Here is a 56,794-nt window from a genome sequence, read left to right on the forward strand (position 1 = left end):
GCTCATTTCCTCACGATGCCGATGACGTTAGGCAGCGCAAAAGCTTCCCGCGAATCGTCGTTTTCATTGAAGTCGGTTTCGTAGCTGCCGACCAGGTTGCGCTCAGTGCGGCCACTTTTTACATACAGACTGGCCTCCGGACCGCCCTCCAAATACATGGCTTGCTGAATGTTAAGCGGCGATTGCAGGAGAATGTCCGCATAGTCGTGCATGGTGTAGGGCGAGCGGCAAAATATCATCAGCGCCTGCCCGTCTTTGTCTATGCCCCACACCGCCGAGCTCCATTTTTTGGGTTGTTGCGCCCAGGTATTCCTCCGATGGCAGTCTATCATGCGGATGCTTTGCGAAACCGATTGGTAGCATTGGGCCTGTTGCTCCCAATCGGCCGCGCAGCCCCGGTCTATCAGCTTGATTTCGGGCCGCAGGCTATCGATGGGGCTGAAAGCCAGGAGGCAGTTATCCGCGTTGAATACCGCGTTGTTCACGAACTTGTGGCTGCGCATGTAGCCCACGTTCCGCCCATCGGGCTCGTACATGCCGGCATTGATGCAGACAATCAGCTTTTCCTGCTGGCACCATTGGGCGGCCGTGCGGCGCTGGTTTTTAAATCGGGCCGATTCCATCAGGCGGAAGGTGTAGCGCTTCGGGTCGATGCGAATAACGGTGATTTTGGAATCGCCTATCCCGGATTTTTTCGCGGGTGTGTATTCGCCCAGTGCCAGGCCTGGAGCGAGCTGCTGCCATGCCAGGCCATCAGGCGCGTTCCGGGGCAGTGGTGCTGGGCTGTTTGCTTCAACTACAGCAATCAAGCAAAGGAACAGAAGGTGTTTCATTATTTTTCGAACTATTAAAATTGACGCTGAAGCAGGCTTGACGGGCGCCTCACCCCCTGACCCCCTCTCCGAAAAGGAGAGGGGGCACCGGAGATGCTCCTAATAGAAATTGTCAGGCTCCCCTCTCCTTTTCGGAGAGGGGCCGGGGGTGAGGCGCCACGCTAGCGCACTACCGCACGCGCACCGTTCCCGCTCCATTGTAACTGTGGTAATCCGCATTATACATCGCATCCGCATTCACCGGCCCCAGCTTGAAGGTGCCCTTCGACACGGCACGGCACAAATAATAAAAGTGCTTTGGCTTGCCCGTGGCCGTCGTAAACATATTAATCCGGTCATCACGCACGTCCAGGTAATCGGGCGTGGCGGCATCCTTCGCCCAAGCCAGCTCGCGTAATGCCCCGATGCGCGGGTTCTCAATTTCCAACCCCGCCGGGAGCAGGTCGGTGATGGCTACGTTCTTCACTTCACCCGCTGCATCGCCGGCTTCGATGCTGATGCGCACTACCACTAAGTCGTTTTGGCGGAAGGTGGGGGTGCCCAGCGGCACGCCGTCGCGGTTCAGGAACTGGCGGCGGACTTTCAGGTAGGCGTCTTCTTCCTTCACCTGGCCGCTGGCGGAGATGCCTTCGGTTTCCCAGAAGTAGTAGAGGCTGCCTTTGCCGGTGGTGCGGATGCTGACGTTGCGATTGGCTACGTTGCGCAGGGTGAGGTCTTTGCCGTCGAAGTTGCCGGCTGGTTTGCCGTCGATGAAGAGGGTGGCGGTGGCGGTGCTGCGGGCGTTCTGGCGGGCTATTTTGCCGAGGGCGAGGAGGGCGAAGGCGCTTTCCTGGGTGCTGAGCCAGTAGGCCTGCTTCATCTGGCGGCTGAGCTGGCGGGCGATGCCGGGGATTTGCGGGTTGTTGGGGTCGGTGCTGACGAGGGCGTTGAGGATGAGGCCTTCGTCGCGGATGGGGGAGTAGAACGAGCCGTCGAGGGCGCGCCGGGCGGCTCGCTCGCTGCCGAACTTGGTGGGCAGCAGCTCGCGGAAGGCGCGCTGGTTGCCGAGCAGGCTCTGGGTGCAGGCGAGCAAGAACCGGGAGTCTTCGGTGAGCAGGGGGCGGTTGGCGCGGTAGTAGTTCATGGCCACGGGGTCCTGGCGGCCGGCCAGGGCGAGGACGTAGAGCGAGTAGGCAATTTCCTTGCTGGCTATCGTGCGCTGGCGGGCGATGTTGCTGACGTCGAAATACTGGTAGGGCTCGGTTTCGCGCTTTTTGAGGCGGAAGGCCAGGTATTTCAGCACCTTGTCGAGCACGGATTTATTCACCGCGAAGCCGGCCTGCTGGGCTTCCTGCAGGAAATGGGCGGCGTAGGCGGTGGCCCACCAGTTGTCGTAGTCACCGCCCGGCCAGTAGCTCAGGCTGCCGTTGTAGAGCTGCATCGCCTCAATCTTGCGGATGGCTTCCTGGACGTGGTAGTTGGGGTTGTAGCGCTGGGCTCTCGGGCCGGCACCAGTTTTCTGCTGCAAAGTGGCCGCCAAATCGGCGTAGTAGAGCTGCGGGAAGGCGGCCGACACGGTTTGCTCCAGGCAGCCGTAGGGGTATTGCAGCAGGTAGCGCAAATCCTTGCTGAACTCCGTGAGCGGCGAGCGGCTCACCACCAGCCGACTGCTGAGCGAGGTGGGCAGGAAATCGGTTTTCAGGTTGAGTAGGAGCGTGGCCCCGCCGGCAATCACGCCGCTGCCGGTGCGCTTTTCGAGCGAGGCAGCGGGGCGAATTGGAAGTTCAATGGTTTCGGAGAATGTCCCTCGTGAACCAGTACGCTCATCCTTTACAGCTATGTTTCGCCCTGATTTTGGAGGATTGGTAGGGCTATTATCAATTATAACACTACCGTTGATTAGTCTAGCGCCAATTCTCACATTCGCGATGCCAACTGATTTTGCATATATGCTGGTGAATACCAATCTGCGCTCTTTCCCTGGAAGTAATGTTACCTCACTAAAAGCAGAGTCTTCCGCATAATTGGGAGAGTCACGGACGACTGTTCTAAATTCTTTTCCAGATGAACCATATGGGAATGTGATTTTGATTTTTGAGATAGATACAGGTTTCCTCTCTAATCCTGTGGAACTGAAGCCTACAGCAACTTTGAGCGTCTTATTCGTCGTATTCGTCAGCGTAACGGGCACGTCAATCGTGTCGCCGGGGCTCATGAAACGCGGCAGCGCCGTGGAAATCACCACCGGGTCGGCCACCTTCATCGTGAATTCGGCTGAGCCGAAGGCATCGTCTTTGTAGGCCACGGCCATGATGCGGAGCGCCCCGCTGAACTGCGGCACGCGCACCCGGTAGCGCACTTTGCCGTCGCCGTCGGCGGTGAGCACGCCGCTCCATTTCGAGACCAGTTTCACGCGGCGGTTGGGCACGGGGTTGGTGCGCTTGTGCAGGTCGGCCGCATCGCCGCCGCTGCTGCTGGTGCCGAGTTCGGGCAGCAGGAAGGGGTACACGTCGAAGGCCGACACTTCGAGGGCGCGCTTCTGGTAGAAGTAGGCGTGCGGGTCGGGCGTCTGGTAGTTTTTGAGCTGAAGAATGCCCTCGTCCACCACGGCCAGGGTGAGCTGGGCGCGGGGCGCGGTGGTGATTTCCACGGTTTGCCAGGTTTGGGAGCGGCTGGCGGCCGGCGCGGCAATGGCCACGGCGAGGCGCGAATCGGCCTTTTCCACGGTCAGGGGCAGGAAGCCGCGGGCCACGGTGAGGGGCAGGCGGTCCTGGGCAGTGTGGGCGCGCACGGCGGTGGCGGTCACGTACACGTTGGGCACGTGCTCGGCTTTGATGGGGATTTTCACCTCGGCCGCCTTGCCGTCGGTGGTCACGTAGAAATGGTCGAGCACGTTGGCCCGCTCCACCGTCACCAGAATGCGGCCGGCGAAGGGCGATTTCAGCAGCAGGTTGGCCGTTTCGCCGGGGGCGTACTTGGGCTTGTCGGCCTCAATGGTCACCTCGCCCTCGTTGTTCACCTCGAAGGAGTTGGCCTGGGTATCGCCGTAGCCGTAGGCGTAAAACCGTTGCGTGACGTAGCTGCTGGCCCCCGGTCGGCTCACGCGCACCTCGTATTCGCCCGAGTAGATGGGGGTGAAGCTGAAGCTGGTGGCCGCCCGGATGGAGCGCGTCTGGCGGAGAATGGTCTGCTCGCGCTGCTGCGAATTGTAGACGTAGCGGCCGCCCTGGCGCTCCAATACGGTTTCCCAGAGCAGGCGCACCACTTTGATTTCGGCCGGCGCGAGGGCCGGCTGGCCGTTGGGGGAGAGGGCCAGCAGTTTCACCGTGAGGGGCTGTTTGGTGCTGATGAGGTCGGGCAGGTTAGCGATGCCGAACATCGTGGACTGGGTTTGCACGTCGAAGGTGGCGAGGCGGTTCACGGGCCGGCCGGTTTCGTCGAACACCGTGGCGAAGGCCACGCCTTCCAGCGTGCCGAGGTCGTGGTAGCCGGGCACGGTGTAGGTGGCGGTGCCGTGGCCGGCGGCATCGGTGGTGCCTTCGCGCACGGTTTTCTCGAAGCGGGCGGTGAGGGCGCTTTCGCTGCTGGTTTCGCCGTCCTCGTTGGTGCTGCGCCGCCGCTCGCCGCTGTTCATGGTGAAGCTGTAGCCGTCGTAGCCCTTGGGGGCGAAGGTCTTCTGCTTGAGCGAAAATTCGACCTCAAACTTGCGGTCGGCGGCGGGCGGGCCGAAGAGGTTCACGGCCGTGATGCTGGCCGTCACGTCTTGGCCCGGTTTTACGGTTTTGGGCGCGGCCGTCACGGTCACTTTCATGCGGTCGGGGATGAATTCTTCGACGCTGATTTGGCGCGAGGTCAGCAGCACGTCGTTGCCGGTCAGCACCTCCATCGTGTAGAGGCCCGTCATGATGGTGGGCGGCAGAATGAAGCGGCTTTCGAAGCTGCCCGCCGCGCTCAGCTTCTGCTGCAAGCTGCTGTATTCCTTGCCGCTGGGTAGCAGTAGGCGGATTTTCATGGGCAGGCCCGACGGTGGGGTTTTCCAGTCCTCGGTGCGGATAACGGTGTTGGTCCGCACCGTGTCGCCGGGCCGGTACAGGTTGCGGTCGCCGTACAAAAACGCCTGGTAATGCGCCGCGTTCGAGGTCAGCCCGCCCACCTCAAACCGCGAAGTTTCCACCCGGCTTTTGGTCAAATCCAGAAAGGAAAAATCGGCATCCTTCACGGCGGTAATCATGCCCAGCGTGAAACGCTTCATGCTGGCGGCCGAATCGAACTGCGCCACGCCGGACTTGTCCGTCGTGGTCGTGCCAATCACCTGATTATTCGAGCTCACGAGGTTCACCGTCACGCCCGCCAGCGGCTCGGCCGTGCGGATGGAATTGGCGAACACCACCGTGCCGCCCGTCGCGCCCTGCTTCACGATGAGGCCGAGGTCCGTCACAGCCACCAGCTTGCTCACCTGCAGCCACTGCCGCTCGGTATCCTGCACGCGGATGACGTACAGGCCCTTCATCGGCCCCTGAAATTCCAGGTCTTTCAGGTTGAGATTGAGCAAGCGCAGGCCGCCTTCCTTGGGCAGTCCATCGACAGAAATGGTGCGCTCCGACAGCACGTTGCCGATGTTCTCGGTATCATAATATTGAAAGCTGCGGTCGATGTAGTCGCCGTTTTCGTCGGTGTTCGATTCGCGGGGCTCGTCCTCGTCGTATTCGGGGTAGCCGTACTGCTTTTCGCCACGCAGCAGCTGCTGAATGTTATTGGCGTAAACCTTGGCAATGGTCACCTTCACCTTGGCCACCTCGTTAATGCGCAGGCCCAGATTTCGATTCCCCAGCGCATCGAGGTACATGGCCTTGTCGCTGCTGGTGAAACTCAGTCTCGGCCGCTCATCGCCAAACGAAACCGCCTGGCTGAACGCCTCGCCCAGGCTGCCGCCTAGTAGCCCGCGCGTGCCCGCCGCCAGCGAAACCTGATAGGTTTTGCCCACCTCAAACCCGCCGCGTAGCGCCAGCCCGCTTTCCAGTGCTTCCACCGAAAAGGCCACGGCGGGCGTCACCTTCAGATTAGGCTGCACGTCGGTGGCGCTCACGGGCTGGTTGAGCAGCAGTGTCACCACGGGCTGGCCGTTGAGCAGCGAGCCGGTGAGCTCGCGCACTTCCAGCGTGCTTTGGTCGGGGATTTCGGCCTGGGCGGTGAGGACTTTCTCGGTGGCCTTGGTGCCGGCCGCCGGGCGCAGGCCGGGCGCAATGTCAATCTGCACGGGCGTGCCCGGCGGCACGTCCTGCATAAACGTTACGGCCACCAGCGCATCCGGCTCGGCCGAGTTCACTTCCACCGCCACGGGCTTGCCGCCCTGCGTCACCTTCAGCCGCGCTTTCACGTCCGAAGGCCGCACGGGGTAGTTAAAAACCAGGTTGGCGCGCAATTCCGCCGTGCCCGCCGCCCGCTTCGAGCTGCCGTAGAACACCTGCGGCGCGGCCATATCCAGATACGGCGTGTGAAAGCGGGGCCGGTTCAGGGCCAGCTTCTGCTTGCCGCTGGGCAACGTCTCGGGCCGCAATGCAGCCGAAAAAACGGTGCTGGGCCGGAAGGGCTCCAGCGGCGAAAACGTCAGCTCCCGGTCACCGGTCCACTTGAACTTGCCGCGAATATTGGGCGAGAACATGACGTAGCGCGTGGTGTCCCAGCGGTTTTGCTGGGCCTCGTCCACCACCTTTTCATCGAAGGTGAAAACCAGGTTGGAGTAGGGGTCGATTTCGTCGCCGTCGGTCTGGGCCGTTTCGGCGGCCTGCTCTTGGGCGGTTTTTTTCGAGCACGACGAAGCCGCCAGCAGCATCAGCAGCAGGGGCAAAAAGCGGTAACGGGCCAGCATGGGGGAGGAGAGTGGAAATGCGCCGGAAGGTAGCAGAAAAGCGCCAGCGTTGCGCGGCTTAACGATAGGTTAATCGTGATATTTTACTTCATCGCATACCCGTTGCCCCACCGAAGCCTGCCATTACCATTACCCCACCAAATCCAGCACCTCCCGCAGCCGCTCCACTACCCGAAACTCCACGCCCGCCAGCAGTTTGGCCGGCACGTGCTCATGAATCCAGTTGGCGTGGTAGGGGACGTGAATGGCCGGGAAACCCAGCTTCACCACCGGCAGAATGTCGGATTTTAGCGAGTTGCCAATCATCACGAAGTTTTCGGGCGTTGCCCCGAGGCGGGCGAAAAGGCGGTGGTACGTGGGCTCATCTTTTTCACTCACAATTTCGACGTAGTCGAAAAAGTCGCCCAGGCCCGAGCGAGCAATCTTGCTTTCCTGGTCGAACAGGTCGCCTTTGGTGAGCAGGATGAGCTGGTGGCCGCGCTGCTTCAGCTCCGTAAGCACCTCCACCACGTCGGGCAGCGGCTCGATGACGAAGCGCAGCAAATTCTTCCCCAAATCCAGAATTCGCTGGATTTCGGCTCCCACCACCGCGCCGCCCGAGAGCTGAATCGTGGTTTCAATCATCGAGAGCATAAACGACTTGGCCCCGTAGCCGAACAACTGCATGTTGGCCCGCTGCACATCGTAGAGCCGCGCATTGATGGTGGCGTGGTCGGCATACGGCGCCAGAATCTGGAGCAGTTGGGCTTCGACGTGGTCGAAGTGCGGCTGGTTGGGCCAGAGGGTGTCGTCGGCGTCGAAGGCGATGAAGGTTTGCGTGGGCATGGCGGGAATGAATTAGAACGTCATGCCGAGCGTAGCCGAGGCATCTCGCGTGCTATAGTAAACCAATCGTCAGAATTACTTCGGCACGCGAGATGCCTCGGCTGCGCTCGGCATGACCGTTCTCAATGGTCAGCAGTGCAAAGCTACCGACCTTTGCCCGCCATGAAGCACCTGATTGACCTCGATACCTGGCCGCGCCGCGAGCATTTTGCCTTTTTCTCGGCTTTTGAAGAACCCTTTTTCGGCCTCACGGCCCACGTGGATTGTACGGCCGCCCAAGTCGCCGCTAAGCAACTGGGCGTGTCCTTTTTTCTCTACTACCTCTACCACGCCCTGGAAGCGGCCAACGAAGTGGAGGCCTTCCGCTACCGCATCGAAAACGGCCAGGTGTGCCTGTACGACCGCATTCACGCCTCCGCTACCCTCGGCCGGCCCGACCACACGTTTGCTTTCTCCTTTATCGAGCAGAATAACGCCTTAGACGGTTTCATCGCTTCCGCCGAGGCCGAAATCGCGGCCGTGCAGGCCAGCACCGGCCTGCGGCTGAGCGACGCCACGGCCCGGCCCGATGTGGTGCACTGCTCGGCCCTGCCGTGGGTGCGTTTTACGGCGCTCTCGCACGCCCGCAGCTTCACGCATCCCGACAGCTGCCCGAAAATCTCCTTCGGCCAGGTTTTTCGGGATGGCGAGACGTTGCAAATGCCCGTATCGGTGCACCTGCACCACGGGCTGGGCGATGGCTACCACGTTGGGCTGTTTCTGGATGCGTTTCAGCGCAGACTGAGGTAAAGACGCATATTTGCGTCTCGTCGTTGAACATTCGCACGCACCGTTCAGGCGTTATTGTTCAACGATGAGCCGCAAATACGCGTCTCTACCCCTTTCCCATCATGCTCTCGCACCCGCACGAAGTGTTTCTGGAAGTAGCTCAGCGCCTGAGCTTCACCAAGGCCAGCCAGGCGCTGTTCACCAGCCAATCGGCCGTGAGCAAGCAGGTGAAAGCGCTGGAGGAACACTACAAAACCGGCCTGTTTGAGCGCCTGGGTAGCAGCATTCAGCTCACGCCCGCCGGCCGCAAGCTCTACGAAAAGCTGCTGCAGGCCAAGCAGCTGCAGCAGGAACTGCACCAGGAAATGAGCGCGCTGAGCCCGGATTTCGCGCCCAGCCAGCACCTGCTCATCGGGGCCAGCACCACCATTTCGCTCTACGTGCTGCCGCCCGTGGTGTCGGCCTACTTGCAAAAGCACCCCAACCGCCAGCTTAGCCTCAAAAACCGCAATTCCGATAACATCCTGCGCGCCCTGCTCGACCACGAAATCGAGCTGGGCATCATCGAAGGCATTCACAAAGTGAGCAACGTGACCTACACCCCGCTGCTCACAGATGACGTGGTGGCCGTGTGCGCCGCCAACAATCCGTTGGAAAAACGCACCCTCGAAGTCCACGACCTGCTCACCACGCCGCTGGCGCTGCGCGAGGCCGGCTCGGGCACGCTGGCGGTGCTCGAAGAAGCCCTGGCCCGGCACCGCATCAAGCTGGCGGCTCTGCCGGTGCGCGTGCGCCTGGGCGGCACCGAGGCCCTCAAAAACTTCGTGCGCGTCGACACCTGCCTGGCTTTTTTGCCCCGGCAGGCGGTGGTAAAAGAGCTGGCTTCGGGCGAGTTTGTAGAAGTCAAAATCAAGGGGTTCGCCCTGAAGCGCGAGTTCAATTTTATTCAGCGCAAGGGCACCGAGAATAACGCTCCTTACAAGGATTTCCTGCAGTTCACGCGGCGCTACTATTCCAGCAAGGCATAGCCTATTCCAAATGTCCATCCCAAATGGGCATACCTCGGGCAAAGCACATCCGTACTTTGCTCCATGAAACTGGTCGCCTCCGAATCCCTTTCCCGCCTTGCGGCGCTGCATTGCTCCGCCTGCGGCACCGAATATTCCGCTTTCGATTTGCAGCGCGTGTCGGCCTGCTGCAACGTGCCGCTGGTGGCCGATTACGACCTGCACGAGCCCTTGAGTCGCGCCGTCATCGACCAAGCCGATACCTCCATGTGGCGCTACGGGGCGCTGCTGCCCCTGCTGCACGAAGAAAATAAAGTCACGTTGGGCGAAGGCCTGACCCCGCTGCTGCGCTTGCCGCGCCTGGCCGCGCGCTACGAGCTGTCCTCCCTTGTGCTCAAGGACGAAGGCCAAAATCCCACCGGTTCGTTTAAAGCGCGCGGTCTTAGCATGGCCGTTTCCAAAGCCAAAGAGCTGGGCGTAGAAGGCTGCATTATTCCCACAGCCGGCAATGCGGGCGTGGCCCTGGCTGCCTACTGCGCCCGTGCCGGCCTCAAAGCGGTGGTGGTGATGCCGCGTCACACGCCGGCCGCCTTCAAAGAAGAATGCTACTGGTACGGGGCCGAAGTGGAGCTGGTCGACGGCCTCATCAGCGACTGCGGCGCCCGCGTGCGCCAGCGCAATGCCGACGGCGCCCTGCTCGACATCTCGACTCTGAAAGAGCCCTACCGCCTCGAAGGCAAGAAAACCATGGGCTACGAAATTGCCGAACAGCTCAACTGGACACTGCCCGACGTGCTGCTGTACCCGGCTGGCGGCGGCACCGGCCTCATCGGCATCTGGAAAGCGTTTCAGGAAATGAAGCAGCTCGGCTGGCTCTCGGCCAGTGTGAAATTGCCGCGCATGGTGGCCGTGCAGGCCGAAAACTGCTGCCCGCTGCTCGAAACCTACGAAGGCCGCCAGCCCAACTGCCACGCCTATCAGGGCCACGCCACGCTGGCCAACGGCCTGGCCGTGCCCCACCCGCTCGGCGAGGACATGATGCTGCGGGTGCTGCGTGAGTCGGGCGGCACGGTGGTGAGCGTGAGCGAAGAAGGGATGCTGGCCGGCATGCGCGACCTCGGCCAGCACGAAGGCCTGTTTGTGGCCCCCGAAGGTGGCGCGGTATGGACGGCTGCCCGCCAGCTCCTAGCCGCCGGCGCTATCCGCCCCGACGAGAATATCCTGCTTCTCAACACCGGCAACGGCCAGAAATACATGGACAACGTGGCAGGCCGGGCCTGGGGGTAAGGAGGTGCGGGTTTAAAATAGAGCGTCATGCTGAGCGGAGTCGAAGCATCTCTACCGCGCAACTAATCACTTTTAGTATCGCAGCAGAGATGCTTCGGCTGCGCTCAGCAGGACGTGCCTTCTTCGGTCTGCAATACGCCGCGGCAATACCTTTGCGCCATGCGCATTCTCCACGTTTTGTCGGCTGAGTTTTTCGCGGGCTCCGTGGCCTACGCCGTGCAACTGGCGGAGGCCCACCGCGCTCAGGGCCATCAGGTGTGGCTAGTGGCCGATGCCGACCCGCTGCCTACCGGCGCCACGCTGGTGTGGGCCAACATCAGCAACCGCCGCTACCGGGAGCGGCTGCGTAATGCACGCATTATTCGCCAAGTTGTTCAGAAAGAGAATATTGATGTGGTGCACTGCCATTCGCGGGCAGCCAGCTGGGTAAGCTACTTCGCTCTGCGCGGCCTGCGCGTGCCGCTGGTGAGCACCGTGCACGGCCGCCAGCACCTGCATACGTCCACCTCGCTGCTCGATGTGTATGGCGACAAGGTCATTGCCATTTGCGATAACCTGCGCGAACACCTCATTACAGAGGTGAAAATGGACGCCGCCAAAATCGTGCACATTCCCAATGGGGTAGACTTTGACGCTTCGCTTAAGGAGGAATTAAAAATGAAGAATGAAGAATTGGGAACGCAGGAAAATTCCTCATTCCTCATTTCTCATTCTTCATTAAGCAACCCATCAAGGGTTGCGTTTATTGGGCGTTTCAATGGGGGCAAAGGCGAACGGGCGGCGGCGCTGCTGGCGCAGGTGTTTCCGGCGCTGCTGCGCGAGTTTCCGGCGCTGCGGGTGGCGCTTATTGGCGGCGAGCTGGAGCACCTGCCGACGGCCGGCAAAACTGCCCTGGCGCAGTTGCAGGACAATTTCGGCGAACGCATCGAGGTGGTGGGCTTCACCTCCGATGTGCCCGGCTGGCTGGCCCGGACCACGCTCGTAATTGGGGCCGGCCGCGTGGCCATTGAGGCGCTGGGCGCGGCCCGGCCCGTGCTGGCGCTGGGTGAAGCCAGCTACGCGGGCCTCGTCACGGAAGAAACTTTTGCCTCGGCGGCGGCATCTAACTTCGGCGATATCTCGGCCCGGTTAAGCTCTTCGGAAGTTGATTTTGCCGCGCTGCTGGCCGATGCGCGAGCGTTTTTGCAGGCGCCCCAACTGGTTTCGGCGGCGCTGCAACGGCAGGTGCAGGCGCACTACAACCTGCCGGTCATTGCGGCGCGGGTACTCGAAACCTACCAGGCCGCCCGCATGCGCAAGGCTGTGCCAAGCTTCATTCCGGTGCTCATGTACCACAAAATTCCGTTGGAGGCGCTGGCCACCAAGCACCAGATTTACGTCATGAAGGACAATTTTGAAAAGCACCTTGCTTATTTCAAACAGCGGAAATTAACCCCCATCACCTTTGCTGATTACCTCCGGTTTGCCCGTGGGGAATACGCCCTGAAAGACTTTCCGACGCGCCCTATCATCCTCACGTTCGACGACGGCTATACCGATAACTACACCAACCTGCTGCCGCTGATGCAGCAATATGGCTACCGGGGCGTGCTCTATCTGCTGGGCGATGCCGACGTGCGTTACAACCAATGGGACCTGGCCACCGACCCCACCGAGCCGCGCTGCGAAATCATGAACCTGCCGCAAAAGCACGCTTTCGTGGCCGCCGGCTGGGAAATCGGGGCCCACACCCTGTCGCACCCCCGCCTCACCACCCTGCCGCTGCCCGACGCCGCCCACGAAATCCGGGAAAGCAAAGCGGCCCTGGAAGCCAGCCTGCAGACCGAAGTCGTCAGCTTTGCCTACCCCTACGGCGACCTCAACGACGCCGTGAAAAATCTGGTGCGCGAAGCCGGCTTTGCGCTGGGCGTGGCCACCGACACCGGCGGCCTGCACCTGGAAGACGACCGGATGCAGGTGTTCCGCATCAACATGTTCCCGAACGAAACCGCCAGCAGCCTGTTCAAAAAAACCTCGCCCTGGTACCGCAAGTACTACCGCTGGAAGCGCGGGAAGTAGCGTGCTAGGGAATCATTCAATTTGAACGGTCATGCCGAGCGCAGCCGAGGCATCTCGCGTGCCGAAGTAATTCTTACGATTGGATTACTGCCCCAAGCGAGATGCCTCGGCTGCGCTCGGCATGACCGTTTTGTTTACTGCCAGCCCAGCCCCGCGCAACTGCGCCAGCCGCTGCCGCAATTCCTCCTCGCTCACTTCCGCCAATTCTACTTTCTTAAACGGCGCGGCGTGCCCGGCCAGCAGCGTCACCCGGCTTTTCGCTACACCGAAGGTAGCTGCCAGAAAGGCTTGCAGGACGGCATTGGCCTTGCCATCCTGGGCTGGCGCGTTCAGGCGCACCGTCACCGAGCCGTCGGGCCCAACGAGCAGCTGATTGGCGCGGCTGCCGGGTTTGGCTTTGAGGTGCAGAATGGCCATTCGGCAAAATTACCTTATGCCGGGCGGCCCAGGCGCGCCTGGCCAAACGGGCACTGGTCGAGCACCACGCACCGGCCACAAGCCGGGCCACTGAAGTAGCAGCACTTTTGGCCGTGAAACATGAGGGCCTCGTGGTGGTCGTACACCTGCTGGGCAGTCCAGTCGGGCGGCAACAGGGCCTCCAATAGCTTGTGGGCCGGCCCTTCGCCTACCTTGGGCCCTATCAGCCCCAGGCGCTGGGCCACGCGGTGGTGGTGGCTGTCGACGGGCATGGCCGGGATGCGCAGGGTGCTGAACAGGAGCGTGGCGGCGCTGGTTTTGGGCCCCACGCCGCTGATGCTTTCCAGCCAGGCGCGGGCTTCGGGAATGGGCATGTCGGCCAGGAAATCCAGGGAGCACGGCGCATCAGACCCACACCGCTGGCTGATTTCGCGCAGCACGGCCTGAATGCGCGGGGCCTTCTGCTCGGGCCAGGTGCAGGCCCGAATGGCGTGCTGTACCGCCTCGGTGGAGGCGTCGCGCACGGCTTCCCAGGTCGGAAAAGTAGCGGTAAGCTCCTGGTAGGCTCGGTGCGAGTCGGCATTTTTGGTACGGTGCGACAGCAGGGCACTCACCAGCTCGCTCAGCGGGTCTTTGGTGCTGAAGAAGGGGAACGGTGCACCGTATTCGGCGCAGAGCCGCTCGTGTACCAGCAGCGCCTTGGCCTGGCGGGCGGCAAAATCGGTATCAGCAGTAATTGGCATCCAGCGAGGTACTGCCTCTCCTTGCGAAAGGTTGGCATTGCGCTACTACCAGCAGCGAAAGCTTCGAGAGGGGGCTGGCAAAAACGAAGCGGTTTAGAAAATTTTTTCGAAGCCTTTGAACGTCATGCTGAGCTTGTCGAAGCATCTCTACCGCAATAGTAACTGAATTACTTACGCAGTAAAGATGCTTCGACAAGCTCAGCATGACGTGCTATCAACTTTCTAAATTGCTTCAAAGGCCTGAAGTCAGCCCGCACGTCCTACCGCACTTCCAGCCGGCGCGTGGCGGTGCCTTCGGCAGCTTGCAGGCGCAGCATGTATAGCCCCGCGCCCAAACCAGCAATATCCAAAGCAACGCCCTGGCTTATGGTGGCCACCGGCCAAGCCAAATGCCGGGCCACCCGGCCCAGCGCGTCTAACAATTCTCCCCGCACCTCAACCGGGCTCGGCTGCAAACCGGGCCATTGCACCGTAACGGCACCACCGGAAGCCACTGGACTGGGAAATAGCTGCACCCGCGCCGCTAACTCGCGCTGCGCCGCCGTGCTCAATGCAAACGGAAAGAGCATCTGCGTGGCCGAGCAGCCCAGGTTGTTGGTGACGGTGAGGGTGACGGGCGTGGCGGCGGTGGGCGGCGCATTGTAGCGGTGAGGCGGTGGCGTGCGGCCATCGTAGGTGCTGCCATCGCCGAAGGACCAGTGCCAGGCACTCACCACGGCGTAGATGCCCCCGCCCGTGGAAAAGTCCGCCAGCCGCAGCGTGTCGCGGGCGGCATTGAAGGCGTAGCCGGCGTTGGGCACGGGCGGGGTGGCGCACAGGTTGGGCTGGTAGGGCACGCCCGCGTTCTGGTAGGCGCGTACCAGCGTGCCGCCGTTGCGGTTACTGGAAGCATATCCTCCTTGCACCCGCAGTTGTCCATTTGCCTCGTGCAGTAGGGTGGGGTAACTACCCGTAAGCGGGGAATCCAGTAGTTGAAAGCTAGGCTGCAAGGTTACCGCCGCGAAACCGCCCAGAAACGAACTAAATGCACTCGTGGTTATGCCGGTAATGGTGCTGTAATAACCGAAAGCCAACGCATCCCCATTGCTTAATACGCTGAGCCGGAACAACCGAGAGCCGGCATCCGAATAGCTAGCACCCCATGCCGGAGATACAATGGTGCGGGTTTGCTGCACGGTGCCTTGGGCATCTAACTTAACAAGTAAGCCTTGATTGAACAGCGTGCTACCGGCCGTTAACCCCTGGCCCTTGGAATAGCCAGCTAGCAACAGTCCGCCGTCGGGGGTAAGGGCAGCGGCGTTGGCAAAGGTGTAGTCGGTACCGTGAAGGCCAGGATAGAGCCGTCCGGGCAGGGTGTCGCCCGTAGCTGTCACCCCCCCGACCCACACATGGACCGGACTGGCCTGCCCTTGGCGGTAGAATAGCCGGTTACCAATCAAGGCGTACGAGCCGTCGGGCCGGGGAACGATGTCGTTTATCAACAAATCCACTTCGGGGAAGAGGCGTTGCCACACCACGTTGCCTTGCAGGTCAAGTTTAAAGACTGCCCCCAATTGGTGAGTTACCGCTGACACCTGTGCCGGGCTGGTGGTGGTGCCCACCAAGACCAAGTATCCATCGGGCAGCGGCAGCATCTTTGAGTCAGACGCCGACCCGTAAGAATGTACGTTAAAATACCGGAACGGGGTTAGCCGGCTCCCCAATGTGTCGCAGGTGTAAAAAAAGTTGCTGTAGTGGTCCACTGAGTCCAGCATCCAGCCCGTCGCAGCAATACCCCCAGCTGGCGTGCGGCAGATGTCGCGGATGGATGCATTCGGCGCTGACGGAGACAAGCCGCGTAGTGTATGAAATCGGGACCCAATGCTGTCCCCCGCCGCGTTGAGAAATAATAACCCAGGACTGCTGCGAAGCCCGGTTCCCGGCGTCACCGTTGGGTCAGGTACTACCAGCCGGCCCCCAAGCACGTAGCGAGCAGAACTGATGCGATACCCAAAGCTGACGCTGAGATAAGTATCAAGCTGCCGTTTCCGGTAAATGCGCTGCCAGGTCAGCGAAGGCTGCGCGTCGGCGTATATCGAAACCAGACTGCCCAGCATCAGTAGCAAAAAGAGCTTTTTCATAGCTACGACTTGCTAATGATTGAGAAATAAGCGGTGAGTTCGAACTGGTGTACTCATATTCGGGTAGCTGCTAGAGTGAATGCGAAGTCTCAGCAGGTCTAAAGTAGTCGGCAAGTTCCGGTCTATCAGCAAGGTTGCTCGAAAAAACGACTGCCTGCGCTGCCAGGCAGGCAAAAGAAAACCCCGGCGGGGCCGGGGTTTTGCGGAGGCAGACGAAAGCGACGGGCCGCTACCGCGCCGAATTATACAGGGCAATGGCCTGGCGCTGGTTGTTGGCCTGCTTGCTTTGCAGCACAATGGGTACAATGAGCACCGGCAGGGCCACATACACCAGCGGCGAGATAGTTGCGCGGCCATCGGTGGCCCGCAACGACTGCATCAGGCCGGCCACCAGCAGGCCGCCGCCCACCAGGTAGCTCGCCACGGTGGCCTGCTGGTAGCGCCGCGACTCTAGCAACAGCTGTTGCGCGCCCGCGTTGTCCTTGGTGGCCAGCATCAAATTGTTGGACGTCAGATTCTGAATGGGGCCGTTGTCTTTCGAGAAATACTCGGTTTTGATGGTGCGGTAGCCGCCATAGGGGTAGCCGCCGTACCCGTAGCCGCCGTAGCCAAAGCCCCCGTAGCTGGGGTAGCCAAAGCCGCCCGGCCCCGAGCTATACTGCGTGGTGGTGATGGAATACAGGCTGATGCGGCCGGTTTTTTCGCGCCGCAGCGTGGCCTCGCGCGAGGAGTTGGGCAGGGTGGTGCGCACGTAGTGGCCCGTTTCATCCTCGTAGAAGCCAATCTCGGTCAGGTCGAACTTGCGTTGCCCGTCCAGCAGCAGGTAAGAGCGGCCAAAGAGCGGGTTTTTGGTTTCCACGTCGTTGGCCGTATACACCATCCCGTTTTTCAACCCCACTTGAAAGCGGGGCGGGCGGGCATTATTGCCCGGCAGCTGACCCGCCGGGGTGGGCGCATACACCGGGGCGGCGGGCGGCATGGGCGCCGGCAGGGGCGCGGTAACGGCGGCGCGGCGTGTGGTATCGGTCGGCACCACGGGCACCGATTCCAGCTGGCGCGGGGCTGGCACCGCGCGCGGCTTGGCCGGGGGCGGCATGGCCGGCAGCGTCCCAAGCTGGCGGGGGCCGTCGTCCTGCGCCTGTGCCGCGTATGCGCCCAGCAGCACAAGCAGCCATACAGCGTAAAAAGTGGGAATTTTCATGGAATGGACAAGATAATGACCGAAGGTAGAACAAAGCGCCAGCGCCCGGTTAATAATTCAAATCCCGCATGTGAAGCCCACCGGGAAACGCTTGGTTTGGTCAAAACTGAACGAGGCGTGGCGGGCGTAAATTCCGTTATTTTTTCGTGAAGTTCAAGTGAATGATGCCCGTTGCGCGTTGGGCGTGAACCGGCCACGGCCGCGGCGCTAGTTCAGCAGCTTTTCCAGTAGGCTGAGGCTGTCGGCCAGGTCGGAACCGGTTTCAAAGTCCAGGGGCTTGAGAATGTAGCCGCTCACGCCCAGCTTATCGGCGTTCAGGCGGTCCACGTCCATGCTGGAAGTGGTGGTGATGAACACCGGAATATGAGCAATTTCGGGGTTGGCCCGCAGCTCGGTCAGAAACTCGAGGCCGTTCATGCGGGGCATGTTCAGGTCCAGCAGTATCACTTCGGGCAGGGGGCGCAGGGGCTCGGTGCCGTTGCGGCCCAGCAGCAGGTCCAGCGCTTCTTCGCCGTTGAAGGCCGTGTGCAGCTGGTGCGGCACGTTGAATTTGGCAAAGGATTTCTCCGCCGTCATCGTATCAAAAATATCGTCTTCGACTAGTAATACAGAACGCATAAAAACAATGAGTAATTAACAATCAGCAGTGGGCAGTGAAGCTGATTGGGAAGTCCCCTTTGGCCGTCATGCAGAGCGCAGCGAAGCATCTTGCTTGTGATAGTAACTCAATCGATTGGTTTACTTTGGCACGCGAGATGCTTCGCTGCGCTCTGCATGACGGCCAAAGGGGACTTCCCAAACGGCCTCATTGTGTTGTTGACGGGTAACAGCAAGTAAAGCGCGAACTGTTCATTGTTAACTGACAACTGTCAATTGATTTTCACTTAGGCCACGTAAAGATAAAGCCGGCCCCCTGCCCAACCGCCGATTCGACCCGAATGGTGCCCTGCTGCTCATTAATAATCTTTTGCACGATGCTGAGCCCGATGCCGGTGCTTTCGGCCGTGTTCCGGTCGCGCAACGTTTGGAACAACAGAAAAATCTTCTGGTGGTATTCCGGCGCAATGCCCGGCCCGTCGTCCTGCACCCGAAACTCATAAAAATCACCGGCGTCCTGGCAGGTCACCTCCAGGTGGCCGGCGCCGCGCTGGTGGTATTTCACGGCGTTGGAGAGCAGGTTGGTGAAAACTTGCTGCAAGCTGAGCCGGTCGGTGACGAAGGTGGGCATGTCGGGGCCGATGCGCAGCCTGAAATCGGGCGGCACCACCAAGTCGGCTACTTCGTGCAGCAGCTGGCTTACGTCGGTGTTTTCGCGCGACTGCGCCGTGCGGCCTACGCGGGCGTAGGCCAGCAGGCCGTTTATCAGGTCTTCGAGGCGGGCGAGGCGGCCCTTCATCTGGTCGAGGTAGGTGCGCAGCTGCGGCGACAGCTCGGCCGACAGCTCGTCCTCAATCCACTTCACAATGGTGGTCACGCCCCGTAGCGGCGCCTTCAAATCGTGCGAGGCCACGTAGGCAAACTGGTCGAGCTCCTTGTTCCGCTTTTCCAGGGCGCTGAAGCTGGCGTCCAGGGTCTGGGTCATGCGGTTGAGCGACGCGGCCAGGCCCCCCAGGTTGTCACCGGCCGAGTCGGTGATTCTGACCGTGTAGTCGCCCTGCACAATCTGCTCGGCCAGGGCCCGAATCTGGGCAATGCGCCGGCTCACCTCCGCATTCACGTCGGCCAGCTCGCTTTGCAGGCGCCGGTTGTCGGCCAGCTCCTGCACAATCTTGGTCACCAGCCACACCACAATCAGCACCGCCAGCACCGCCGATACCAGCACCACAATGGGCGTGGCTTTCTCAAAAACGTCCTGCAAGGCACTGCGCTGGGCCAGCAGCGCCATTTCGTTTTGCTTGATGCGGGCGTAGAGCAGGCGCACCTGCCGCAGCGTTTGCCGGTCGGTATCGAGCAGCGTTTGCATGGCCGAATGGCTCATGGATTTCTTGATTTCCGTGAGGGGCCGCAAAATCCGAAACTCCTGCTCCACCAGCTGCCGCAGCGAGTCGAGACGGGCCCGCTGGGCGGGGTTGTCGACTGTGAGTGCCTGGAGGCGCTCCAGGCTGGCCGGCAGCTGGCCGGTGGCCATGCTGTAGGGCCGCAGGTACACCGTGTCGCCGGTAAGCAGGTAGCCCCGAGTGCCGGCCTGCGCATCCTTGAGCACGGCCGTCACCGATTCCACTTCCTGCAACACCTGGTAAGTGTGCTGCACGTTATCGGTTTGCACGCTCAGGCCCCGGATGCTCCAGAACGAAGCCGCTGCCGTGAGCAGGAGCACCCCGATGGCTAAGGCAAAGCCAACAATTATTTTTGTGTCGATTTTTGATTTCATGCGCTGCGAAGGTACTGGCCCGCCCTACGCCGGCTGGTGCGCCTAGGTTGGGCCAGCCGCGCCGCCGGTATCTTTGCGCCCATGCCCTTCGCCCCGACTGACCGCCTCAGCAGCCCCCAGAATCCGCGCATCAAGCAGCTCCTAAAGCTGCAGCAAAAATCGGCCGAGCGCCGCGCCCTGGGCCTCACCCTCGTTGAAGGCCTGCGCGAGCTTAGCATTGCCGTTGAGGCGGGGGTGGCCGTGGCCACGCTCTACACCTGCCCCGAGCTGGCCGGCGAAACCGGTTTAAAGGATTTGCAAAAGTTGTTTCTCGGCAAAAAAGACGCGCCCGAGTGGTTCGAAGTCACCCGCCCGGTTTTCGAAAAAGTAGCCTACCGCGAAGGTTCCGATGGCCTGCTGGCCGTATTGAAAACGCCCGCCCGTACCCTCGCCGACCTGCGCCTGCCCGCCAACCCACTCGTCCTCGTGCTCGAAGCCGTGGAGAAGCCCGGCAACCTCGGCGCCATCCTCCGCACCGCCGACGCCGCGCCCGTCGATGCCGTGCTCATCGGCGACCCGCGCACCGATTTATTCAACCCCAATACCATCCGCTCCAGCATCGGCTGCGTGTTTTCAGTGCCCGTAGTGGCTGCGCCGATGGCCGAAATCTTTGATTTCCTGCGCCAGAAAGGCATCCGCAGCTACGCCGCTGCCCTCACGCCCCAGGCACATTCCTACCTGGAGTGCGACTTCGGCCCGCCCACGGCTCTCGTCCTCGGCACCGAAGCCGACGGCCTGACCCCCGCCGCCCAGGCTGCCTGCGACGAAACCATCATCATCCCCATGATGGGCCGCATCGACTCGCTCAACGTGAGCGTGGCCGGGGCGGTGCTGGCCTTCGAGGCCGTGCGCCAGCGCCGCGCTAATGATTAGGCGGCGTCCGTGGCCGGGTTTTCAAGTTTGGTGACGCGGGTTTTTAGCTGGTCGATTTCCTGACCGGTACCGATGTATCGGTCAGTGCCTCGATTCATGGCATCCAGAATAGCATTGGTCATGCCATTAAAGGTTTGCGCCAGTTCAGCCAAGCCGTCGCGTACTTCCCGCCGCAGCCCGCCAATTTCTTCTTTCATCTCCTGCCGCAGCCCACCGATTTCTTCTTTCATCTCTCGTCGCAAGGCGGCAATGTCTTCGCGCATGGCGTGTTGCTCAATGAGAATTTCGGCCACTACTTCGGGTAGGTCGCGCTTATCTCGTGGATTCATGTGGTCAGGTAGAGGAGATTGTGAAAGACTAAGTTACTACGAAAAAGAGCAAGTAACCGACCGGCTTCTGCCTAATAAATCGTCACGCCAAACCCTAGTTCTTTCGCCAATTTACGGGCTTCTTCCACCTGCGCATCGGCCACTATGCTCAAGGCGTAGGAGTCGCTGTCCAGCGTGAACAGCACCACTGCTAAGCCGGCTGGCTCGGCCATATCCTGCACGACATCAAGCGCTTCGGGGCCGGTTACTTGTGCGCGGCCCTGACAAGATTCATTTAGCTGGATGGCGCGGCGTTGCTGCGTCAAGGTTTCATTGATGCCGTAAACCAAATCAGCGGCCCGGTCTTTCCAGTCGCTTTCCCAGACCAGTTCCTCCGTCAGTAGCGCATCAATCAGTGCCAAATCGCGCAATTCCTGCGCTGGCAGCGCTGTCACGATGCCGCGCTCCGCCAGTTCCTCGGCAAACTGCTCTTGGTAAGCGGCCGGGTCGCGCAATGCCAGCGCCAGGCGCTCGCTCACGCGCTGGGTGGCCTCCGCATCATTCAGGGTAAAGAGCTGCACAAAGCAGCTCAGATTCTCTTGATTCATATTATTCGTGAGGTAGCGCTGCAACACGATGGCGGGCAGTTAAAACCCAAGTGTGCCGAATACTTCTGTATGAGGAGTTTTCAAATCCACGAACTGAAACCGTGGACTTTGTCCTGCTTGCCGCAGTAGAGTATGCACTTTCCCGCTTTCCGAATCGGAGGTAACATAATATCCAATCGATGCCTCGCTATCGGCTTGAGCAAATAGCTTGGTGTCGTTGGGGATAATCGTGCGGTCAAGCAATACGCTACGCCCTTTATTTGCGAATACTGCCGCCGCCAATTCTCCAGCTCGCACCGCATGAATTGTATTGAATGGCAAAATCCGTACGTTTTTCAGGGGCAATTGGTCGATGTTGCCCCGTACGCAAAATTCCGCGATGCTTACTGTTGAAATAAGCATCGGGTACTGTTCCTGCTGAAAATAACGGAAATAGCCTTCTGCCTGCCGCGCCAGCGGGTCGTTTGGGTTGAGCAAACGAATGAAAAAGCTGGTTTCGAGAAGTACGCTTTTATTCAGCATAGATTATTCAGCATATCCGCGCAATTCCCGCAACCAAGCGTCGGCATCCAGTGGCCAGTCATTCTTCGTCGCCTTGCGCCGTAAGGCTGCCAGATACTGCTCATCATACCGGCTTTCATAGTCAATCATTTCGATGAAATGCAGGTTGTTGCGATTCACTTCGCCCGTTCGCAAGTCCTGCTGTCCGGTGGCGCGCACACCATAGTCGCGGTAAAGGGGATTTCCTTCAATCCGCTTCAACTCTTCCTTTGTGGTTTGTAGAACCACTGTGCCAGCCTCGGCCGTTTGCAAATGAATGTTGGGCCGGGTTGAACCGCCCATGTCCGTGATGCGGCCATAGAAATAGAATTCCGCATCAACCCAGGTCACCGCCGTGCGCTCGTAATGCGTCGTGGCATCGATAACCAGCGTACTGGCATCGGCTAGTGAGGTTTTGATTTCAAATTGAAAGTCGTGCTGTCGGGCCTCCGCCTGGAAGTATTCTATCGCCTTCGCCGTGTCAGGCTGCAAAAAATCAAGGTCACCCTGCGTCTGTACTACCTGCAAAATAGCGTTGAACCCAATCACCGTTTGCAACGCCGTCGTCAGCAGATGCCGCACTGAACCGTCCTTGATTTCATAGGAAACCAAGGGCCGTTCCCGCTTCGAACTGCCAAACAAAAGTCCTTCCACGTGCTGGAGCGTGGCCAGCACATGTTTCACGTCATACGTAGCGGGCGAGAGTGCAAAAGCACCCTGCCGCCCACTGATATGAATCTCTATTTGACCGGTTTTTTCCAACATTGCTCAAACGCGCCCGAAACGCTCCGTAATGATAATACACCAATCACTTCTGATTGGGAAACGCGCTTTTCACCACCTGCGTTTCCCCGCCTGAAATGAAAAAGGGCGCGACCAAAGCCGCGCCCTCTTCAAAATCATTTATTCAGAATAATTAGTCAGCCTGTTTGGCGTAGCGCAGACGCTCGTTTTCGTCGAGCAGAATCTTGCGCATCCGAATCGACTTCGGTGTCACCTCCAGGTACTCATCCTTCTGGATATATTCCATGGCTTCTTCCAGCGAGAACTGGCGCTTGGGAACAATCTTGGCGTTGTCATCCGTGCCCGAAGCGCGCATGTTAGTCAGCTTCTTGCCTTTCTGGATGTTAATGGTCAGGTCGTTCGGGCGGGTGTGCTCGCCGATTACCTGACCAGCATATACTTCCTCGCCCGGGTCCACGAAGAACGAGCCACGGTCCTGCATCTTGTCGATGGTGTAAGCCGTGCCGGGGCCGGTTTCCAGCGAAATCAGCGAACCCGCAATGCGGCCGGGGATGGTGCCTTTGTGCTCCTCATAATCCACGAAGCGGTGGTTCATGATGGCCTCGCCGCCGGTGGCAGTCAGCACGTTGTTACGCAGGCCAATCAGGCCGCGCGACGGGATGTTGAACTCCAGGTGCTGCAGGTCGCCCTTGGGCTCCATGATGGTCATTTCGCCTTTGCGCATGCTCACCAGCTCAATCACCTTACCGGCCGATTCTTCGGGCACGTCCACCACCAGCAATTCAATTGGCTCCAAGCGCTTGCCGTTGTCGTCTTCCTTGAACAGCACCTGGGGCTGGCCCACCTGCAGCTCGTAGCCTTCGCGGCGCATGGTTTCAATCAGTACCGACAAGTGCAGAATACCACGACCAAACACGAGGAAGGTATCCTCTTTGTCGGTCGCCTCCACGCGCAGGGCGAGATTTTTCTCAGTCTCCTTGAACAGACGGTCGCGCAAGTGACGCGACGTTACAAACTTGCCTTCCTTGCCGAAGAACGGCGAGTTGTTGATGGTGAACAGCATATTCATCGTCGGCTCGTCGATGCTGATGCGCTCCAGTTGCTCGGGGTTGTCAGCATCGGCCAGCGTATCACCAATATCGAAGCCTTCGATGCCCGACACGGCGCAGATTTCGCCGCTGCTCACTTCCGAAACCTTGTTGCGGCCAAGGCCTTCAAATACATGCAGCTCGCGGATTTTTACTTTTTTAATGCTGCCATCGGCCTTCATCAGGCTCATGTTGGCGCCTTCGCGCAGCGTACCGCGGTGCACCCGGCCGATGGCGATACGGCCCACAAACGACGAATAGTCGAGCGAGGTAATCTGCATCTGGGGCGTGCCTTCCAGGGTCGGCGCGGGCGGAATCGAGGCCAGCACGGCGTCGAGCAGCGGGGTGATGTTGTCGGTTTTGACTTTCCAGTCGGTGCTCATCCAGCCCTGCTTCGAGGAGCCGTACAAAGTCACGAAATCGAGCTGGTCTTCCGACGCGCCGAGGTTGAACATGAGGTCGAATACCTGCTCGTGCACCTCGTCGGGGCGGCAGTTTTCCTTGTCCACTTTGTTCACCACCACAATGGGCTTCAGGCCCAAGTCGATGGCTTTGCCGAGCACGAAGCGGGTCTGCGGCATGGCGCCTTCGAAGGCATCCACGAGCAGCAGTACGCCGTCGGCCAGCTTCAACACGCGCTCTACCTCACCGCCGAAGTCGGCGTGACCAGGGGTGTCGATGATGTTGATTTTAACGTCTTTATACCGAACGGATACGTTCTTGGAAACGATGGTAATGCCGCGCTCGCGCTCCAAGTCATTGTTATCGAGGATGAGGTCGTCGAAGTGCTGGTGCGCGTCGAAAATTTTGGATGCGTGGATAATCTTATCCACCAAAGTTGTCTTGCCGTGGTCAACGTGAGCGATGATGGCAATGTTCCGAATATTCTGGGCCATATGGGTTGGTTTTGCGGGTGCAAAGGTACGGATAAAAAGGCGCAAAGCCTTGTGGTACTCAACTATTAACACGCGGCCGGCCGGGGTAAGCCGCCGAGATGCCCTCGCGACAGCCAAGCGTGTCGCCCTAAATCGGTTAGCTGGGGCGTAAGGTTCCCGACGATTATGCGTCTACCCCGCCGACCGAACGGGGCACCGCCGCCGTATGTTGGTCACATACTCTTCAACCCAACCTTCGCCATGCGTTTTCCCCTGCTCTTTCTTCTGGTTTCGGTGCTTTCGCTCAATTCGGCTTGCTCGCAGAAGCGCGACGTGGCCGCGAACGCCGCACCCCGCCCGCCGCGCACCGTGGCCGGCAAAACCTATTTCCAGCCCCAGCCCGTGACCGGCAAGCCCGATGAATTTCCGGTGCGCCACACCGAGGCCGAATGGAAAAAACTCCTCACGCCCGACCAGTTCTACATCCTGCGCGAGCAGGGCACTGAACGGCCTTTTACCGGAAAATACCACGACAACCACGCCGCTGGCAACTACTACTGCGCCGCCGACCATAACCTGCTCTTCACCTCCGACACCAAGTTTGAGTCGGGCACCGGCTGGCCCAGCTTCTACGCACCAGCCACGAATACCAGCGTCAAAATTGCCTCTGACAACAGCTTCGGCATGAGCCGCGACGAGATTGTGTGCGCCAAATGCGGCGGCCACCTCGGCCACGTTTTCGACGACGGCCCCAAGCCTACCGGCCAGCGCTACTGCATGGATGGCAATGCGTTGGTGTTTGAGCAGAAAAAGTAGAACAAGCTGTATTATTCTAGGAAAATTCACAAATGTCAGCCCTTCGGAAATCCAAGCCGAAGGGCTTTTTCGTTGGTGTTGGCAAGCATTCGGTCAATCGGGCCAAAAGCTCATCTGAGTATACATTTAAATATTTATACTTAACTTCCTTCTATGAAAACGACTTCTGACCCCATTGGCTACCTACAGCAAGCTGTGGAGCCTACTCGCCAACTGTTGCTCAACAACGGCCTGTACTACCGTCTGCGCACGCTGGCCGATTTGCGGCGGTTTATGGAACACCATGTTTTTGCGGTGTGGGATTTCATGTCGCTGCTGAAGGCCTTGCAGCGCGAGCTCACCTGCGTGCAGGTGCCGTGGGTACCAAGCGCCAACCCCGCCACCCGACGCCTCATCAACGAAATCGTGCTGGAAGAAGAAACGGATGTCGACCCCCAGGGCCAGCCAACCAGCCATTTCGAGTTGTATGTGCGCGCCATGGATGAGTGTGGGGCCGACACGGCGCCCATTCGCCGGTTGCTAGCCGCGGTGGCCGCCGGCCGCACCACGGCCCAGGCCCTGGACGAAGCCCAAGCGCCTGATTCAGTGCGGCAGTTTGTCGAAACCACGTTCAGCATCATCCATTCCGACCGGCCTCACGCCGTAGCGGCCGCTTTCACTTTTGGCCGCGAAGACCTGATTCCGGCCATGTTTCGGCAGCTGGTGGGCGAGCTGCGCAACCGCTTTCCCGGCCAGCTCGACACCTTCACGTATTACCTTGACCGCCACATCGAGCTGGACGAGGAAGTGCATGCTCCGCTGGCCCAGCAAATGGTGCGCGAGCTGTGCGGCGAAAGCCCCGAGCGGTGGCTAGAGGCCCAGCAGGTCACCATTCGGTGCCTGGAAGCCCGCATGGCACTCTGGGACGGCATCAAGCCCGTCAAGGTGAGTTCGGAGCTGGTATAAGCGCCAACCACCGGGTCGGTATCCGCGTTTGAAGCAGGCAGTCGATTCTCGGCTGCCTGTTTTTCATTGGTCATGCTGAATTTTCGATTTTTCCCCGCTCATTTGTGGGCGGTGGCCGGGGCCGCGCTGTTGGGCGCCTGCTCGGTATCAGAGCAAAATGTGGAAACCTCCGCGCCTACCACTGTCCCCACCCAAGTGCGTACCGACGCTGACCGCCGCGCCATCTACAACAGCAATGGCACCGGCACCAGCCAAGGCTACCCTGTGCCCGATGCTACGCCCAACCGCGTGCGTCTCGGCGAGCAAGCGGCCGACATCAACCGCCAAAAGCGCATTGAAAACGTGAACACCGACGACCCCAATAATGCGTCGCCCGAAACCCGGCTCCAGCGCCTGAACTATGCCCCGCCCGTTCCCGCCGATACTTCCCATCGCTAAAACAGACGCCTTTGCCCATGCAAAAGCCCGCCCCGGCAAACCGGAAGCGGGCTTTTTCTTTGAGTATGAGGCAGGCCCCTTGTGACGAGCTATTCGCTTACCTCGCCGGTGCTGGCACTATCGGCCGAGTTCAGCAAGCCGGTAGCTTCGGGTTCGGGGGCGGGAGTGGGGGCCTGGGGGCGGGGCTTGGGCCCACGCTTGGCAGCTGTTGCTGCCGCAGTACCGGGCGCGGCGGCGGGCTTGGAGCCGCGGCGTGCGCCGGCAGCGGGCTTGGCTTTGGTGCCGCTACCGGGCTTGCGGCCACGCTTAGCAGCCGAAGCAGCAGTGTCGGCTGAGGCATCTTCGGAGGCGATGGCGCGCACTTTGCGGGGCGTACCATCCTTGTTCAACGTTTGCCCATTTTTGCTGTTGTTGCGAGAACCCTTGCCGTTGGTGCTGGTTTCAGGCGTGCCATCGGTACCAGCGTCGGTGCCACCAGAAACGGAGTCGTAGTGCCGTACGATGGTGTGCAGGGCCTGCTCAAACATGCGCTCCGTGTCGCTATCCAACCGGCGCGTTGCCTCTTTCACCACTTCCTTCAGCTTGGCCTTCGTTTCTTTGCGGATGCGAGTCACCACTTCGTTCATGCGGTTGTTCAGCTCCTTTTGCAATTGCTTGGCCGCCGATTTCAGCGTCTTCTTCTGACTGGCCTTTTTGCTGGCGCGGTCATCGGTGAGTTCCGAAGTAGCGCGGCTGGTTTTTTTTGCCGATTTGCGCGCCGCTTTTTCTTCCGGTGTGCGTTTCGCGCGTTTTTCCGTTTGAACCGGAGAAGCAGGTTTTTTCATGTGAAAAACTGTTATTGAAAGGTGAAAAAGGGAGGGGAAATAGCCGGTTTGCGCAATACGTCAGAATTCAGACGCGCTCAAATATAAATGAATTAAGAGTCAAACGGTTTGCTAAGTTTTTTTGTTGATTTAAATCGGCGTTTTTTTTCGTTGTTCCTTTGCAGGCCATAATAATTGCTGGTACGCTCGCCTGAGAATGCCGCCATTATTTATTTGCAATTTCTCCTGTTTTATATGTCTGTTCTTCCTGAGCGTTACACTGTTACCGCTGCATTGCCCTACGCCAACGGCCCGGTTCACATTGGCCATTTAGCGGGTGTTTACTTACCGGCTGATATTTATGTGCGGTACCTTCGCTCGGCCGGCCGCGACGTAAAATTTATTTGCGGCTCCGACGAACACGGCGTTCCAATCACCATTCGGGCCCAAAAAGAAGGCGTGACGCCGCAGCAGGTCGTCGATAAATACCACGCCCTGATTCGCGACTCGTTTAAAGATTTCAACGTGTCGTTCGATGTGTATTCGCGCACGTCGTCGGCCACTCATGCCGAGGTTTCGAGTGGGTTTTTTACGAAACTGAACGACGCCGGGCAATTTATTGAGCAAACCACGCAGCAATATTTCGACGAAAAGGCTCAGCAATTTCTAGCCGACCGCTACATTGTGGGCACCTGCCCCAATTGCGGCAACGAAAATGCCTACGGTGACCAGTGCGAGCGCTGCGGCACTTCGCTCAGCCCCACGGAATTAATTAATCCGCGTTCCATGCTCAGCGGTGCGCAGCCGGTTTTGCGCGATACCAAGCACTGGTTTTTGCCGCTCGACCAATACGAACCCTGGCTGCGCGAATGGATAATTGAAGGCCACAAAAGCGACTGGAAAACCAACGTGTACGGCCAGTGCAAATCCTGGATTGACCAGGGCCTGCACCCCCGCGCCGTAACCCGCGACCTGGATTGGGGCGTACCCGTACCGGTGCCCGGTGCCGAAGGTAAAGTGCTCTACGTGTGGTTTGATGCGCCCATTGGCTACATTTCCGCTACCAAAGAAGCTTTCCCCCATGAGTGGGAATTGTATTGGAAAGATGCCGGGTCCAAACTGGTGCATTTTATTGGCAAGGACAACATCGTTTTTCACTGCATTATTTTTCCGGTAATGCTGAAAGCACACGGCGAGTTTATTCTGCCGGATAACGTGCCGGCCAATGAATTCCTGAACCTGGAAGGCGATAAAATCAGTACCTCGCGCAACTGGGCGGTGTGGCTGCACGAATACCTCGCCGATTTCCCCGGCCAGGCCGATGTGTTGCGCTACGTGCTGTGCGCCAACGCGCCCGAAACCAAAGACAACGATTTTACCTGGAAAGATTTTCAGGCGCGCAACAACAACGAATTGGTTGCTACACTCGGCAATTTTGTGAACCGGGCCGCTGTGCTCACGCACAAATTCTTCGAAGGCAAAGTACCGGAATTGGGCGAATTAACGCCCATCGAACAGGATGCATTCGCGCAACTGTCCGAGTTTCCGGCGAAAGTTGGCGAATTGATTGAAAATTACCGCTTCCGCGATGCGCTGGCCGAAGTCATTAACCTAGCGCGCCTCGGCAATAAATACCTGGCCGAAACCCAGCCCTGGCACCTCATCAAAACCGATGCTGTTCGCACCGGAACGGTGCTGAATGTGTCGCTGCAAATCGCGGCAGCTCTGGCTCCGCTACTAGAGCCTTTCCTGCCCGAATCGGCGCAGAAACTGGCCGCCATGCTCAATATCGAATTGGGTAATTGGACCAGCGCGGGCCGTCCGGATGCTCTTGCGGCCGGTCATCAGTTGCAAGAAGCTGCATTGCTCTTCGCCAAAATTGAAGATGCTGTGGTCGAAACCCAGGTGCAGAAATTGCTTGATACCAAAAAGGAAAACCAGTTGGCCAACACGCCGGTCACGCCGGCCAAAGACGATGTTTCGTTTGATGATTTTGGGCAGATGGATTTGCGCATTGGCACCATAACTGCCGCCGAGAAAGTGGCCAAAACCAAAAAGCTACTCAAACTCACCGTCGACCTGGGCTTGGAGGAACGCACCATCGTGAGCGGCATTGCCGAATACTTCATCCCTGAAGCCCTGATTGGCCAGCAGGTGCAGGTATTGCTCAATCTCGCGCCCCGCGAAATCAAAGGCATCAAGAGCCAGGGCATGCTGCTAATGGCCGAAAATGCGGACGGTAGTCTGGCGCTGATGCAGCCCAGCGTGCCTGTGCGCAACGGCAGCAGTGTGGCGTAAACGGCCTCAGAATAAATAATCGAAAGGCCGTCATGCTGAGCGCAGCCGAAGCATCTCTACCGCAGCAGTAACTAATTACTTGCGCGGTAGAGATGCTTCGGCTGCGCTCAGCATGACGGCCTTTTTTCTTCAGATATGTGCCTACTTCACGTTGACAATATTCATGGCCCGTTCCAACCCCATGGCGCCAAAAGCTAAAACGGCTTCGCCCGTCTTTTCAATTCGGGTGGGCAGTTCAATTAATTCCTCGGCCGAAAACGGATTAAGCACATAATCTACCTGCCGGCCTTTGGGAAAATTAGCATCCACACCGAAGCGTAGCCGCGCATACACATCGGTGCCGAGCGTAGCCTGAATATCCTTCAGCCCGTTGTGCCCGCCGGCCGAGCCCTGGCCTTTCAGCCGCAATTTGCCGAAGGGCAGGGCGAGGTCGTCGGTCACGACCACCATGTTTTCGACCGGAATTTTAAGCGTAGCCAGCCAGTGGGCCGCCGCTTTGCCGCTCAGGTTCATGTAAGTAGTAGGTTTCACCAGCACGTACGTGTGGCCTTTGTGCTTAAACTCAGTTGTAAAGGCATGACGGCCGATTTCGAAGCGCGGCGCGTCGAATTTGGCGGCCAGGTAGTCGGCTACCATGAAGCCGATGTTGTGGCGCGTTTCGGCGTATTCGGGGCCAATATTGCCCAGGCAAAGAACCAAAAATTTCATCTGAACCGCAGATTAAACGGATTAAACGGATTGCACAGCTCCTGGCGTCAATGCTCAGAAGCTGCTGCCACTTGATGCAGCGAAGCGCGTAATTTTCACAGCGCAAATAAAAAGCCGCCCCAAAATTGGAGCGGCTTTTTGGTTGAAGCACAAATTAACAGATGAAAGAATTGGTGCAATCCGTTTAATCCGTTAAATCTGCGGTTCAGAATTACTTGTTGCCGGCCATTTCGCCTTTCAGCGCACGCGGGATGGTGATGGTGGCAATCGGAGCCTCGGTGTTGGTCAGGATGGTGTAGCCTTTCGGCGTCACGGCACCTACCTTGATGGATTTGCCCAGTTCCATGCCGCTGATGTTCACTTCCACGTAGTCGGGGAGGTTGTCCATGGTAGCGCGCACGCGCACTTTGCGCAGCTTGCTCACCAGCTTGCCACCGGCCAATACGCCCGGCGAAACGCCTACGTACTTCACGGGGATATCCATCTTCACCTCTTTGTCTTCTTCCAATTCCAGGAAGTCAACGTGGAGGAGCATTTCGTTTACGGGGTGGAACTGGGCGTCCTGCACAATGGCCTTGTACATGGTGCCTTCCACGTTCAGGTCCACAATGTGAGCCTCCGGCGTGTACAACAATTCGCGGAACAGGATAGCGGGCACGGAGAAGTGCACGGTGTCTTTGCCGCCATACAATACGCACGGTACTTGAGCGTCGAGGCGCAATGCCTTGGCGTCCGTTTTACCGAGATTCGCTCTTTTAAACCCTACAATCTCGAGGCTTTTCATAAAAACAATTGGTTTGGAATGAATTACCGGCCCGACAACTTAGCCGAAACGGGCCGCAAAGGTAGGAGTCTGGGGTGGCAAAACCAAACTGCCTAATAACGGCTCGTGGGTAGTTGCCTGCCGTTTCTTGCCATCCTCTTCCAGCCCAAGCCCGACACAAACGCAAATGACCACCCAATAGGCATAGGCAGTACTTATTCCGAGGCCGACTAATACCAGAAATGAAAGGATGACCCGACTTCCCAGCAGCGGTGTATTTCCGAGCAGGCGCTGCACCAGCCATTTCACCAAGAAAAATAAAAATATTGCCTGCGGCCCAAAGGAGTACTGTAATGAGTAGGTCGCCCAGTATTGACTATACGCTAAACATGCAGCGGATACAGGGCTACACGAACAGCGAACTGATGCTCTCGTGCGTTACCACGTTGCGAATGGCGGCCGCAAAAAGCGGGGCCAGCGAAATCACCCGGATTTTGTCGTTCTCCTCGCGCAGCGGAATGGTGTCGGTCGTAATCAGCTCGGTGAGCTGCGAGGCGCGGATGCGCTCGTGGGCTGGGCCGCTCAGCAGCGGGTGCGTGATGACGGCGCGCACCGAGTTGGCGCCGCGTTCCATCACCAGGTCGGCGGCTTTGCAGATGGTGCCGGCCGTGTCCACCATGTCGTCCACAAACACCACGTCCATGCCCTTCACGTCACCAATTACCTGCATCGAGGCAATTTCGTTGGCCCGTAGGCGCATCTTGTCGCAGACCACAATTTCGGCCCCGAACTTTTTGGCGAAGGCGCGGGTGCGCACCACCCCACCTACGTCGGGCGAGGCAAAAATTAGGTTTTCAAGGTTCAGCGACTTGATGTAGGGGGCCAGCACGGTGGCGCCGTCCAAGTGGTCGACGGGAATATCGAAGAAGCCCTGGATTTGGCCGGCGTGCAGGTCGCAGGTCATCAGGCGGTCGGTGCCCACGCTCTGGATGATGTTGGCCACTACTTTGGCGCCGATGCTCACGCGGGGCTTGTCCTTGCGGTCTTGCCGGGCGTAGCCCATGTAGGGCATCACGATGACGACTTTGTGGGCCGAGGCGCGCTTGGCGGCGTCCACCATCAGCATGAGCTCCATGAGGTGTTCGGCGGGCGGGCAGGTGCTCTGCACGAGGAACACCTCGCAGCCGCGCACGCTTTCGTTGAAGCTGGGACCCATTTCGGTATCGGCGAAGCGCTGGAGGCTGAGGTCGCCGAGGGTGGTGCCGTAGGCGGCAGCAATATTTTCGGCGAGAGCACGCGAGGCGCTACCGGCGAATATTTTGACCTGTTTCATAGGGGAAGGTGCTGATTTTGTGCGGTAAGCTTTCGCTCGCCGATGAATGAATTAGCTGCGCACGACACTGCGCACGACACAGCAAGCGAAGGCTTACCGCACAAGGTAGAAAAGAGAAAGGCGCTGACCACTCCGGATATTGGAGAAGCCAGCGCCTTTTTCAGTTTACTCGAGCTTTGTCGTTGTCCGACCAGGGCTCGAACCTGGACTTTCTTGAATCAAAATCAAGCGTGTTGCCAGTTACACCATCGGACAATTTCCCATTGGGCTACGTGCCGTTTGGGAGTGCAAATGTAGTAAGAGAAAAATTTGGGGCAAGGTTTTGTTGAAAAAAAATGGAGAAAAAAATAGGTGATTCCGGCTCGAAAAACGGCTCAAGCATCATTTGTGCCTGATTTTCACCAGCTAGAGCATTGCCCGCAACGGACTTGCCGCATCCAGCTGCGCAAACGTTATGGTTGGAAAACCCGCGCTTCTGCCGTAATTTTGCGGCCTGAAAACCGCATAAACTTCATCATAAATACAACCAAATGGCCAATACCGGCAAAATCACCCAGGTCATCGGACCCGTCGTTGACGTAAGCTTCGCGGGTGAAAACACGAAGCTGCCCAACATCCTCGACGCCCTCGAAGTAACCAAAGAGAATGGCCAAGTGGTGGTACTGGAGTGCCAGCAGCACTTGGGCGAGGACCGGGTTCGGACCATTGCCATGGACTCGACCGAGGGCCTGGCCCGCGGCGCTGAAGTGCGCGACCTGGGCGCGCCCATCTCGATGCCCACCGGCGACGGCGTGAAAGGCCGTCTGTTCAACGTTATTGGCCAGGCCATCGACGGCATTCCGCAGCCCAAGAGCGGCGAGCGTTTGTCTATTCACCGCAACGCTCCCGCGTTTGAGGAACTGGCTACGTCGTCGGAAGTATTCTTCACCGGCATCAAGGTTATCGACTTGCTGGCTCCTTATGTAAAGGGTGGCAAGATTGGTCTGTTCGGTGGTGCCGGCGTAGGCAAAACCGTACTGATTCAGGAGCTTATCAACAACGTGGCCAAGGCCTACGAAGGCCTGTCGGTGTTTGCCGGCGTGGGCGAGCGTACCCGTGAGGGCAACGACTTGCTGCGCGAATTCATTGAGTCCAACATCATTCTGTACGGCGATGCCTTCAAGCATTCGATGGAAGAAGGTGGCTGGGACCTGAGCAAGGTGGACATGGCGGCGATGGAAAAATCGCAGGCTACCCTCGTGTTCGGCCAGATGAACGAGCCCCCCGGAGCCCGCGCCCGCGTGGCCCTGTCGGGTCTGACCATTGCCGAGAGCTTCCGCGACGGCGACGGCACCGGTGCCGGCCGCGACATCCTGTTCTTCATCGACAACATTTTCCGCTTCACGCAGGCGGGCTCGGAAGTATCGGCTCTGCTGGGCCGGATGCCTTCGGCCGTAGGTTACCAGCCCACGCTGGCTACCGAGATGGGTGCTATGCAGGAGCGCATTACCTCGACGAAGCGCGGTTCTATCACTTCGGTACAGGCTGTTTATGTACCTGCGGATGACTTGACTGACCCGGCCCCGGCCAACACGTTTGCCCACTTGGATGCCACGACGGTACTGAGCCGCAAAATCGCCGAGCTGGGCATCTACCCGGCCGTTGACCCGCTGGACTCGACCTCGCGCATCCTGTCGGCCGACGTGCTCGGTGCTGACCACTACAACACCGCTCAGCGCGTGAAAGAGCTGCTCCAGCGTTACAAGGAGCTCCAGGACATCATCGCCATCTTGGGTATGGACGAACTCTCCGAAGAGGACAAGCAGGTGGTAAACCGCGCCCGTCGCGTGCAGCGTTTTCTGTCGCAGCCCTTCTTCGTGGCCGAGCAGTTCACCGGCCTCAAAGGCGTACTCGTTGACATTAAGGACACCATCAAAGGCTTCAACGAAATCATCGACGGTAAGCACGACCACCTGCCCGAGGCGGCGTTCAACCTCGTGGGTAACATTGAGGATGCCGTGGCCAAAGGCGAGCGCCTGATTGCCGAAGCGAAATAGTTTTAGTTGTCAGTTGCTCGTTGTCAGTTGTTAGCATTGCTGGCACGGCAACGAGCTGCTGAAGCCTAACAACTGACAACGAACAACTGACAACTAAGAAATGCACCTAGAAATCATTACCCCCGACCGCAAGGTGTTCGAAGGCGAAGTGACTTCGGCCCAATTTCCGGGAGCCGATGGCTCGTTTGAAGTGCTGAACAACCACGCCCCGCTCATCGCCGCCCTTAAAGCCGGCGACGTGACGCTGACTGGTGGTGCCGGTGGCCGCGAGGTTATCCGCATCGAAGGCGGCGTGGTGGAAGTGCTGCGCAACAACGTGATAGTGCTGGCCGAAGGCGCCGTGGCCTAAGGCCTTACACCGCTAAGTACTATGAGAAAGCCGTTCCTGTTCAGCAGGAACGGCTTTTTTTGTGCGCAGGCAGGTGGCGAACCTGCCGTTTTGCCGTATAGCCTGATGTTGTGCTTATCAGCCTGATTTATGAAAGAACCGCTAAACCCTTTTGTAGCTGTCGAAAATATCTACACACCCCGGCAACGCTACGTGCTGCTGGTGGCTTCCCTGCTGGGCCTGGTGGGGCTGATGGTGTTTGGGTTGGCGCAGTATCTGACGGCTTTTCTGGCGGCGGGCATCCTCTTTGTTGTGTTTCGGCCGTGGTGGATAGCGCTGGTTCACCGGCGGCGCTGGGGCCGGCGACTGGTGACGGTGGGCATTTTGCTGGTGACGGTGGTGGTGCTGGTGGTGCCTTTCTACGCGCTGAGCTCCTTGCTGCTCGACCGGCTCATTGCCTTCGCGCAGAATCCCGAGCAGATTCTGGACGTGGTGCACAAGGTAGAAAAAGCCGTAGGCTTTAAGATTACGGAACAGCTGAATGTGCGCCAGCTGCTGCTGCAAGCCGGAGCCAAGGTGAGTGGCTGGCTGCCTACACTGGCCAGCAGCGCCCTAAACTTTCTGGTGATTGTGGGCCTGATGCTGTTTACGATGTACTACATGTTTATGCAGGAAACCTACTTTCTGCTGGGGCTGCACCGTTACCTGCCGTTTCGCAACGAAACGTTGCAGGAGCTGGGCGAGTCGTTGAAAAACAACGTGAACGCCAACGTGCTGGGCCAGGTAGTGGTCGCTTTGGTGCAAAGCATTCTGACGGGACTGACGCTTTGGATTTTTGGGGTGCCCGACTCGTTGTTTTGGGGCGTGGTAGCTTTTTTTATGGCGTTTCTGCCGGTGCTGGGCACGCCTTTGGTGTGGGGGCCGGCGGCACTCTACCAGTTTTCACAGGGGCACAATGGCCAGGCCATCGGAATTCTGCTGGTGGGTTTTATCGTGATTATCAACGTGGATAACCTGCTGCGTATCGTGTTGGCCAAGCGCATGGGCGACATTCATCCGCTCGTCACGCTGGTGGGGCTGGTGCTGGGGGTGGAAGTTTTCGGGCTCATCGGGCTGGTGGTAGGACCACTGCTGGTGTCGTATTTCCTGGTACTGATGGAGGTCTTTCGGCGCGAAAACCGGATGCACCGGGACGCAAACGCCGCTGCCACCGGCTCGCGCAATCCCTGACGCAATCCGGCGGTGCTGGGGCTTACCTTTGGCAAACCGCAGGGTGATACTTGCTACCCAGCCTCATGACCAATATCCAGCCCAAAATCACGCCCATCTACCAGACTTCGGTTTTCAAGTTTGAAGACCTGGATGCCGTGCAGCAGTACTTCGACGAGCCGGGCAGCCGCTACCTCTACTCACGCAACGGCAACCCCAATTCCGACGAGCTGGCCGAGGCCGTGAACCGCTGGGAAGAGGGCGCAGGGGCCGTGGCTACGGGCTCGGGCATGGCGGCCATCTTCGCGGCGCTACTCACCTATTGCCAGGCCGGCGACCATGTGCTGTGCGCGGCCGACATCTACGGCGGCTCGGCGGCGCTGCTGAATTTGGAGCTGTCGCGGCTGGGTATTTCGGTGAGCTATGTGCCCTTTGAAAGCCTGTACGACCTTGCGGCCTATGTGCAGCCCACGACCCGACTGCTGCTCTGCGAAACGATGAGCAACCCGCTGCTGCGCGTAGTGGACCTGCGCGCCGTCGCCGAGGAGTGCCACCGCCACGGCCTGAAACTGGTAGTCGATAACACGTTTTCGACCCCCGTGCTCACCCGGCCACTGGCTTTCGGGGCCGACCTCGTGCTGCACAGCGTGACCAAGTACCTAGCCGGCCACTCCGACGTGACAGCCGGCGCCGTGGTGGCCGCCACACCTGAAGACGCGGGCCGCCTGCGCCAGATTGGCGTGGTTTTCGGCCTGACTTTGAGCCCGATGGAGAGCTGGCTGGCCGTGCGCGGCATGAAAACCATGCGCCTGCGCGTGGCCGCCCACAGCGAAAATGCGCTGCTGATAGCCGGGTTTCTGGAACAGCATCCGGCCGTGCAGGTCGTGTACTACCCTGGCCTGGCCACGCACCCGCAGCACGCGCTAGCTGCTACCCAGGGCGCGGGCCGCTTCGGCGGGATGCTCTCGATGCGCTTGCCCGATGATACGGCCGTAGTCAACCGCTTTATGCAGCGCAGCCAGCGGTTTCCGTTTGCGCCCTCATTGGCAGGCGTGGATTCGTCGTGCTCGCACCCGCTTTATACTTCGCACCGGGCTTTGACTGATGCGCAGCGGGCGGAACTGGGCATCACCGTAGGGCTGGTGCGGCTGAGCGTGGGAATTGAGCCGGTGGAGGAACTGTTGGCCGATTTGGCCCAGGCGCTGGAGTAGCGGGAGGGCGACAATAAACATGTGCTTTCTCTCATCTGGCAACTTTTCGTGCCGGTAGAGGCCTCTCGCTTGCGGAGGACAAAATAATACCCACCAGTCTGTTCCGAGCAATCGGGACGAACTGGTGGGTATTGAATTTTAGGAAGCGGGCCTTGGCAATGAAGCCCGTCCGGCGCGGCTTCTTACAGCTTGTCCGACACCGAAGTCGAAATCTGCTTGGCGGTGCGAAGGGCCTGAAACTCGCCCTGCTGTGAGCGGATGGTCAGTTTGTCATCGAGCGAAAAACTGGAGCGTAGCTGCTGGTAGCGGCCATTGAGGCTGCTGAGCACGGCGGCGGCGTTGTTCCAGTCAGTGGGTTTCCAGTTCGAACGGTCTTCGCGCACGCGCTCAATAAAATATTCGTAGGCCTTGAGCAGGCCGGTAGCCGAGAGTGTACTTACGGTGGTTTTCTGGCGCAGGAAGCTGGTCACCTGGGCATCGGAGGCAGCGGCTACGGGGGCTTCCTCCGTCGAGCTGCTGGTGGTTGCGGTCGAGGAAGGAGTGGTAGTGCCCGCCGGTACATTGATGGTGCGGGTGGTACGCCGAATAACCTTGCCCGTGGCGGGGTCCAGGTCTTCGGTTACTTCGGTTTGCTGCTGAGTAGCCGGGGCCGTGGTGGTCGTGGTTGGCTTGGTGGTTGTGGAGGTCTTTGTGGTCTTGGTTTGGGCCATAGTGGCGAAGGGCAAGACCAACAGCAGGGCAACGAAAGCGTGGGAGTTGTTCATGGGAAAAAAGGGTTAGCTGCGCCTTTAACGACAAAACGAAGGTGTATGGCCGTCGCGCAATACATAATTTGCAATTATGGGACCAATCTGCGCCGGGATATTCGTGATGGCAGATGCATTCGCCAAATGATAAACGCGTAAGCCAATATGCTGATATGAAATGCTGCTTTTGGCCACTAGCGCCAGGCTTCGTGCAGGGCATCGGCCACCCGGCGCAGCTCTGCGTCGCCCATGGCGGTGCCGCTGGGCAGGCACAGGCCACGGGCAAACAAGTCGGCGCACACGGCCCCGCCATACATGGGCGCGGTAGCGAATAAGGGTTGCAAGTGCAGGGGCTTCCACAGCGGCCGGCTCTCGATGTTGTGGGTTTCGAGGTGCAGGCGCAGCGCCTCGGGCGTGAGCACAGCAGCGGCCGGGGCTTCGGGCTCCGGGGCGGCCAGCAGCACGGTGGTCAGCCAGCGGTTGGAGCGGCTGCCGGCCGGCTCCTGGGCCAGGGCCACGGTCAGGCCGGGCAGGTCGGCCAGGTGCTCGCGGTACCAGGCAAAGATTTCGCGGCGGCGCTTCACCCGCTCGTCCAGCAGTTCCATCTGGCCCCGGCCGATGCCGGCCAACAGGTTGCTGAGGCGGTAGTTGTAGCCCACTTCGGAATGCTGGTAGTAGGGGGCGTCATCCTTGGCCTGGGTGGCCAGGAAACGGGCTTTTTGGGCCAGCACAGCGTCGTTGGTCACCAGCGCGCCGCCGCCGCTGGTGGTCAGAATCTTGTTGCCATTGAAGGAAAACACGCCCACCCGGCCAAAGCCGCCCAGCGGCTGGCCGCCGTAGCGCGAGCCCAGCGCTTCGGCTGCGTCTTCCAGCACGGGAATGTCGAATTCCTGCGCCAGCGCCATTATTTCGGTCAGCTTGGCGGGCATGCCGTAGAGGTGCACGAGGATGAGAGCCTTGGGCTTTTTGCCCTTGGCCAGGCGGTCCACAATGGCTTCGCGCAGGCGCTCGGGGCACAGGTTCCAGGTATCGGCTTCGCTGTCGATGAACACCGGCTGAGCCCCGAGGTACACAATGGGGTTGGCCGTGGCCACAAACGTGAAGGAAGGGCACAGCACCTCATCGCCGGGGCCCACGCCCAACAAAATCAGCCCCAGGTGAATGGCCGCCGTGCCCGAGGTGAGGGCCACGCACTGCGCCACCCCCGTAGCCGCGCAGATGTCGGCTTCAAAGCCCGTGATGTTGGGCCCGGCTGGCGCCACCCAGTTGTCCTCAATGGCCTTGTGCACGTAGTTCAGCTCGTGCCGGCCCAAGTGGGGCGGGGAAAGGTAGAGGCGGTCGTAATCCTGGCTACGCATGACGCTTCGCTTAATGAGGAATTAAGAATGAAGAATGAGGAATTGAGTATAGAACACCAGGTAGAACGTCATGCAGCGCGCAGCGATGTATCTCGTATGGGGTAGTACTCAATCGTATTGATTAGTGACAGCGCGCGAGATGCTTCGCTGCGCGCTGCATGACGTTACTGCTTGCAAATTCTTTATTCTTCATTCTTCATTCTTAATTCTTTCGCTGGTACGCCCACGGCCGTCACGTTGGCGGGCAGGTCGCGCACGGCCACTGCGCCAGCCCCGATAATGGTATGGGCACCAATGCGCACCCCCTGAATAATGGTGGCATTGGTGCCGAGGTACACGCCGGTGGCAAGCCGTGCTGCGCCGCTCACGTTGGCATGGGGCATGAGGGAGCAAAAGTCGCCCAAATCAGCATCGTGGCCAATGGTGCAGCCCAGGTTCAGCAACACAAAACGGCCCAGCGTGATGTCGCAGGTGAGCAGGCAGCCTTGCTGAATGATGCAGCCTTTGCCCAGGGCAATGCGCTGGCGCGGGGCCAGCGCCACCCGCGGGTGCACCAGCGCCGGAAACGACAGTTGCGGCGAGTTGAGCCGCGCCACCACGCCCGCCCGTCCGGCCGAACTGCCCACCGCCACGGCCACCGCCAGCGGCTCCGGGGTGGCGTTGAGGTCGGCGGCGGTGCCCAAGTAGGGGAGGCCGGCCACCGTGGGCGTGGCGGGGGCCTGGTCGTCGTAGAAGCCGCGCACGTGCCAGGTGGGCTGCGTTTCGTTGAGCTGCTGGAGCAGCAGCAGTACCTCGCGGCCCAGGCCGCCCGCGCCAAAAATGACCAGCGGCGGGGCTTGCTCGGCTGATTCTATTTCGTAATCTGAAAAAAACAACTGGGTCATGGGTGGAAAGCTACGAGGAAACCGGCGGGGGCGGACTGCCCCGAAACGCCGTGGTGGTGGCTTGGCCCGGCGCGGTCACGTCGCTGCCGCGCAGAGCCCGCCCGGCCGTGCGCCACAAGATGGTGAGGTCGAGGCCAAAGGAAAGGTGGTCGACGTACCACACATCGTAGGCAAATTTTTCTTCCCAGCTAAGGGCATTGCGGCCGTTCACCTGGGCCCAGCCCGTCAGGCCGGGGCGCACCTCGTGGCGCCGGGCCTGGGTAGGCGAGTACAAGGGCAGGTATTCAGGCAGCAACGGGCGCGGGCCCACCAGGCTGAGGTCGCCGCGCAGAATGTTCCAGAGCTGGGGCAACTCGTCGAGGGAGGTGGCGCGCAGCCAGCGGCCTAGTGCCGGCAGGCGCTGGGCGTCGGGCAGCAGCTGGCCGGCGGCATCGCGGGCGTCGCTCATGGTTTGAATCTTATACAGCGTAAACAGCTGCCCGTGCCAGCCCGGTCGCCGCTGCCGAAACAGCCAGCGCCCCCGGTTTTGCGTGGCCGCCAGCAGGCCCGCGCCAGCCAGCAGCGGCAGTGTGAGCAGCAGCAGCGCCCCGGCTACTGCCACATCGAGCAGGCGCTTGCCGTGGCGAACGTAGAAGGAATGAGGAATGACGCTTCGCTTAGTGAGGAATGAAAAATGAGCAATGAGGAATTGCTACAGACATAAACAAAAATAGGCTGTTCCAGATTGGCGGTACTTTTACAACCCGGTACCGTGGCTTAAAGCATGCTTACATTGGAGCATTCCTCATTCTTCATTCCTCACTAAGCGAAGCGTTCAATGCTCGTCTTTCCCAACGCCAAGCTCAACCTCGGCCTCTACATCACGCAGCGCCGGCCCGACGGCTTCCACAACCTCGAATCAGTGTTTTTGCCCCTGCCCTGGACGGATGCGCTGGAACTGCTGCCTGCCCCGGTTGGCCAAGCCGCCAGCATCACGCTCACCGGCCGTCCCATTCCCGGCGCTCCGGAAACCAATCTCTGCCTGCGGGCCTACGAACTGCTGCAAGCCGACTTCCCTCAACTGCCGCCGGTGCAGCTGTACCTGCACAAAATCGTCCCCATCGGAGCGGGCTTGGGCGGTGGCTCCGCCGATGCCGCGTTTGCCCTGAAAGCTGTTAACGAGTTGTTTGGCCTGAATCTGTCGGTGGAAAATCTGACCAGCTATGCCCGACGCCTGGGTTCCGACTGTGCGTTTTTCATCCGCAATCAGCCCGTGCTGGCCGTCGAAAAAGGCGACGTTTTCGAGGGAATCAGCCTAAGCCTGGCCGGTACCGGGTGCGTGGTTGTATACCCTAATCTGCACATCAGCACGGCCGAGGCGTATGCGCGCATCACGCCGCAAGCACCTGTTCACCCCTTGCGCGAGGCTTTGGCGCAGCCCATGGAAACCTGGCGCTCCACGGTGAGCAACGATTTTGAAACCGCCCTCACGCCGGCGCATCCGGTATTGGCCGAAATCAAGCAGCAGCTCTACGCGGCCGGCGCTACCTATGCCAGCATGTCGGGTTCGGGCTCGGCTGTGTATGGCCTGTGGGCGGGCGCAGAGCCGCCGGTGCTGGCGTGGCCGGCAGCGTTCAGCGTGTGGCAGGGCGTGCTCTAAACCGGAATCGCCGGCTTCAAATCGGGCTCTTTGTCTTTCATCAGCCGCGCTACCAAGGGATGAATTAGCACGCTGAGCACAATCAGTAGCGTGCCAATGTAGAAGCCCGTCGACATCCGTTCCTGGTTGAATTGCGGTGCGTGCAGCACACCCTGCGTGTGCAGCCAGTAAATGGCCGCCGCCATGCTGATGCCATACACCGGTTCCAGGTTGATGGTCAGATTCACGGCAAAGGGCGAAATGCGCTTCATCAGTTCTACCGAAGAGGAGAAGGCATACACCGTGCACACGCCGGCCAGCAGGCCCAGCCGCAGCCAGTCGTAGCCGTGCCAGGCCAGCTGCAAGCCGTGGCCCTGGGTGAAGTAGTGGCTGTAAATAGGAAAAAACAGCACAATGCTCAGGCAAGCCCCCAGCATCTCGTAGAACGTGAGCCGCAGAGGCGGATGCTGCTTAATCAGCTTGGAATTTAGTACGCTGAACAGCGCCGACAACCCCGCCGACAGCACCGCCACGCCTAGCCCCAGCAGCTGGTCCAGCTCGGCCTGGCTCACCAGGTAAAGACCCACCATCGTAATCAGCCCCAGCCCCACTTCGTAGCCGCGCACCCGACGCCAGAGCAGCAGCGGCTCCAGCAGCGAGGTCCACAGCGCCAGCGTGGCCAGCCCGGCCAGGCACACGCTCACCGACGAGAGCCGTGCCGCCAGAAAAAAGGTTATCCAATGCGCCGCCACCAGCGCCCCCACCGCCAGCAGCCGCAGTGCCTGCCCGGTGGGAATGCGCCACGGCATGCGCCGCGCCCCCAGCAGCACCGCCAGGCCCGTGGCTGCCAGCAGCGTGCGCCAAAACACCAGCTCTACTGGTGGCACCGTCAGCAGCTTGCCCAAAATGGCCGTGAAGCCCCACAGGAGCACAATGAAATGAAGCTTGAGGTAGTCCTTAATCAATGGGTGAATTGTTGAACGGATGGATTGTTACTTTGGCACATAACGGTACAGCCCCAGTCCAATCACCGAAAAAACGGCAGTGGGAATCCAGGCGGCCACCAACGGCGACAGACTCCCCACCTGCGCTAGGTTGCGGCTCAGCATCACGAAAATGATGAAGATAAACGCCAACACAAACCCCAGCGCAATTTGCCCTCCTACCCCGGCCCGCGATTTTCGGGCGCTGAGTGTTACCCCAATCAGGGTCAGAATGACGATGGCAAACGGGTAAGAATACCGTTCGTATTTGGCGCTCAAGTAAATCTGCGTGTCATCGGCCCCGCGTTCAATCTTGGTGCGGATGTACGCATTTAATTCGGGCATGGTGAGGGTTTCTTCAATCTTGTAATTGCTGGCAAAATCCTTCGGAAACAGGTTCAGGGTCGTGTCGCGGGCCGGCATGGATTTCAGAGTTTCGTCCTGCGTTCCCACAAACGTGCGCACTAGCTGCGGCGACAAATGCCACACGTGCTTGGTCGAGTCCCAGTTAATGGCATCGGCAGTCAGCCGGCGGCGCAGCATGGTGCTGTCCACGGTTTCGAGCGCAAAATGGAAGCCTACGTTATTAATGTTGTCGTAGCTTTCCATGTAGACGTAGCTGCGCGGCCCAATCTTGATGTGCACGTTGCGCCCCTGAAATCGGTACGGCAATTTGATGTAGGCCCGCTCAAACGCAACCCGCGATTTGCTGCCCACCGGCAGCACCCAGCCAATCAGCCCAAATATTAGCAGGCCTACTACGCTGCCGCCCACGGCATACGGCAACATGAGCCGCCGAAAACTCACGCCACTGGCCAGAATCGCTACTATTTCGGTCCGGGCTGCCAATTGCGCCGTCACAAACACAACGGCAATAAAAATGGTAATGGGCGAAAGTAGATTGGCGAAATACGGAAACAGATAAATGTAATAGCCGAAAATAATTTTCGACATCGACAAATTATGCTGAATAAAATCGTCGTTTTTCTCGGTGAAATCAATCACGCAAATTACCGTCACCAGAATGACCACCGAGAAAAAAAACGCGGAGAGAAATTTCTTGATGATGTATTTGTCGAGGATATTCATTCTTTCTTTTAATGAAGAATGAGGAATGAAGAATGAAGAATTACCGAACGACACACTTGCCAATTCCTCATTCCTCATTCCTCATCTCTCATTAATTAAAGTCTGGTCATTACCTGCTTCACCATACGCTCTTTCCAGGGCCTAAACGTGCCAGCGATGATTTCCTTGCGGGCTTCTTTTACCAGCCACAGGTAAAATGCCAGGTTGTGGGCCGAGGCGATTTGTGGCCCCAGCATTTCCTGGCACTGGAAAAGGTGGCGCAGGTAGGCGCGCGAATAAAACGTGCTGGCGTGTCCGCCCAGTTCAGGGTCGATGGGGGAGAAGTCGGTGGCCCACTTCAGGTTGGTCACGTTCATAATGCCCTGCGTGGTGAATAGCATGCCGTTGCGGGCGTTGCGGGTCGGCATCACGCAGTCGAACATATCCACCCCCAGGGCAATGTTTTCCAGAATGTTGGCCGGCGTGCCCACGCCCATCAGGTAGCGCGGCTTGTCTTTGGGCAGAATGTCGCAAACCAGTTCGGTCATTTCGTACATCAGCTCGGCCGGTTCGCCCACGCTCAGGCCGCCAATGGCGTTGCCGGCGCGCCCTTGCTCGGCAATAAACTCCGCCGATTTCACCCGCAAATCCTTGAACGTGCTGCCCTGCACAATCGAGAAAAGATTCTGCTCGTGGCCGTAGAGGCCCTCGGTGCTGTCAAACCGCTCAATGCAGCGCTTCAGCCAGCGGTGCGTCATGTCGAGGGAGCGGGCAGCGTAGTCGTACTCGCAGGGCCAGGGCGTGCACTCGTCGAAGGCCATGATGATGTCGGCCCCGATGACGCGCTGAACGTCCATCACGCCCTCCGGCGAAAACAGATGCTGACTGCCGTCGATGTGCGAGCGAAATTTCACGCCCTCTTCCTTAATCTTGCGGGTGTTGCTCAGCGAATACACCTGGTAGCCACCCGAATCGGTCAAGATGGGCCGGTCCCAGCCGTTGAACCGATGCAGGCCGCCGGCGGCTTTGAGCACGTCGAGGCCGGGCCGCAGGTAGAGGTGGTAGGTATTACCAAGGATAATTTGGGCCTGCACGTCGTCCTTCAGCGTGTTCTGCGCCACGGCCTTCACGGTGCCGGCGGTGCCCACGGGCATGAAAATGGGCGTTTCGATGGCGCCGTGAGCAGTTTGGAGCATCCCGGCGCGCGCTTTGGTGGCCGGGTCCTGAGCGAGAAGGTCGAAAGTCATTCGGGAGATAAAGGAGTAAGGGGTGAGAAGAACGTCATGCTGAGCTTGCCGAAGCATCTCTACCGCGCAACTAATCAATACTGCTACAACGAAGCGGTAGAGATGCTTCGGCAAGCTCAGCATGACCGGCGATTTACAGTCTCACCTTTCTAACCTATCCGCAAAGGTAACCTGCCTATTTCGCGCCCCGTACTTTTGCAGCTCATTCGTACGCTTCCCGTTGCTGCTTCCTTACCTTCCCACTTCCCCGTTTTTCTGGCTGTTGCTTGCCTGTGTGCTGGTGCAGCTTTTCTACGCGGCGTATTTCTTCTGGCCCTTCGCCCGCCGCCCCGCCGAGGCCGCATCCAGTGAGCTCGGGCCCGATTCGGAACCAGTGTCCATCGTCGTTTGCGCCCGCAATGAGCTTGACAACCTGCGCCGCCTGCTGCCGCTGCTGCTGAAGCAGGATTACCCCGCCGCCTTCGAAATCGTCCTCATCGACGACCGTAGCCACGACGACACCTACCTCTACGCCCAGCAGCTCACGCAGTATTACCCCAGCACCGTGCGCCTTGTCACCGTCGACCGTACCCCCGACGGCTTCGCCCCCAAAAAATACGCCCTCACCCTCGGCATCAAGGCCGCCCGCCACGCCCGCCTGCTTTTTACCGATGCCGACTGCATTCCGGCCACCAACCAATGGTTGCGCCTCATGCAGCGCGGCTTTGCGCACCGCAACGGGGCCGATGTCGTGCTCGGCTTTTCGGCCTACGCCGAAACCCCTGGCTTTCTCAATAAGCTCATCCGCTACGAGACATTGCTGACTGCCGCTCAGTATTTGAGCTTTGCGTGGCGGGGCTGGCCCTACATGGGCGTGGGCCGCAACCTCGCCTACACCCGCTCTTGCTTCACGGCCACCAAGGGTTTTGCCTCACACATCCGCCAGCTCTCCGGCGACGACGACTTGCTGGTGCAGGACGCCGTGCGCCAGGGCCAGCGCGTGGCCGTGGTGGCCGACCCCTCGGCCCACACCATCAGCGAGCCGGCGGCTACCTGGGGCGCGTGGTGGCGCCAGAAGCGGCGGCATCTATCGGCCGGTCGCGCCTACCGGCTGGCCGACCGTTTGCGGATTGGCACCTTCGTGGCGGCCAATGCGTTGTTTTACCTGACTACGGTTGTGCTAGTTTTTTCGCCCAACAATTGGGTACCTTTGGCAGTCCTATGGGTTCTCCGAACGTTATTCGTGAGCGCCGTGTATGCCCGTCTCAACCGGCGCCTCGACCAGCCCGCAATCGGTGGGCTGCTCCCCGTGCTCGACGCGGTTTATTTTTTCCACTACCTGGCCTTAGGAATCTCGCTATTCCTTAACCGCACCCTTCGATGGAAGTAGACAACCAAGACATTCAAAAGCAGTTCTCAGCCAAAGCCAAGCATGACTTCAAGCTGATTCGCGCCGCCGTGGACCACGGCGACGAAAAAGCCTACGCCGAGCTGATGCACATCTACAAAAAGCCCGTGTACCACGTGGTGCTCAAGATGGTGCGCAACCAGGACGATGCCGAGGACCTCACCATTGAAGCCTTCGCCAAAGCTTTCCGCAACCTGCACAAGTTCAACCCGGAGTATGCCTTTAGCACGTGGTTGTTCCGCATTGCCACCAACAACTGTATCGATTTTATCCGCAAGAATAAAATCAAAACCATGTCGATTGACTCGGCCATCAAAGTCGATAATGGCGACGAAATCACCATCGATTTCCGCGACAACGACCTGAACCCGGCCGAGCACGCCGTGCGCAACCAGAAAATCGAAATCATGCGCCACGTCGTGTCGCGCCTGCCTGATAAATACCAGCGTCTCGTGAGCCTGCGCTACTTCGACGAGCTTAGCTACGAAGAAATTGCCACCGAGCTCAAAGCCCCCCTCGGCACCGTGAAAGCCCAACTGCACCGCGCCCGCGAGCTGCTCTATGACATGGTGAAGAACACCAAGCAAATTATTTAAGCAAAAAGCCCCGGCGCAAGTCGGGGTTTTTTTGTGGGGTTTGGGTTGGCCGATAAAAGATAGAACGTCATGCTGAGCGCAGTCGAAGCATCTCTACCGCGCAACTAATCCAATCGGCTCAACGAAGCGGTAGAGATGCTTCGACTGCGCTCAGCATGACGTTCTATGTCGTAGCAAAGGCGCAAACCGTGCACCTTTGCTCCTATGAATCTTTTGCAGCACTACTTCCCAGCCCTTACGCCCCAGCAGCTTCAGCTTTTTCAACAGCTCGAAACCGAGTTCCGTGCCACCAACGAAGCCATCAACCTAGTGTCGCGCACCGACATGGATAATTTCGTGGAGCGCCATCTGCTGCATTCGCTGGGTATTGCCAAAGTCATTCAATTTCCGAAAGGCAGTGCGGTGCTCGACGTGGGCACCGGCGGCGGCTTGCCCGGCCTGCCCCTGGCCATCCTATTTCCCGAAGTGCATTTCCATCTGGTCGACAGCATCGGCAAGAAAATTCGGGCCGTGCAGTTCATGGCCGCCGCCCTGGGCCTGAACAACGTAACGGCCGAGCAAACCCGCGCCGAGCAGCTGCGCACCAAATACGACTACGTGGTGAGCCGCGCCGTGGCCCGCCTCGCCACCTTTCACCCCTGGATTGCCCACCGCTTCAAGCCCCAGGGCGCCGCCGGCAGCGGCCTTTATTATTTAAAAGGCGGCGACCTGACGGAAGAAATAGCAGAGTCAGGCTTAAAAGCCAAGGTGACCGATTTGAGTGATTTTTTCGCGGAAGAATTCTTCGAGACCAAAAAGGTGGTTTTCGTACCTGCGAAGTAGGAACGCGCCATGGCGCGTTCGGCGCAGAAACGGTTTTCAACCTCCAAGAAGTCGAACGCACATAGCGGGTTCCTACGCGGGCACCTCCGCCGTTAAAAATTCCACGGCCCGTCGTTCCGAATAGTATTCGCCATCCGGAGCGCCTTCGCCAAAGCCTACGTGCCCGCCTTCCGAAGGCGTTTCCAGAAACACGAACGGCGAGTTGGCTGCTACTTCCCTAGGAAAGCACGAAGCTGGCAGAAAGGGGTCGTTTTGGGCGTTTACCAGCAGCGTGGGCACCCGAATGCCGCTCAGGTAGCGGCCCGAGCTGGCGTACTGGTAGTACGCATCGGCCGAGTCGAAGCCGTGCATGGGTGCGGTGTACTTATCATCGAATTGTGGAAAATTGCGCAGGGCTTCCAGTCCGTCCACATCTACTTGGCCCGGCAGCAGGGCCGCCTTATCACGAATTTTCTGGCGCAGCGACTTCAAGAAACGCCGCATATACACTTGGTTTTGCGGGCGCCCGATGTGTACGGAACTGGCCTTTAAGTCAGTCGGCACCGAGAACACCGCGGCCCGTTTCACTTCGCTGGGCACGCGGCCGGCATTTTCACCCAGGTATTTCAGCGTCACGTTGCCGCCGGCGCTAAAGCCCAACAAGTAAACCCGGCAGTAGCGCCCGGTGGCCAGGGCGTGGCGCAGCACCACGTCTAGGTCTTCGGTGTCGCCGAGGTGGTAGGAGCGGAGCAAGCGGTTCATCTCGCCGCCGCAGCTGCGGTAGTTCCAGGCCAGTGCGTCGAGGCCGGCACGGTTCAGGGCGCGCACCATGCCGCGCACGTAAGGCCGAGAAGCATCGCCTTCGAGGCCATGCGACACGATGGCGAGGCCATCGGTGGGCCGGAATTCGGGCAGGCGGCTCCAGTCCAGGTTCAGGAAATCACCGTCGGGCAGCTCCAGCCGCTCGCGTTGGTAAGCTACATCGGGTACGGTCCGCCACAAGCTGGGGACAATGGTCTGCACATGACCATTGAACAGGTAAAAGGGCGGCTGGTAATGGGACTCGGCAACTAGTGGCATGACACGGATATTGTAGCGGTTGCTAAGAGCAAAACTGGTAGAGCGGCTTATTGGTAAAGTTCGCACTTAATCGGCATGCATACTAATTTAAGTGCTGTAAAGTGAAAATGGCATGAACAGCAGGAGGTATTAAGGCGGGCCGGATAGAAACCCGAACAGCTTTTCGTTCAGTCGAAGGGCCTTTGCTCCAATATTTTTACGGTCAAGGTTTGATAGTGTCGGACCGTTTCGTACCTTTGCCCTCCCAAACACAGAACTCAAGCATAACGCTCCTACATATTCCTGCTCATGGCAAACCATAAGTCGGCCCTCAAACGCATCCGCAGCAACGAAGCCAAGCGCGTGTTGAACCGTTACCAGCACAAATCCACCCGCACGGCCATCAAGAAGCTGCGCACGACGACCGACAAAACGGCTGCTCAAGAGCTGTTGAAGAAGGTGACTTCGATGCTGGACCGTCTGGCCAAGAAGAACATCATCCACAAGAACAAAGCTGCTAACAACAAAAGCAAGCTGACAAAGCTCGTCAACGCGCTTTAGTGCGAGACGAGTTCAGCGAGGCCAGGCTGCGCCGCCCCAAGGCCTGGTCTCGCGCTCATCACAGAAGCCCCGCTTGGCAACGAGCGGGGCTTCTTGCGTTTGGCCGGCAGGGGGTTGGTAAATTGGTCAGGTTGCGTACCTTACGGACGTACTTCCACATTTACCACTACCCGTATGAAACACGCCTACCGTTGGGCGCGGCCTCTGTTGGCTGCGCTGTTCTTGTTTTTGGGGCTCAGGGCCCACGCGCAGCAGTTTTGGCGCCCGTTTCGGCCGGGGCTGATATATACATATGCCGACCCTACTCCAAGCAGCAGTCCCAAGGCGCACACTTTACGGGTTGATTCGGCTTACGCCACCGCTGCGGGCGACTCGATATACGCCTTTAACCGGTTGCTACGCTTGGCAACCTCTGCTACTACACAAGCCTACTATTACCGCAGCCGCAACAACCTGTTTGGGGCTCGCATGCGCTGGCGGCCGGGAACTGCCGAATACTTTCTGGAAACCAATGCCGAAATGCTCAATACCGCTTCGGCAACGAGCCTGCGACTGCTGCCCCGAATGCCCGTTGGTAGTACTTGGAATGCTAGCACACAACCCGCCCTCACAGCTACGCTCAGCAGCCGGGTGCTGGGTGCGGTGGGCGGCGTGCCAGATTCAGTTGTCACCATTACGCTGAGCAACGGCCAAGTAATTCGTCTGAGCCGGCAGCGGGGTTTGCTCGAAGGGCCGCAGTGGCTTGGCTTGGCGGCTACGGGCAGTGCTTCGGTGCCCTCTTGGGTGGCAGGTAAAGAACCTCAACCGTTTGCGCAGTCTCCTTATTATCCGCTGGCGCTCTTTGCAATGCAGCCCGGTGACGAGCTTGGCTACGTGTGGGACCCTTTTTACCTGACCGCATTTCAGTGTAGTAATGGCGTCGTCCTGCGCCGGTTCCTGTCCCGTATGCAAACGGCCGATAGCTTGGTTATTACGTTTCAGGAACAAATGCGCAGTGTAACTTACGGCTATCCCGGATGCGGCACGCCGGGAACCATTACGCGCCCTGCGGAGCTAAAGCGCTGGGCATTTTCGCTGCGTAATGGCAAGTCGCCGCAGTTTCCTGCCCTGCCACTGCTCACCGGCGAGTACATCTTTGGCCCTTTGATAAGTTCAGGGGGAACGTTACTAATGGGCATGGGGATTTTCGATTACGCAACGGGCGGGTCAGCCACTTCGTGCCCAACACCCGTGCAGCTTCGCTATCAGCGGGTATATGGGAATCAGACAGGTATACCTGCAGGTGGCTACCTGCCGGGTCTCGACTATTTGAGCTGGCAACAGGCATTTGGTGTGACAAGCGCGGCAACGCCTGGCATCAACGGGCTGGGTGACTTGCAAACAAACGATGTGGGTCTGCGCTACGTGCGCCGGCTGTTGCCCGGTGCTGCCACGTATACCTGCGGTTCGCCTGTTGCTTTTGCCGGCCTGCTGGCCACACGTGCCGAGCAGGCGGCCGCCATCGCCTCGCTGGCACCTAACCCCGCTGCTGAGACGGCCACCCTCACGCTGGCCCAGCCCGTTCGCCCCGGCCACACGCTACGCCTGACCGATGCCCTGGGCCGCCCAGTCTGGAGCACGCCCGTGGCCACCGGCCAAACGGCCGTCGCCGTGCCGCTGGCCGGGCAGCCCGCGGGCCTCTACCTATTGCACTTGAACGGGCCGGATGGTACCGCGGCCAGTTGGAAGCTCGTGCATGAATGAAGGTCTCCAATTTTACATTTCACTCCTTTCTACACTTCTGCAACATGAAAAACCCTTACCGCATTTTAGCCCTGGCACTGGCAGTGGGGTCCTGCCAACTGAGTGCCCACGCGCAGCAGCTCTGGCGGCCGTTTCGGCCGGGGCTGATTTACAGCTACGCCGCCACGCCGGTTACCAGCAGCAGTGAGTACTATACCCTTAGAGTTGATTCGGCCTATGCCACGGCTGGTGGCGACTCGGTATATGCCTTCAATCGGCGGTTGCGGACTACCGCTGTTAATTCTGGGGGAGGTGGTCCTGTGGTGAAGAGTCGGAATAACTTATTCGGGGCTATGCTGCGCTGGCGCCCCGGCCAAGCCAGCTATACGCTGGAAGCCTTGGCTCAAACGGGGGTGCAGGCTCCGGTAAGCCTGATGCTGTTTCCGCGCGCCGCCGTGGGGAGTAGCTGGGTGGCCAGTGCCTCGCCCGCGCAAACGGCCACGTTGGTAAGCCGTAGCTGGCAAACAATAAGCCCGGGCGTTCAGGATACGGTTGCCGTCATCAGCATCGCCGGGGCTACCATCCAAACGGTGCGTCTGAGCCGTCGCTACGGCTTGCTGGCGGGGCCGCAGTGGCTTGGTGGTGCAACGGGTGGGCAACTAGAGCAGCCAATTCTTCCTGCCAGATTCGAGCAGTCGCTATACAGTTCAACGCGCTTATTTGATATGCAGCCGGGTGATGAGTTCGGTTACAATGAAGAAGACCCGATAGCAGTGGTTCAATGCTATGATAGCAAAGTTTTACGGCGTGTAACACGACGTCAGCTTACAAGCGACAGTCTAATTATTACTTACTTGGAACAGACACGTTATGAACGGTATGGCTATCCAGGTGCGCATTGCAATGGTCCTGCTCAAGTCACGTATTATCCGATTGTAGTTAAGCGTTGGGCCTTGGCACTCAGCGGCAATGTCTGGCAATCGATGGGAACACCATTGCCACTTGGGGCCTTGCGACTACTTACGGGTGAATACGTCAATGGGCCGGTTCCGGGTAGTGGGCCGGTTACTTCGCCATCCTACCTCTTTGCAGGCCTGCCAATTGCAGGGCCGAGTTCCTATGGCTGTAGCACTGGTAGGACGGTATCCTACATTCCATTTTATCCGCTGAATGGAGGAAGTAGCTACGGCACCGGGGTCGATTACTTCGCTTGGAATTTTACTTTTAGTCCCGGCATGGGCCCCTCGTTTGAAAGGGATTACAACTTGATTTATTCCCGTAAAACAGTGAATGGCGTAACAACAATTTGTGGCAGCCCCCTCGCTTTCGTCAACCTGCTGGCCACACGTGCCGAGCAGGCGGCCGCCATCGCCTCGCTCGCACCTAACCCCGCTGCTGAGACGGCCACCCTCACGCTGGCCCAGCCCGCTCGCCCCGGCCACACCCTGCGCCTGACCGATGCCCTGGGCCGCCCAGTCTGGAGCACGCCCGTGGCCACCGGCCAAACGGCTGTCGCCGTGCCGCTGGCCGGGCAGCCCGCAGGCCTCTACCTATTGCACTTGAACGGGCCGGATGGCACCTCCGTTAGCTGGAAGCTTGTACACGAATAGCACCTGATTCAGGCACAAAAAAGAGCCCGTTGCATATGCAGCGGGCTCTTTTTTTATAATGCGTCAGCAGTAGCTTACAGCCGTTTCGAAGTCAGTGTGCGTGCGGGTCAGTAGCGCGAACTTTGTCGTTCGCGCGCCAGAACGAGCTAGCGGCGCGGGGACGCGAACGACACGGTTCGCGCTACTCTACACCAACCCCGACACCGCGCTAGGCAATGCTCACCTTCACCATGTTGGCTTTGCCCTTGTCCTGAATAGGCATTGAGCCGGTATTGATGAATACGTCGCCGGTTTCGAGGTGGCCGGTGGCCGTGAGGACGTAGCGAATGTCGGTAATGGTGCTGTCGGTGCTCACCAGGCGGTCGTAGTAGAAGCTGCGCACGCCCCACACCAGGCTCAGGGCAGTAAGGAGCTGGCGGTTGTCGGTGAAGATGAAAATGTTGGCTTTGGGACGGTACTTGGCCAGCTGGAAAGCCGTGTAGCCGTGATGAGTCATGCCGGTGAGGGCTTTAGCACCGGTGTTTTTGGCCAGGTGGCAGGAGGCTGACAGCACGCTATCGGCCATGAAATTCGGGCTGGCGGGGCTGATGGGCCACCACTTGTGGAACAGCTGCGGACTGCGGCTTTCCACGCTCAGAATGGTGCCCACCATCGAGCGGATAACTTCGGCCGGGTAGGCACCCACGGCGGTTTCGGCCGAGAGCATCACGGCATCGGCGCCATCGAGCACGGCATTGGCCACGTCGCTGGTTTCGGCACGGGTGGGGCGCGGGGCCGTAATCATCGATTCCATCATCTGCGTGGCCACGATGACGGGCTTGCCGGCCGCGTTGCACTTGGCAATAATCATCTTCTGGGCCATGGGTACCTCCTCCATCTTCACTTCCACCCCCAGGTCGCCGCGGGCTACCATGATGGCATCGGTAATGGCAATGATTTCGTCGATGTTGCGCAGGCCGTCGGGCGTTTCAATCTTGGCCACCACGCGGGTGGTTTTGCCGGCTTCCGCAATCAGGTTTTTGATAAAGCGGATGTCGTCGGCCTTGCGGGCGAAGCTCAGGGCCACCCAGTCCACGTCGTGCTCCAAGCCAAATTTCAGGTCTTCGATGTCCTTTTCGGTCATACTGGGGGCCGAGACTTCGGAATCGGGCAGGTTGATGCCTTTGCGGGGCTTTACGAGGCCGCCGTACACCACTTCCACGTCCACTTCGTGGTCGCGGTCGGTGGCCAGCACTTTCAGCTCAATCTTGCCATCGTCAATCAAAATCATGTCACCGGCCTTCACGTCGCGGGCCAGGCCCATGTAGATGGTGCTCAAGCGCGTGGCCGTGCTGATTTCCTTCTCGCCGCACACCAGCTTCAGCTTGTCGCCGGCCTTGATTTCGACGCCGCCGCCTTCTACTTCACCCAGGCGAATTTTGGGCCCCTGCAAGTCCTGCAGCAAGCCCACCGAGGTTTTCATGTCCTTGTTCAGCCGCCGCACGGTGTTGATAACCGAAAGGTGGTCTTCGTAGGAGCCGTGCGAAAAGTTGAGGCGGAATACGTCCACGCCTTCGCGCATGAGGATGCCGAGGCGTTCGTAGGTATTGGAAGCGGGGCCGACGGTGGCTACAATTTTTGTTTTATTAAACGTGGGAGCGTTTTCCATGTGTTGGTTCGAAGTGACAGAAAAAACTTCCTGCCTTTAATTAGGAGGAAGCCGACGCAATACGCCAATGAAAAAATCGGTGCCGAAAAGCCGGCGAGGCGCGCCATTGGCAAGGCCTGTGGGGCAAAAGTCGGTTAATTTCCCGGAATAGCCTATCGTTTTTGCACAGCACCGCTCAATGTTTCGAGAAGCAAACGTTTGTTTCCTTCCTTCGTCCTTGCTTGGCGCTGCTGGGAGTTGGGCCCCTGTGGCCCGGCCCGTTCACAGAATCAGATTTTCCTTGTACTTGAGCGTGTTGGGGTCGAACTGGCACACGTACTGCACCGCATCGAGGGCGGTGAGCCGCTGCAGGAGTTCTTCGTCGGCGAGGTGGCCGCTGCCGTTGCTCACGGCCAGCAAGTAATCGTATTCCTTGATGTCGGGGGCCAGGAAGGGCTTTTTGAGGGTAGATGGGGCCACGGAGCGGTTGCGCAGCAGCCGAAACGTGAGGGTTTCGGTGGCGTACAGGTAATGCGTGAACACCAGCCGGCCGCGGCTGAGCAAATTGAGCAACAGTTCGGGCTGCTTCACGAGGCGCAGGCGCAGGGCCCGGTTCAGCGTCCAGGCCAAGGTATAGTCGCGGGTGCTGCTGACGAGGCCAAACAGGGCAAAGTCGCACTCGTAATCAACGTCGAGGGTGAAAGTCTTCATAACGGCCACAAATAAGGGCACCCGCAGGCAGGCAAGGGCAAAGCTACGGCCCGCAATGGGGCACCGCCATAATCTTGTACCCCTAAATGAAAAGCACGGCCGTGGGTTAGATGAAAATTCTCTCGTTACTTTGCGCCGTAGTTTTCCCTAAACCCCCACGGAAATGTCTGAAATCGCAGAAAAAGTAAAGGCCATTATTATTGATAAACTGGGCGTTGAAGCCTCCGAGGTTACCCCCGAGGCAAGCTTCACCAACGACCTGGGTGCTGACTCGCTGGATACCGTTGAACTCATTATGGAGTTCGAGAAGGAGTTCAACGTGAGCATCCCCGACGACCAGGCCGAGAACATCGGTACCGTGGGCCAGGCCATCAGCTACCTCGAAGAGCACGCTAAGTAATTTTTTTCACCCCGCGCCAAACGAGCCATTTGAGTAGACTCTTTTACCCAGGTTCTTCGTTTCGCCCGGAATGAATTCCTTCGTTCTGCGCAAACCGGCCGGCCCGCCGCCGGCCGGTTTTGCTGTTTACTCCCGTTCCATCTTTTGCGCCTCTGGCGCTTGCTTATGTCGTCCATCCGACGGGTTGTCGTTACCGGCCTTGGGGCCATTACTCCGCTGGGCAACACTGCCCCAGCTTATTGGGAAGGCTTGCGCACGGGCACAAGTGGCGCTGCTACCATCACCCGCTTCGACCCCACCAAGTTCAAAACCCGCTTTGCCTGTGAGGTGAAAGGCTACGAGCCCGACAACTTCTTCGACCGCAAGGAGCACCGCAAAATGGACCTGTTCACGCAGTTCGCCGTGGTGGCAGCCGATGAGGCCATTGCCGATTCGGGCCTGCTCGACAGCGGTGTGGACAAGGACCGCGTAGGCGTGATTTGGGGCTCCGGCATCGGCGGCCTGAAGTCGTTGCAGGAAGAATGCTTCCAGTTTGAGCGGGGCGACGGCACGCCGCGCTACTCGCCCTTCTTCATTCCGCGCATGATTGCCGACTCCTCTTCGGGCAACATCTCCATCAAAAATGGCTTCCGCGGGCCAAATTTCGTGACCACGTCGGCCTGCGCCTCGTCGAACGACGCCATTATTGCGGCCTTCAACAACATCCGCCTCGGCCTGGCCGACGCCGTGGTGACCGGCGGCTCCGAAGCAGCCATCACTGAATCGGGCGTGGGCGGCTTCAACGCCCTCAAGGCCATGAGTGAGCGCAACGACGACCCGGCCTCGGCGTCGCGGCCCTATGACAAGGACCGCGACGGCTTTGTGCTGGGCGAAGGCGCTGGCGCGCTGGTGCTCGAAGAATACGAGCACGCCAAGGCGCGTGGTGCTAAGATGTACGCCGAGCTAATTGGCGGCGGTATGTCGTCGGATGCCTAC

51 protein-coding genes and 1 tRNA gene (1 of these 52 only partly in view) are annotated in these 56,794 nt (G+C 59.2%); 22 read left to right on the forward strand and 30 right to left on the reverse strand.

Going from position 1 to position 56,794, the window contains the following annotated elements:
* Nucleotides 1-2 precede the first annotated feature (2 nt).
* From JKL48_RS04505 to JKL48_RS04515, 3 genes are all read right to left on the reverse strand, one after another.
* Nucleotides 3-809 carry a phosphodiester glycosidase family protein gene (locus JKL48_RS04505; protein ID WP_201979115.1) on the reverse strand — a complete coding sequence of 269 codons (807 nt, stop codon included), beginning with the start codon at nt 807-809 and terminating at the stop codon, nt 3-5.
* Between the two features lie 193 nt (nt 810-1,002).
* On the reverse strand, nt 1,003-6,681 hold the full coding sequence (locus JKL48_RS04510; protein WP_201979118.1) for an alpha-2-macroglobulin family protein: 5,679 nt from the start codon (nt 6,679-6,681) through the stop codon (nt 1,003-1,005).
* 129 nt (nt 6,682-6,810) lie between these two features.
* A complete protein-coding gene (locus JKL48_RS04515) occupies nt 6,811-7,506 on the reverse strand; it encodes an HAD family hydrolase (protein WP_201979129.1) in 696 nt (231 codons plus the stop codon).
* Between the two features lie 162 nt (nt 7,507-7,668).
* Between JKL48_RS04515 and JKL48_RS04520 the strand changes: the two genes are divergently transcribed.
* The 4 genes from JKL48_RS04520 to JKL48_RS04535 all read left to right on the forward strand — a co-directional run bounded on the left by JKL48_RS04520 (nt 7,669) and on the right by JKL48_RS04535 (nt 12,626).
* Nucleotides 7,669-8,295, forward strand: a complete 627-nt coding sequence (locus tag JKL48_RS04520; RefSeq protein ID WP_201979132.1) for a CatA-like O-acetyltransferase — start codon at nt 7,669-7,671, stop codon at nt 8,293-8,295.
* Between the two features lie 101 nt (nt 8,296-8,396).
* Nucleotides 8,397-9,302: a LysR family transcriptional regulator gene (locus JKL48_RS04525; protein ID WP_201979135.1), complete on the forward strand. Its 906-nt coding sequence runs from the start codon at nt 8,397-8,399 to the stop codon at nt 9,300-9,302.
* Nucleotides 9,303-9,365: 63 nt separating this feature from the next.
* Nucleotides 9,366-10,568 (forward strand): threonine synthase, encoded by a 1,203-nt coding sequence (locus JKL48_RS04530; protein ID WP_201979138.1) that lies wholly within the window; start codon nt 9,366-9,368, stop codon nt 10,566-10,568.
* A 159-nt stretch (nt 10,569-10,727) separates the two neighbouring features.
* On the forward strand, nt 10,728-12,626 hold the full coding sequence (locus JKL48_RS04535) for a glycosyltransferase (protein WP_201979151.1): 1,899 nt from the start codon (nt 10,728-10,730) through the stop codon (nt 12,624-12,626).
* A gap of 84 nt (nt 12,627-12,710) precedes the next feature.
* Here JKL48_RS04535 and JKL48_RS04540 read toward each other — a convergent pair whose 3' ends face one another.
* From JKL48_RS04540 to JKL48_RS04565, 6 genes are all read right to left on the reverse strand, one after another.
* Entirely contained in the window at nt 12,711-13,043 is a 333-nt protein-coding gene (locus tag JKL48_RS04540; protein WP_201979154.1) for a DUF167 domain-containing protein, read from the reverse strand.
* 14 nt (nt 13,044-13,057) lie between these two features.
* Nucleotides 13,058-13,786, reverse strand: a complete 729-nt coding sequence (locus tag JKL48_RS04545) for an endonuclease III domain-containing protein (RefSeq protein WP_236668618.1) — start codon at nt 13,784-13,786, stop codon at nt 13,058-13,060.
* A gap of 260 nt (nt 13,787-14,046) precedes the next feature.
* Nucleotides 14,047-15,906, reverse strand: a complete 1,860-nt coding sequence (locus JKL48_RS04550; protein ID WP_201979157.1) for a PKD domain-containing protein — start codon at nt 15,904-15,906, stop codon at nt 14,047-14,049.
* 229 nt (nt 15,907-16,135) lie between these two features.
* Nucleotides 16,136-17,107: a hypothetical protein gene (locus JKL48_RS04555; protein ID WP_201979160.1), complete on the reverse strand. Its 972-nt coding sequence runs from the start codon at nt 17,105-17,107 to the stop codon at nt 16,136-16,138.
* 207 nt (nt 17,108-17,314) lie between these two features.
* Nucleotides 17,315-17,725 (reverse strand): response regulator, encoded by a 411-nt coding sequence (locus JKL48_RS04560; RefSeq protein WP_201979162.1) that lies wholly within the window; start codon nt 17,723-17,725, stop codon nt 17,315-17,317.
* A gap of 262 nt (nt 17,726-17,987) precedes the next feature.
* Nucleotides 17,988-19,478 (reverse strand): sensor histidine kinase, encoded by a 1,491-nt coding sequence (locus JKL48_RS04565; protein WP_201979163.1) that lies wholly within the window; start codon nt 19,476-19,478, stop codon nt 17,988-17,990.
* Nucleotides 19,479-19,559: 81 nt separating this feature from the next.
* Here JKL48_RS04565 and JKL48_RS04570 point away from each other — a divergent pair, with 81 nt between their 5' ends.
* On the forward strand, nt 19,560-20,390 hold the full coding sequence (locus JKL48_RS04570; protein ID WP_201979165.1) for a TrmH family RNA methyltransferase: 831 nt from the start codon (nt 19,560-19,562) through the stop codon (nt 20,388-20,390).
* Here the strand turns inward: JKL48_RS04570 and JKL48_RS04575 are convergent.
* From JKL48_RS04575 to typA, 5 genes are all read right to left on the reverse strand, one after another.
* On the reverse strand, nt 20,387-20,719 hold the full coding sequence (locus tag JKL48_RS04575) for a hypothetical protein (protein WP_201979167.1): 333 nt from the start codon (nt 20,717-20,719) through the stop codon (nt 20,387-20,389). The genes JKL48_RS04570 and JKL48_RS04575 overlap by 4 nt on opposite strands.
* Before the next feature lie 71 nt (nt 20,720-20,790).
* Nucleotides 20,791-21,306 (reverse strand): DUF6630 family protein, encoded by a 516-nt coding sequence (locus JKL48_RS04580; protein WP_201979170.1) that lies wholly within the window; start codon nt 21,304-21,306, stop codon nt 20,791-20,793.
* A 39-nt stretch (nt 21,307-21,345) separates the two neighbouring features.
* Nucleotides 21,346-21,828 (reverse strand): PIN domain-containing protein, encoded by a 483-nt coding sequence (locus JKL48_RS04585; protein WP_236668619.1) that lies wholly within the window; start codon nt 21,826-21,828, stop codon nt 21,346-21,348.
* A 3-nt stretch (nt 21,829-21,831) separates the two neighbouring features.
* The gene (locus JKL48_RS04590) at nt 21,832-22,611 is read right to left on the reverse strand and encodes a hypothetical protein (RefSeq protein ID WP_201979173.1); all 780 of its coding nucleotides are present in this window, start codon (nt 22,609-22,611) and stop codon (nt 21,832-21,834) included.
* 151 nt (nt 22,612-22,762) lie between these two features.
* Nucleotides 22,763-24,574: a translational GTPase TypA gene (gene typA / locus JKL48_RS04595; protein ID WP_201979184.1), complete on the reverse strand. Its 1,812-nt coding sequence runs from the start codon at nt 24,572-24,574 to the stop codon at nt 22,763-22,765.
* 240 nt (nt 24,575-24,814) lie between these two features.
* On the opposite strand from typA, the gene msrB reads away from it, so the two are divergent.
* The 3 genes from msrB (at nt 24,815) to JKL48_RS04610 (ending at nt 26,752) form a co-directional block, all read left to right on the forward strand.
* Complete coding sequence (gene msrB, locus JKL48_RS04600) at nt 24,815-25,369, forward strand: peptide-methionine (R)-S-oxide reductase MsrB (RefSeq protein ID WP_201979186.1); 555 nt, start codon at nt 24,815-24,817, stop codon at nt 25,367-25,369.
* A gap of 153 nt (nt 25,370-25,522) precedes the next feature.
* On the forward strand, nt 25,523-26,314 hold the full coding sequence (locus tag JKL48_RS04605; protein ID WP_201979188.1) for a DUF3050 domain-containing protein: 792 nt from the start codon (nt 25,523-25,525) through the stop codon (nt 26,312-26,314).
* 72 nt (nt 26,315-26,386) lie between these two features.
* The gene (locus tag JKL48_RS04610) at nt 26,387-26,752 is read left to right on the forward strand and encodes a hypothetical protein (protein ID WP_201979190.1); all 366 of its coding nucleotides are present in this window, start codon (nt 26,387-26,389) and stop codon (nt 26,750-26,752) included.
* 89 nt (nt 26,753-26,841) lie between these two features.
* Here the strand turns inward: JKL48_RS04610 and JKL48_RS04615 are convergent, their stop codons facing one another.
* Entirely contained in the window at nt 26,842-27,576 is a 735-nt protein-coding gene (locus JKL48_RS04615; protein WP_201979192.1) for a hypothetical protein, read from the reverse strand.
* Between the two features lie 234 nt (nt 27,577-27,810).
* Here JKL48_RS04615 and metG point away from each other — a divergent pair, with 234 nt between their 5' ends.
* On the forward strand, nt 27,811-29,853 hold the full coding sequence (metG, locus tag JKL48_RS04620) for a methionine--tRNA ligase (protein ID WP_201979196.1): 2,043 nt from the start codon (nt 27,811-27,813) through the stop codon (nt 29,851-29,853).
* 141 nt (nt 29,854-29,994) lie between these two features.
* Here metG and pth read toward each other — a convergent pair whose 3' ends face one another.
* From pth to JKL48_RS04645, 5 genes are all read right to left on the reverse strand, one after another.
* Nucleotides 29,995-30,561 (reverse strand): aminoacyl-tRNA hydrolase, encoded by a 567-nt coding sequence (pth, locus tag JKL48_RS04625; protein WP_201979199.1) that lies wholly within the window; start codon nt 30,559-30,561, stop codon nt 29,995-29,997.
* Between the two features lie 211 nt (nt 30,562-30,772).
* Complete coding sequence (locus JKL48_RS04630; protein ID WP_201979202.1) at nt 30,773-31,345, reverse strand: 50S ribosomal protein L25/general stress protein Ctc; 573 nt, start codon at nt 31,343-31,345, stop codon at nt 30,773-30,775.
* Between the two features lie 39 nt (nt 31,346-31,384).
* Entirely contained in the window at nt 31,385-31,636 is a 252-nt protein-coding gene (locus JKL48_RS04635) for a hypothetical protein (RefSeq protein ID WP_201979204.1), read from the reverse strand.
* Nucleotides 31,637-31,730: 94 nt separating this feature from the next.
* Nucleotides 31,731-32,657 (reverse strand): ribose-phosphate pyrophosphokinase, encoded by a 927-nt coding sequence (locus JKL48_RS04640; protein WP_201979208.1) that lies wholly within the window; start codon nt 32,655-32,657, stop codon nt 31,731-31,733.
* A gap of 182 nt (nt 32,658-32,839) precedes the next feature.
* Nucleotides 32,840-32,912 (reverse strand) — tRNA-Gln (locus JKL48_RS04645).
* 275 nt (nt 32,913-33,187) lie between these two features.
* Here JKL48_RS04645 and atpD point away from each other — a divergent pair.
* The 4 genes from atpD (at nt 33,188) to JKL48_RS04665 (ending at nt 37,441) form a co-directional block, all read left to right on the forward strand.
* Complete coding sequence (gene atpD / locus JKL48_RS04650) at nt 33,188-34,693, forward strand: F0F1 ATP synthase subunit beta (protein ID WP_201979210.1); 1,506 nt, start codon at nt 33,188-33,190, stop codon at nt 34,691-34,693.
* 100 nt (nt 34,694-34,793) lie between these two features.
* The gene (gene atpC, locus JKL48_RS04655; RefSeq protein ID WP_201979212.1) at nt 34,794-35,042 is read left to right on the forward strand and encodes an ATP synthase F1 subunit epsilon; all 249 of its coding nucleotides are present in this window, start codon (nt 34,794-34,796) and stop codon (nt 35,040-35,042) included.
* A gap of 129 nt (nt 35,043-35,171) precedes the next feature.
* Nucleotides 35,172-36,251 (forward strand): AI-2E family transporter, encoded by a 1,080-nt coding sequence (locus tag JKL48_RS04660; protein WP_201979214.1) that lies wholly within the window; start codon nt 35,172-35,174, stop codon nt 36,249-36,251.
* A 65-nt stretch (nt 36,252-36,316) separates the two neighbouring features.
* A complete protein-coding gene (locus JKL48_RS04665) occupies nt 36,317-37,441 on the forward strand; it encodes a trans-sulfuration enzyme family protein (protein WP_201979215.1) in 1,125 nt (374 codons plus the stop codon).
* Between the two features lie 182 nt (nt 37,442-37,623).
* Here the strand turns inward: JKL48_RS04665 and JKL48_RS04670 are convergent, their stop codons facing one another.
* The 4 genes from JKL48_RS04670 to JKL48_RS04685 form a co-directional block, all read right to left on the reverse strand.
* The gene (locus JKL48_RS04670) at nt 37,624-38,205 is read right to left on the reverse strand and encodes a hypothetical protein (protein ID WP_201979216.1); all 582 of its coding nucleotides are present in this window, start codon (nt 38,203-38,205) and stop codon (nt 37,624-37,626) included.
* A 176-nt stretch (nt 38,206-38,381) separates the two neighbouring features.
* Nucleotides 38,382-39,545 carry a DegT/DnrJ/EryC1/StrS family aminotransferase gene (locus tag JKL48_RS04675; RefSeq protein ID WP_201979217.1) on the reverse strand — a complete coding sequence of 388 codons (1,164 nt, stop codon included), beginning with the start codon at nt 39,543-39,545 and terminating at the stop codon, nt 38,382-38,384.
* Nucleotides 39,546-39,727: 182 nt separating this feature from the next.
* Entirely contained in the window at nt 39,728-40,429 is a 702-nt protein-coding gene (locus tag JKL48_RS04680) for an acetyltransferase (protein WP_201979219.1), read from the reverse strand.
* Nucleotides 40,430-40,439: 10 nt separating this feature from the next.
* The gene (locus JKL48_RS04685; protein WP_317191897.1) at nt 40,440-41,111 is read right to left on the reverse strand and encodes a sugar transferase; all 672 of its coding nucleotides are present in this window, start codon (nt 41,109-41,111) and stop codon (nt 40,440-40,442) included.
* A 135-nt stretch (nt 41,112-41,246) separates the two neighbouring features.
* Between JKL48_RS04685 and ispE the strand changes: the two genes are divergently transcribed.
* Complete coding sequence (gene ispE / locus JKL48_RS04690; protein WP_201979220.1) at nt 41,247-42,068, forward strand: 4-(cytidine 5'-diphospho)-2-C-methyl-D-erythritol kinase; 822 nt, start codon at nt 41,247-41,249, stop codon at nt 42,066-42,068.
* Here the strand turns inward: ispE and JKL48_RS04695 are convergent.
* From JKL48_RS04695 to tgt, 3 genes are all read right to left on the reverse strand, one after another.
* Nucleotides 42,065-43,012 carry a DMT family transporter gene (locus tag JKL48_RS04695; RefSeq protein WP_236668620.1) on the reverse strand — a complete coding sequence of 316 codons (948 nt, stop codon included), beginning with the start codon at nt 43,010-43,012 and terminating at the stop codon, nt 42,065-42,067. The two genes, ispE and JKL48_RS04695, sit on opposite strands and share 4 nt — an antisense overlap.
* A gap of 27 nt (nt 43,013-43,039) precedes the next feature.
* Nucleotides 43,040-44,119, reverse strand: coding sequence for an LptF/LptG family permease (locus tag JKL48_RS04700; protein ID WP_201979221.1), 1,080 nt, complete (start codon nt 44,117-44,119; stop codon nt 43,040-43,042).
* 95 nt (nt 44,120-44,214) lie between these two features.
* Nucleotides 44,215-45,345: a tRNA guanosine(34) transglycosylase Tgt gene (gene tgt, locus JKL48_RS04705; RefSeq protein ID WP_201979223.1), complete on the reverse strand. Its 1,131-nt coding sequence runs from the start codon at nt 45,343-45,345 to the stop codon at nt 44,215-44,217.
* Between the two features lie 220 nt (nt 45,346-45,565).
* Between tgt and JKL48_RS04710 the strand changes: the two genes are divergently transcribed.
* From JKL48_RS04710 to rsmG, 3 genes are all read left to right on the forward strand, one after another.
* Nucleotides 45,566-46,714 carry a glycosyltransferase gene (locus tag JKL48_RS04710; protein ID WP_201979225.1) on the forward strand — a complete coding sequence of 383 codons (1,149 nt, stop codon included), beginning with the start codon at nt 45,566-45,568 and terminating at the stop codon, nt 46,712-46,714.
* Nucleotides 46,705-47,328 carry an RNA polymerase sigma factor gene (locus JKL48_RS04715; RefSeq protein WP_201979227.1) on the forward strand — a complete coding sequence of 208 codons (624 nt, stop codon included), beginning with the start codon at nt 46,705-46,707 and terminating at the stop codon, nt 47,326-47,328. Before JKL48_RS04710 ends, JKL48_RS04715 begins: the two co-directional genes overlap by 10 nt.
* A gap of 204 nt (nt 47,329-47,532) precedes the next feature.
* Complete coding sequence (gene rsmG, locus JKL48_RS04720; protein WP_201979230.1) at nt 47,533-48,150, forward strand: 16S rRNA (guanine(527)-N(7))-methyltransferase RsmG; 618 nt, start codon at nt 47,533-47,535, stop codon at nt 48,148-48,150.
* Between the two features lie 72 nt (nt 48,151-48,222).
* On the opposite strand, the gene JKL48_RS04725 is transcribed toward rsmG, so the two are convergent.
* Complete coding sequence (locus JKL48_RS04725) at nt 48,223-49,209, reverse strand: YheT family hydrolase (protein WP_201979234.1); 987 nt, start codon at nt 49,207-49,209, stop codon at nt 48,223-48,225.
* A 288-nt stretch (nt 49,210-49,497) separates the two neighbouring features.
* Between JKL48_RS04725 and rpsT the strand changes: the two genes are divergently transcribed.
* From rpsT to JKL48_RS04740, 3 genes are all read left to right on the forward strand, one after another.
* Nucleotides 49,498-49,749, forward strand: a complete 252-nt coding sequence (gene rpsT / locus JKL48_RS04730; RefSeq protein WP_168674786.1) for a 30S ribosomal protein S20 — start codon at nt 49,498-49,500, stop codon at nt 49,747-49,749.
* Nucleotides 49,750-50,151: 402 nt separating this feature from the next.
* On the forward strand, nt 50,152-51,492 hold the full coding sequence (locus tag JKL48_RS04735; protein WP_201979237.1) for a T9SS type A sorting domain-containing protein: 1,341 nt from the start codon (nt 50,152-50,154) through the stop codon (nt 51,490-51,492).
* 44 nt (nt 51,493-51,536) lie between these two features.
* Nucleotides 51,537-53,081 (forward strand): T9SS type A sorting domain-containing protein, encoded by a 1,545-nt coding sequence (locus JKL48_RS04740; RefSeq protein ID WP_201979239.1) that lies wholly within the window; start codon nt 51,537-51,539, stop codon nt 53,079-53,081.
* 208 nt (nt 53,082-53,289) lie between these two features.
* Here the strand turns inward: JKL48_RS04740 and pyk are convergent, their stop codons facing one another.
* Nucleotides 53,290-54,729 (reverse strand): pyruvate kinase, encoded by a 1,440-nt coding sequence (pyk, locus tag JKL48_RS04745; protein ID WP_201979241.1) that lies wholly within the window; start codon nt 54,727-54,729, stop codon nt 53,290-53,292.
* A 261-nt stretch (nt 54,730-54,990) separates the two neighbouring features.
* Nucleotides 54,991-55,419: an IPExxxVDY family protein gene (locus tag JKL48_RS04750; protein ID WP_201979243.1), complete on the reverse strand. Its 429-nt coding sequence runs from the start codon at nt 55,417-55,419 to the stop codon at nt 54,991-54,993.
* A gap of 163 nt (nt 55,420-55,582) precedes the next feature.
* Here JKL48_RS04750 and JKL48_RS04755 point away from each other — a divergent pair, with 163 nt between their 5' ends.
* Together JKL48_RS04755 and fabF are read left to right on the forward strand one after the other, a co-directional pair.
* A complete protein-coding gene (locus JKL48_RS04755; protein ID WP_019948606.1) occupies nt 55,583-55,819 on the forward strand; it encodes an acyl carrier protein in 237 nt (78 codons plus the stop codon).
* 165 nt (nt 55,820-55,984) lie between these two features.
* Nucleotides 55,985-56,794 carry the 5' portion of a beta-ketoacyl-ACP synthase II gene (gene fabF / locus JKL48_RS04760; protein WP_201979245.1) on the forward strand. Its footprint extends 441 nt past the window's final position, so the window shows 810 of its 1,251 coding nt (coding positions 1-810); the start codon lies at nt 55,985-55,987; its stop codon lies off the right edge, out of view.

Origin of the sequence: Hymenobacter rubidus (genome assembly GCF_016734815.1) — a bacterium.
In the GTDB taxonomy this organism is placed as follows: Bacteria; Bacteroidota; Bacteroidia; order Cytophagales; family Hymenobacteraceae; genus Hymenobacter; species Hymenobacter rubidus.

Excerpts from the sequence above, each read along its gene's own strand:
- metG (WP_201979196.1), top strand. The coding sequence starts at position 27,811 with ATGTCTGTTCTTCCTGAGCGTTACACTGTTACCGCTGCATTGCCCTAC.
- JKL48_RS04585 (WP_236668619.1), bottom strand. The coding sequence starts at position 21,828 with ATGCTGAATAAAAGCGTACTTCTCGAAACCAGCTTTTTCATTCGTTTG.
- JKL48_RS04545 (WP_236668618.1), bottom strand. The coding sequence starts at position 13,786 with ATGCCAATTACTGCTGATACCGATTTTGCCGCCCGCCAGGCCAAGGCG.
- JKL48_RS04610 (WP_201979190.1), top strand. The coding sequence starts at position 26,387 with ATGCTGAATTTTCGATTTTTCCCCGCTCATTTGTGGGCGGTGGCCGGG.
- JKL48_RS04525 (WP_201979135.1), top strand. The coding sequence starts at position 8,397 with ATGCTCTCGCACCCGCACGAAGTGTTTCTGGAAGTAGCTCAGCGCCTG.
- JKL48_RS04550 (WP_201979157.1), bottom strand. The coding sequence starts at position 15,906 with ATGAAAAAGCTCTTTTTGCTACTGATGCTGGGCAGTCTGGTTTCGATA.
- JKL48_RS04540 (WP_201979154.1), bottom strand. The coding sequence starts at position 13,043 with ATGGCCATTCTGCACCTCAAAGCCAAACCCGGCAGCCGCGCCAATCAG.
- tgt (WP_201979223.1), bottom strand. The coding sequence starts at position 45,345 with ATGACTTTCGACCTTCTCGCTCAGGACCCGGCCACCAAAGCGCGCGCC.
- JKL48_RS04570 (WP_201979165.1), top strand. The coding sequence starts at position 19,560 with ATGCCCTTCGCCCCGACTGACCGCCTCAGCAGCCCCCAGAATCCGCGC.
- pyk (WP_201979241.1), bottom strand. The coding sequence starts at position 54,729 with ATGGAAAACGCTCCCACGTTTAATAAAACAAAAATTGTAGCCACCGTC.
- atpC (WP_201979212.1), top strand. The coding sequence starts at position 34,794 with ATGCACCTAGAAATCATTACCCCCGACCGCAAGGTGTTCGAAGGCGAA.
- JKL48_RS04715 (WP_201979227.1), top strand. The coding sequence starts at position 46,705 with ATGGAAGTAGACAACCAAGACATTCAAAAGCAGTTCTCAGCCAAAGCC.
- atpD (WP_201979210.1), top strand. The coding sequence starts at position 33,188 with ATGGCCAATACCGGCAAAATCACCCAGGTCATCGGACCCGTCGTTGAC.
- JKL48_RS04555 (WP_201979160.1), bottom strand. The coding sequence starts at position 17,107 with ATGAAAATTCCCACTTTTTACGCTGTATGGCTGCTTGTGCTGCTGGGC.
- JKL48_RS04575 (WP_201979167.1), bottom strand. The coding sequence starts at position 20,719 with ATGAATCCACGAGATAAGCGCGACCTACCCGAAGTAGTGGCCGAAATT.
- JKL48_RS04630 (WP_201979202.1), bottom strand. The coding sequence starts at position 31,345 with ATGAAAAGCCTCGAGATTGTAGGGTTTAAAAGAGCGAATCTCGGTAAA.
- JKL48_RS04675 (WP_201979217.1), bottom strand. The coding sequence starts at position 39,545 with ATGCGTAGCCAGGATTACGACCGCCTCTACCTTTCCCCGCCCCACTTG.
- JKL48_RS04605 (WP_201979188.1), top strand. The coding sequence starts at position 25,523 with ATGAAAACGACTTCTGACCCCATTGGCTACCTACAGCAAGCTGTGGAG.
- JKL48_RS04615 (WP_201979192.1), bottom strand. The coding sequence starts at position 27,576 with ATGAAAAAACCTGCTTCTCCGGTTCAAACGGAAAAACGCGCGAAACGC.
- JKL48_RS04515 (WP_201979129.1), bottom strand. The coding sequence starts at position 7,506 with ATGCCCACGCAAACCTTCATCGCCTTCGACGCCGACGACACCCTCTGG.
- rpsT (WP_168674786.1), top strand. The coding sequence starts at position 49,498 with ATGGCAAACCATAAGTCGGCCCTCAAACGCATCCGCAGCAACGAAGCC.
- JKL48_RS04665 (WP_201979215.1), top strand. The coding sequence starts at position 36,317 with ATGACCAATATCCAGCCCAAAATCACGCCCATCTACCAGACTTCGGTT.
- JKL48_RS04530 (WP_201979138.1), top strand. The coding sequence starts at position 9,366 with ATGAAACTGGTCGCCTCCGAATCCCTTTCCCGCCTTGCGGCGCTGCAT.
- JKL48_RS04700 (WP_201979221.1), bottom strand. The coding sequence starts at position 44,119 with ATGAATATCCTCGACAAATACATCATCAAGAAATTTCTCTCCGCGTTT.
- rsmG (WP_201979230.1), top strand. The coding sequence starts at position 47,533 with ATGAATCTTTTGCAGCACTACTTCCCAGCCCTTACGCCCCAGCAGCTT.
- JKL48_RS04640 (WP_201979208.1), bottom strand. The coding sequence starts at position 32,657 with ATGAAACAGGTCAAAATATTCGCCGGTAGCGCCTCGCGTGCTCTCGCC.
- JKL48_RS04535 (WP_201979151.1), top strand. The coding sequence starts at position 10,728 with ATGCGCATTCTCCACGTTTTGTCGGCTGAGTTTTTCGCGGGCTCCGTG.
- JKL48_RS04725 (WP_201979234.1), bottom strand. The coding sequence starts at position 49,209 with ATGCCACTAGTTGCCGAGTCCCATTACCAGCCGCCCTTTTACCTGTTC.
- JKL48_RS04590 (WP_201979173.1), bottom strand. The coding sequence starts at position 22,611 with ATGTTGGAAAAAACCGGTCAAATAGAGATTCATATCAGTGGGCGGCAG.
- JKL48_RS04740 (WP_201979239.1), top strand. The coding sequence starts at position 51,537 with ATGAAAAACCCTTACCGCATTTTAGCCCTGGCACTGGCAGTGGGGTCC.
- JKL48_RS04750 (WP_201979243.1), bottom strand. The coding sequence starts at position 55,419 with ATGAAGACTTTCACCCTCGACGTTGATTACGAGTGCGACTTTGCCCTG.
- JKL48_RS04510 (WP_201979118.1), bottom strand. The coding sequence starts at position 6,681 with ATGCTGGCCCGTTACCGCTTTTTGCCCCTGCTGCTGATGCTGCTGGCG.
- JKL48_RS04755 (WP_019948606.1), top strand. The coding sequence starts at position 55,583 with ATGTCTGAAATCGCAGAAAAAGTAAAGGCCATTATTATTGATAAACTG.
- JKL48_RS04670 (WP_201979216.1), bottom strand. The coding sequence starts at position 38,205 with ATGAACAACTCCCACGCTTTCGTTGCCCTGCTGTTGGTCTTGCCCTTC.
- ispE (WP_201979220.1), top strand. The coding sequence starts at position 41,247 with ATGCTCGTCTTTCCCAACGCCAAGCTCAACCTCGGCCTCTACATCACG.
- JKL48_RS04580 (WP_201979170.1), bottom strand. The coding sequence starts at position 21,306 with ATGAATCAAGAGAATCTGAGCTGCTTTGTGCAGCTCTTTACCCTGAAT.
- JKL48_RS04680 (WP_201979219.1), bottom strand. The coding sequence starts at position 40,429 with ATGACCCAGTTGTTTTTTTCAGATTACGAAATAGAATCAGCCGAGCAA.
- pth (WP_201979199.1), bottom strand. The coding sequence starts at position 30,561 with ATGAAATTTTTGGTTCTTTGCCTGGGCAATATTGGCCCCGAATACGCC.
- JKL48_RS04565 (WP_201979163.1), bottom strand. The coding sequence starts at position 19,478 with ATGAAATCAAAAATCGACACAAAAATAATTGTTGGCTTTGCCTTAGCC.
- JKL48_RS04520 (WP_201979132.1), top strand. The coding sequence starts at position 7,669 with ATGAAGCACCTGATTGACCTCGATACCTGGCCGCGCCGCGAGCATTTT.
- msrB (WP_201979186.1), top strand. The coding sequence starts at position 24,815 with ATGCGTTTTCCCCTGCTCTTTCTTCTGGTTTCGGTGCTTTCGCTCAAT.
- JKL48_RS04660 (WP_201979214.1), top strand. The coding sequence starts at position 35,172 with ATGAAAGAACCGCTAAACCCTTTTGTAGCTGTCGAAAATATCTACACA.
- JKL48_RS04560 (WP_201979162.1), bottom strand. The coding sequence starts at position 17,725 with ATGCGTTCTGTATTACTAGTCGAAGACGATATTTTTGATACGATGACG.
- typA (WP_201979184.1), bottom strand. The coding sequence starts at position 24,574 with ATGGCCCAGAATATTCGGAACATTGCCATCATCGCTCACGTTGACCAC.